49 protein-coding genes and 1 tRNA gene (1 of these 50 cut by a window edge) are annotated in these 55,939 nt (G+C 66.5%); 25 read left to right on the top strand and 25 right to left on the bottom strand.

All coding sequences use genetic code 11. The features are described from left to right. The 5 genes from thrS to ACN0SE_RS05625 form a co-directional block, all read left to right on the top strand. Positions 1-303, top strand: partial view of a threonine--tRNA ligase gene (gene thrS, locus ACN0SE_RS05645; RefSeq protein ID WP_417523524.1) — the 3' end only. It extends 1,716 nt beyond the left edge of the window; the window shows 303 of its 2,019 coding nt (coding positions 1,717-2,019); its start codon lies off the left edge, out of view; its stop codon occupies positions 301-303. 322 nt (positions 304-625) lie between these two features. Then, positions 626-931: a DUF2282 domain-containing protein gene (locus ACN0SE_RS05640; RefSeq protein WP_417523523.1), complete on the top strand. Its 306-nt coding sequence runs from the start codon at positions 626-628 to the stop codon at positions 929-931. 88 nt (positions 932-1,019) lie between these two features. Beyond that, positions 1,020-1,877: a DUF692 domain-containing protein gene (locus ACN0SE_RS05635; RefSeq protein WP_417523522.1), complete on the top strand. Its 858-nt coding sequence runs from the start codon at positions 1,020-1,022 to the stop codon at positions 1,875-1,877. Continuing rightward, a complete protein-coding gene (locus ACN0SE_RS05630; RefSeq protein ID WP_417523521.1) occupies positions 1,874-2,626 on the top strand; it encodes a putative DNA-binding domain-containing protein in 753 nt (250 codons plus the stop codon). Before ACN0SE_RS05635 ends, ACN0SE_RS05630 begins: the two co-directional genes overlap by 4 nt. Further along, positions 2,623-3,195 carry a DoxX family protein gene (locus ACN0SE_RS05625; RefSeq protein WP_417523520.1) on the top strand — a complete coding sequence of 191 codons (573 nt, stop codon included), beginning with the start codon at positions 2,623-2,625 and terminating at the stop codon, positions 3,193-3,195. The genes ACN0SE_RS05630 and ACN0SE_RS05625 overlap by 4 nt, the downstream gene beginning before the upstream one ends. Here the strand turns inward: ACN0SE_RS05625 and ACN0SE_RS05620 are convergent. The 9 genes from ACN0SE_RS05620 to ACN0SE_RS05580 all read right to left on the bottom strand — a co-directional run bounded on the left by ACN0SE_RS05620 (position 3,192) and on the right by ACN0SE_RS05580 (position 10,535). Further along, positions 3,192-3,683 (bottom strand): hypothetical protein, encoded by a 492-nt coding sequence (locus tag ACN0SE_RS05620; RefSeq protein ID WP_417523519.1) that lies wholly within the window; start codon positions 3,681-3,683, stop codon positions 3,192-3,194. The genes ACN0SE_RS05625 and ACN0SE_RS05620 overlap by 4 nt on opposite strands. A gap of 67 nt (positions 3,684-3,750) precedes the next feature. After that, complete coding sequence (locus ACN0SE_RS05615; RefSeq protein WP_417523518.1) at positions 3,751-4,035, bottom strand: HlyU family transcriptional regulator; 285 nt, start codon at positions 4,033-4,035, stop codon at positions 3,751-3,753. 161 nt (positions 4,036-4,196) lie between these two features. Then, a complete protein-coding gene (locus tag ACN0SE_RS05610) occupies positions 4,197-4,445 on the bottom strand; it encodes a hypothetical protein (RefSeq protein ID WP_417523517.1) in 249 nt (82 codons plus the stop codon). Positions 4,446-4,841: 396 nt separating this feature from the next. Continuing rightward, the gene (rpoD, locus tag ACN0SE_RS05605) at positions 4,842-6,824 is read right to left on the bottom strand and encodes an RNA polymerase sigma factor RpoD (protein WP_417523516.1); all 1,983 of its coding nucleotides are present in this window, start codon (positions 6,822-6,824) and stop codon (positions 4,842-4,844) included. 113 nt (positions 6,825-6,937) lie between these two features. Further along, entirely contained in the window at positions 6,938-8,914 is a 1,977-nt protein-coding gene (gene dnaG / locus ACN0SE_RS05600) for a DNA primase (protein WP_417523515.1), read from the bottom strand. 46 nt (positions 8,915-8,960) lie between these two features. Continuing rightward, positions 8,961-9,251, bottom strand: coding sequence for a hypothetical protein (locus ACN0SE_RS05595; protein ID WP_417523514.1), 291 nt, complete (start codon positions 9,249-9,251; stop codon positions 8,961-8,963). 91 nt (positions 9,252-9,342) lie between these two features. Further along, positions 9,343-9,765: an NUDIX hydrolase gene (locus tag ACN0SE_RS05590; RefSeq protein WP_417523513.1), complete on the bottom strand. Its 423-nt coding sequence runs from the start codon at positions 9,763-9,765 to the stop codon at positions 9,343-9,345. 3 nt (positions 9,766-9,768) lie between these two features. Beyond that, entirely contained in the window at positions 9,769-10,137 is a 369-nt protein-coding gene (locus ACN0SE_RS05585; RefSeq protein WP_417523512.1) for a hypothetical protein, read from the bottom strand. Positions 10,138-10,220: 83 nt separating this feature from the next. Beyond that, the gene (locus tag ACN0SE_RS05580) at positions 10,221-10,535 is read right to left on the bottom strand and encodes an ArsC/Spx/MgsR family protein (RefSeq protein ID WP_417523511.1); all 315 of its coding nucleotides are present in this window, start codon (positions 10,533-10,535) and stop codon (positions 10,221-10,223) included. Between the two features lie 223 nt (positions 10,536-10,758). On the opposite strand from ACN0SE_RS05580, the gene ACN0SE_RS05575 reads away from it, so the two are divergent. Continuing rightward, positions 10,759-10,965: a cold-shock protein gene (locus ACN0SE_RS05575; RefSeq protein ID WP_048530545.1), complete on the top strand. Its 207-nt coding sequence runs from the start codon at positions 10,759-10,761 to the stop codon at positions 10,963-10,965. A 74-nt stretch (positions 10,966-11,039) separates the two neighbouring features. Here the strand turns inward: ACN0SE_RS05575 and ACN0SE_RS05570 are convergent, their stop codons facing one another. Continuing rightward, a complete protein-coding gene (locus tag ACN0SE_RS05570; RefSeq protein WP_417523510.1) occupies positions 11,040-11,945 on the bottom strand; it encodes a LysR family transcriptional regulator in 906 nt (301 codons plus the stop codon). Between the two features lie 90 nt (positions 11,946-12,035). Here ACN0SE_RS05570 and metF point away from each other — a divergent pair, with 90 nt between their 5' ends. Next, on the top strand, positions 12,036-12,902 hold the full coding sequence (gene metF / locus ACN0SE_RS05565) for a methylenetetrahydrofolate reductase [NAD(P)H] (RefSeq protein WP_417523509.1): 867 nt from the start codon (positions 12,036-12,038) through the stop codon (positions 12,900-12,902). A gap of 396 nt (positions 12,903-13,298) precedes the next feature. Here metF and lpdA read toward each other — a convergent pair whose 3' ends face one another. From lpdA to aceE, 3 genes are read right to left on the bottom strand one after another with little or no spacing between them, the layout of a single operon-like run. Then, complete coding sequence (gene lpdA / locus ACN0SE_RS05560) at positions 13,299-15,047, bottom strand: dihydrolipoyl dehydrogenase (RefSeq protein WP_417523508.1); 1,749 nt, start codon at positions 15,045-15,047, stop codon at positions 13,299-13,301. Positions 15,048-15,059: 12 nt separating this feature from the next. Beyond that, the gene (gene aceF / locus ACN0SE_RS05555) at positions 15,060-16,334 is read right to left on the bottom strand and encodes a dihydrolipoyllysine-residue acetyltransferase (protein WP_417523507.1); all 1,275 of its coding nucleotides are present in this window, start codon (positions 16,332-16,334) and stop codon (positions 15,060-15,062) included. Between the two features lie 21 nt (positions 16,335-16,355). Continuing rightward, positions 16,356-19,010 carry a pyruvate dehydrogenase (acetyl-transferring), homodimeric type gene (gene aceE, locus ACN0SE_RS05550; RefSeq protein WP_417523506.1) on the bottom strand — a complete coding sequence of 885 codons (2,655 nt, stop codon included), beginning with the start codon at positions 19,008-19,010 and terminating at the stop codon, positions 16,356-16,358. Positions 19,011-19,432: 422 nt separating this feature from the next. On the opposite strand from aceE, the gene ACN0SE_RS05545 reads away from it, so the two are divergent. Next, positions 19,433-21,097 carry a CHAT domain-containing protein gene (locus tag ACN0SE_RS05545; RefSeq protein WP_417523505.1) on the top strand — a complete coding sequence of 555 codons (1,665 nt, stop codon included), beginning with the start codon at positions 19,433-19,435 and terminating at the stop codon, positions 21,095-21,097. Positions 21,098-21,100: 3 nt separating this feature from the next. On the opposite strand, the gene ACN0SE_RS05540 is transcribed toward ACN0SE_RS05545, so the two are convergent. Genes ACN0SE_RS05540 through ACN0SE_RS05510 form a run of 7 tightly spaced genes read right to left on the bottom strand, consistent with a single transcriptional unit; the run spans position 21,101 to position 31,926 of the window. Beyond that, positions 21,101-23,806 carry a hypothetical protein gene (locus tag ACN0SE_RS05540; RefSeq protein WP_417523504.1) on the bottom strand — a complete coding sequence of 902 codons (2,706 nt, stop codon included), beginning with the start codon at positions 23,804-23,806 and terminating at the stop codon, positions 21,101-21,103. A gap of 5 nt (positions 23,807-23,811) precedes the next feature. Next, positions 23,812-24,885, bottom strand: a complete 1,074-nt coding sequence (locus tag ACN0SE_RS05535; protein ID WP_417523503.1) for a serine protease — start codon at positions 24,883-24,885, stop codon at positions 23,812-23,814. A gap of 60 nt (positions 24,886-24,945) precedes the next feature. Next, the gene (locus ACN0SE_RS05530) at positions 24,946-26,961 is read right to left on the bottom strand and encodes a caspase family protein (protein WP_417523502.1); all 2,016 of its coding nucleotides are present in this window, start codon (positions 26,959-26,961) and stop codon (positions 24,946-24,948) included. 54 nt (positions 26,962-27,015) lie between these two features. Continuing rightward, a complete protein-coding gene (locus ACN0SE_RS05525; RefSeq protein WP_417523501.1) occupies positions 27,016-28,479 on the bottom strand; it encodes a patatin-like phospholipase family protein in 1,464 nt (487 codons plus the stop codon). A gap of 9 nt (positions 28,480-28,488) precedes the next feature. Then, on the bottom strand, positions 28,489-29,865 hold the full coding sequence (locus ACN0SE_RS05520; RefSeq protein WP_417523500.1) for an ATP-binding protein: 1,377 nt from the start codon (positions 29,863-29,865) through the stop codon (positions 28,489-28,491). After that, positions 29,862-30,608: a response regulator transcription factor gene (locus ACN0SE_RS05515; protein WP_417523499.1), complete on the bottom strand. Its 747-nt coding sequence runs from the start codon at positions 30,606-30,608 to the stop codon at positions 29,862-29,864. The genes ACN0SE_RS05520 and ACN0SE_RS05515 overlap by 4 nt, the downstream gene beginning before the upstream one ends. Positions 30,609-30,621: 13 nt before the next feature. After that, positions 30,622-31,926, bottom strand: a complete 1,305-nt coding sequence (locus tag ACN0SE_RS05510; RefSeq protein ID WP_417523498.1) for a trypsin-like peptidase domain-containing protein — start codon at positions 31,924-31,926, stop codon at positions 30,622-30,624. A 163-nt stretch (positions 31,927-32,089) separates the two neighbouring features. Here ACN0SE_RS05510 and ACN0SE_RS05505 point away from each other — a divergent pair, with 163 nt between their 5' ends. The 4 genes from ACN0SE_RS05505 (at position 32,090) to ACN0SE_RS05490 (ending at position 35,550) form a co-directional block, all read left to right on the top strand. Continuing rightward, positions 32,090-32,728 (top strand): hypothetical protein, encoded by a 639-nt coding sequence (locus ACN0SE_RS05505; protein WP_417523497.1) that lies wholly within the window; start codon positions 32,090-32,092, stop codon positions 32,726-32,728. A gap of 10 nt (positions 32,729-32,738) precedes the next feature. Then, positions 32,739-34,856, top strand: a complete 2,118-nt coding sequence (locus ACN0SE_RS05500; protein WP_417523496.1) for a caspase family protein — start codon at positions 32,739-32,741, stop codon at positions 34,854-34,856. A 68-nt stretch (positions 34,857-34,924) separates the two neighbouring features. Then, positions 34,925-35,176, top strand: coding sequence for a hypothetical protein (locus tag ACN0SE_RS05495; protein ID WP_417523495.1), 252 nt, complete (start codon positions 34,925-34,927; stop codon positions 35,174-35,176). Continuing rightward, the gene (locus ACN0SE_RS05490) at positions 35,173-35,550 is read left to right on the top strand and encodes a type II toxin-antitoxin system death-on-curing family toxin (RefSeq protein WP_417523494.1); all 378 of its coding nucleotides are present in this window, start codon (positions 35,173-35,175) and stop codon (positions 35,548-35,550) included. The genes ACN0SE_RS05495 and ACN0SE_RS05490 overlap by 4 nt, the downstream gene beginning before the upstream one ends. 5 nt (positions 35,551-35,555) lie before the next feature. Here the strand turns inward: ACN0SE_RS05490 and ACN0SE_RS05485 are convergent, their stop codons facing one another. Beyond that, entirely contained in the window at positions 35,556-36,434 is an 879-nt protein-coding gene (locus tag ACN0SE_RS05485; RefSeq protein ID WP_417523493.1) for an NAD-dependent epimerase/dehydratase family protein, read from the bottom strand. A gap of 151 nt (positions 36,435-36,585) precedes the next feature. On the opposite strand from ACN0SE_RS05485, the gene parE reads away from it, so the two are divergent. The 3 genes from parE (at position 36,586) to ACN0SE_RS05470 (ending at position 40,212) form a co-directional block, all read left to right on the top strand. Then, positions 36,586-38,544 (top strand): DNA topoisomerase IV subunit B, encoded by a 1,959-nt coding sequence (parE, locus tag ACN0SE_RS05480; RefSeq protein ID WP_417523492.1) that lies wholly within the window; start codon positions 36,586-36,588, stop codon positions 38,542-38,544. A 482-nt stretch (positions 38,545-39,026) separates the two neighbouring features. Then, complete coding sequence (locus ACN0SE_RS05475; protein WP_417523491.1) at positions 39,027-39,155, top strand: hypothetical protein; 129 nt, start codon at positions 39,027-39,029, stop codon at positions 39,153-39,155. Positions 39,156-39,474: 319 nt separating this feature from the next. Next, on the top strand, positions 39,475-40,212 hold the full coding sequence (locus ACN0SE_RS05470; protein WP_417523490.1) for a DUF1194 domain-containing protein: 738 nt from the start codon (positions 39,475-39,477) through the stop codon (positions 40,210-40,212). Positions 40,213-40,274: 62 nt separating this feature from the next. Here ACN0SE_RS05470 and rpmB read toward each other — a convergent pair whose 3' ends face one another. The 3 genes from rpmB to meaB form a co-directional block, all read right to left on the bottom strand. Beyond that, positions 40,275-40,565 (bottom strand): 50S ribosomal protein L28, encoded by a 291-nt coding sequence (gene rpmB / locus ACN0SE_RS05465; protein WP_417523489.1) that lies wholly within the window; start codon positions 40,563-40,565, stop codon positions 40,275-40,277. A gap of 166 nt (positions 40,566-40,731) precedes the next feature. Beyond that, positions 40,732-41,526 (bottom strand): alpha/beta fold hydrolase, encoded by a 795-nt coding sequence (locus tag ACN0SE_RS05460; protein WP_417523488.1) that lies wholly within the window; start codon positions 41,524-41,526, stop codon positions 40,732-40,734. Then, positions 41,523-42,500, bottom strand: a complete 978-nt coding sequence (gene meaB / locus ACN0SE_RS05455; RefSeq protein ID WP_417523487.1) for a methylmalonyl Co-A mutase-associated GTPase MeaB — start codon at positions 42,498-42,500, stop codon at positions 41,523-41,525. The genes ACN0SE_RS05460 and meaB overlap by 4 nt, the downstream gene beginning before the upstream one ends. Positions 42,501-42,763: 263 nt before the next feature. On the opposite strand from meaB, the gene ACN0SE_RS05450 reads away from it, so the two are divergent. Then, positions 42,764-43,441, top strand: a complete 678-nt coding sequence (locus ACN0SE_RS05450; RefSeq protein ID WP_417523486.1) for a DUF3108 domain-containing protein — start codon at positions 42,764-42,766, stop codon at positions 43,439-43,441. Positions 43,442-43,448: 7 nt separating this feature from the next. Continuing rightward, on the top strand, positions 43,449-45,908 hold the full coding sequence (hrpB, locus tag ACN0SE_RS05445) for an ATP-dependent helicase HrpB (RefSeq protein WP_417523485.1): 2,460 nt from the start codon (positions 43,449-43,451) through the stop codon (positions 45,906-45,908). Positions 45,909-46,032: 124 nt separating this feature from the next. Here hrpB and ACN0SE_RS05440 read toward each other — a convergent pair whose 3' ends face one another. Then, positions 46,033-46,620: a TetR/AcrR family transcriptional regulator gene (locus ACN0SE_RS05440; protein WP_417523484.1), complete on the bottom strand. Its 588-nt coding sequence runs from the start codon at positions 46,618-46,620 to the stop codon at positions 46,033-46,035. A 100-nt stretch (positions 46,621-46,720) separates the two neighbouring features. Between ACN0SE_RS05440 and ACN0SE_RS05435 the strand changes: the two genes are divergently transcribed. The 8 genes from ACN0SE_RS05435 to ACN0SE_RS05400 all read left to right on the top strand — a co-directional run bounded on the left by ACN0SE_RS05435 (position 46,721) and on the right by ACN0SE_RS05400 (position 55,503). Continuing rightward, positions 46,721-47,014: a hypothetical protein gene (locus ACN0SE_RS05435; RefSeq protein WP_417523483.1), complete on the top strand. Its 294-nt coding sequence runs from the start codon at positions 46,721-46,723 to the stop codon at positions 47,012-47,014. An 85-nt stretch (positions 47,015-47,099) separates the two neighbouring features. After that, positions 47,100-48,386, top strand: coding sequence for a homoserine dehydrogenase (locus ACN0SE_RS05430; protein ID WP_417523482.1), 1,287 nt, complete (start codon positions 47,100-47,102; stop codon positions 48,384-48,386). Between the two features lie 171 nt (positions 48,387-48,557). Beyond that, on the top strand, positions 48,558-49,520 hold the full coding sequence (gene glpX, locus ACN0SE_RS05425) for a class II fructose-bisphosphatase (RefSeq protein WP_417523481.1): 963 nt from the start codon (positions 48,558-48,560) through the stop codon (positions 49,518-49,520). Next, positions 49,520-50,089: a cysteine hydrolase family protein gene (locus ACN0SE_RS05420; RefSeq protein WP_417523480.1), complete on the top strand. Its 570-nt coding sequence runs from the start codon at positions 49,520-49,522 to the stop codon at positions 50,087-50,089. Before glpX ends, ACN0SE_RS05420 begins: the two co-directional genes overlap by 1 nt. After that, on the top strand, positions 50,086-51,834 hold the full coding sequence (recJ, locus tag ACN0SE_RS05415) for a single-stranded-DNA-specific exonuclease RecJ (RefSeq protein WP_417523479.1): 1,749 nt from the start codon (positions 50,086-50,088) through the stop codon (positions 51,832-51,834). The genes ACN0SE_RS05420 and recJ overlap by 4 nt, the downstream gene beginning before the upstream one ends. Positions 51,835-52,087: 253 nt before the next feature. After that, positions 52,088-52,162: transfer RNA gene (locus ACN0SE_RS05410), tRNA-Glu, on the top strand. A gap of 318 nt (positions 52,163-52,480) precedes the next feature. Further along, the gene (locus tag ACN0SE_RS05405; RefSeq protein ID WP_417523478.1) at positions 52,481-54,889 is read left to right on the top strand and encodes a PAS domain S-box protein; all 2,409 of its coding nucleotides are present in this window, start codon (positions 52,481-52,483) and stop codon (positions 54,887-54,889) included. Positions 54,890-55,179: 290 nt separating this feature from the next. Further along, entirely contained in the window at positions 55,180-55,503 is a 324-nt protein-coding gene (locus ACN0SE_RS05400) for a hypothetical protein (RefSeq protein WP_417523477.1), read from the top strand. The last annotated feature ends 436 nt before the right edge of the window (positions 55,504-55,939 follow it).

Raw genomic sequence — 55,939 nt, 5'->3', positions numbered from 1 at the left:
GATGACTATGTGCAGGAGGTCGTGGCCGAACTGCAGGCCCGTGGCGTGCGTGCCGAGGCCGACATCCGCAACGAGAAGATCAACTACAAGGTCCGCGAGCATTCGCTGGGCAAGGTGCCGGTGATCCTTGCCGTCGGCGCGCGCGAGGTCGAGGAACGGACGGTGACCGTGCGCCGGCTTGGCGAAAAGCGCACCGAGGTGACGGCGGTCGATGCGATGATCGAGGCGTTGGCCAGCGATGCCCTGCCACCCGATCTCGGTGGTAAGGGCGCCAAGGCGCAGGCCGACGAAACTGCGGCGTGAGGGGCTGATCGGCTTGTAACATCTCGCAATTTCGTCGTGATCTCGGGCAGGATGCTGTCGAAAAGATCGGCGCAATTGTAACATTCCAGCGCTGGAACCTTGCAGGGCGTCACATCATCTGTGGCGCCCTGACTGATTTCAAAGGGTTTTTCCGGGCGGACGCGCGTCCGACATCACGCCGGCCTGACAGCGGATTACGCGTCCGTGATCCACGGGCCTGTGAAGTGATCTGGTGGGCACCATGGCCTTAGGCTTGGGACAGCCGCCGCAGGGGTGGCCTTGGACCAAATGCTTGGAACCAATGACCAAAAGGGATGTATCAATGTCGAATATCATGAAAACCGTAGCCGTTGCCGGCGCCGTGGCCGCCGCACTTGCCGCCCAGACCACCACCGCGACCGCGCAGGAAAAAGAGAAGTGCTTCGGCGTGTCGCTGGCCGGCGAAAACGACTGCGCCGCCGGCCCCGGCACCACCTGCGCCGGCACCTCGAAAGTGGATTACCAGGGCAATGCCTGGACGCTGGTCGATGCCGGCACCTGCGCCGAGATCGAACTGCCCGCGATGGCCGACGGCTCGCCGCGCATGGGCTCTCTCGAAGCGCTCGAGCGCGACGTTCCCGCGAGCTGATCCTCAGCCACAGGCTGGGCAGCCTGCCCGCCTTTGTGCGACACTGGGGTGGGCAGTCCTGCCCACCCTGCGACCTTGCGGAGATGCCATGCCCGATGCCAGCCGCCCCTTCGAGGCCCTGCCCGCCATGCCCGGCGTGGGCTACAAGCCGCAGCATTACAGCCAAATCATCGCCGATGCCGCGCCGGTGGAGTGGCTGGAAATCCATGCCGAGAACTACATGGGCGACGGCGGCCGCCCACTGGCCCAGCTGCGCGCCCTGAGCGAACGCTTTGCCATTTCCGTGCATGGCGTCGGCCTGTCGATCGGCGGTGAAGAGGCGCTGGACCGCGACCACCTCGCCCGGCTCAAGACACTTTGTGACTGGCTGCAACCGGCGAGCTTTTCCGAGCATCTGGCCTGGTCGACCCATGACAGCCATTTCCTGAACGACCTGCTGCCGCTGCCTTATACCGAGGCCACGCTGGCGCGGGTCTGCGATCACATCGACCAGCTGCAAGAGGTGCTGGGCCGGCAGATGCTGCTGGAGAACCCCTCCTCCTACCTGGTCTTCTCTGAAAGCACCTGGGACGAGCCCGCCTTCCTTGACGAAGTGGCGCGGCGCACCGGATGCGGCCTGCTGCTTGACGTCAACAACGTCTTTGTCTCGGCCACCAACCTCGGGTTTTCGCCGCAGGAATATATCGACGCCTTCGCCCTGCCCCGCGTCGGCGAGATCCACCTCGGCGGCCATGATGAGGATGCCGACGACCATGGCGCGCCGCTGCTCATTGACAGCCACGGGCGTGCGGTGGTCGATCCGGTCTGGACGCTTCTGGACTACACCCTCGCCCGCTCCGGCCCCCGGCCGCTGCTGGTGGAATGGGACAACGACGTGCCCGACTGGCCGGTGCTGCGCGACGAGGCGCGCCGCGCCGCCACGGCGCTGGCGCAGGTGGCGGCATGACCAGTCAGGCCGCCTTTCGCCAGGCACTGCTCGATGGTGGCGCAGACCGGCCCGACGGCTTGGTCGACGGTCAAGGCCGGCCCGCCGGACGACGCTATGACGTCTATCGCAACAATATCGCCACCTCGCTGGGCGAGGCGCTGGCCACCGGATTTCCCGCCGTGGCCAAGCTTCTGGGGGCCGAGAATTTCACCAATCTCGCCGCGCTCTACCTGCGGCAGGCGCCGCCGAGCTCACCCCGGATGATGCTCTATGGCGCGGGCTTCGGTGACTTCCTCGACGGCTTCGAGCCACTGGCGCGCTACCCCTATCTCGGCGATGTCGCACGGCTCGAATTTGCCCTGCGCGAGAGCTATCACGCCGCCGACGCGGCGCCTCTGCCGCCCGAAGCCCTGTCGCTGGAGCCCGAGGCGCTGATGGCCGCGCATCAGCGCTTGGCGCCGTCGCTGCGGCTGCTGCGCTCTTCCTATCCGGTGGTGTCGATCTGGCGCTACAACATGGTGCCCGGCAGCCCCAAGCCCGCCGCCGTGGCGGAAGACGCGCTGATCCTGCGCGCCGAGTATGATCCCGAACCGCATGTGCTGCCCGCCGGCGGCGCGACATTCATCGACGCGCTGCAGGCCGATGCCCCGCTCGGCACCGCCTATGAGGCGGCGTTGGAAGAGGCGCCGGCGTTTGACCTCGGCGCGGTACTCAGCCTGCTTCTGGCCGGCAATGCATTGACAGACCTGAAGAAAGGCACGCCATGACCGCGCTTGTGAACCTGCACGACATGATTTCCGACGCCATCGAGCGGGCGCTTGACGGGCTCTTGCCGCTCTTGGCGCGGCTGGTCTTTGCCGCCGTGCTGCTGGTCTATTTCTGGAACTCGGCGATGACCAAGCTGGGTGATGGGCTGTTCGGTTTCCTGCAACCCTCGACCGGGGCCTATGCGCAGATCTTCCCCAAGGCGATGGAGGCGGTGACCTATGATGTCAGCCAGCTTGGCGTCTTTCACTGGCTGGTGGTCGTGGCCGGCACCTGGGCGGAATTTCTGCTGCCACTGATGATCGTTCTGGGGCTGCTGACGCGGCTGGCGGCGCTGGGGATGATCGGCTTTGTCGTTGTGCAGAGCCTGACCGACCTCTACGGTCACGGCGGCATCAACCACCCCGAGACCCTTGGCGCCTGGTTCGACCGGGTGCCGGATGCGGCGATCCTCGACCAGCGGGCCTTCTGGCTGTTTGTCTTCCTGGTGCTGGTGATCAAGGGCGGCGGCGCGCTGTCACTGGACCGGGTGATCGGCCGCGCGGTGCTGGGCCGGACCCACGCCGATTAGGAACAGCTGCCCCAGGAGCGGGTCTGCAGGTCCCAGCACTGGCCATTTTCTTCCTTGGCGTTGAACAGCGGCGAGAAATCGGCAACGCCGATTGCCTCGACCTGACAGGTCAGCGCGGCGATCTGCAGCCCGTCGCGGGTGACGGTCAGCGCCGCCTTCTGTTTCAATTCGCCCAGTCGGTCGAAACTGTGATTGATGCGGTACTCGAAGGCGCCATTGGCAAAGGCCACTTCCTCCCAGTAGGTCCGGCTGATGCCCGGCCAGGGGGTCATGTAGATATCCTGCACATGGCGCGAAAACACGATGTCCGGCGCCTTGCCCGGCACGCCATAGGCGTAATAGGCCGCGTCGCCCTGCAGGCAGACCCTGATCTCGGTCTTGCCGCCTTCGACCGTGCAATGAAACAGCGGCGTGCCGGCGTCACCGTAACAGGCGGCGGCGGCGCCGGTGGGCAGGCAAAGGGCGGCGAGAGCAAGCTTTTTGATCATAGGGGTCTCCGGTCACGCTGCAACCTGACCCGGAACCTGTCGCGGGGTCAATGCTCAAGACGGGGGCTCAGCCGAAGAGCCGCTCGCCCTGTTCGTCGATCACCTGACGCGCCTTGAGCAACGACATGCGCTCGGCCTCTTGTGGGTCCGAGACGATATCGGCGCGGATGAGCTCGTGGGTTTTCAGGCTGCCGTCGATCTCTTTCTCGATTCGCGCGCCGATGCGGTAGCCGCCGGTCTGTTTGACCGGCGCGGGGTAGATCAGGAACCCGTTGTGTTCCTCGGGCTGCGCCTCGTCCTTTGCCGGTTTGGACGCGCTGCCGCCGCCGAAGAGTTTCTTGAGAAGTGACATCAGGTTTCCCCCATCGTGTGGTGGGCGGGTGGCTCCCCCGCCTTGCGTTGCGGTCACATTACACCAAGCGGATTTGATGCGGAATGCGCCAGGCTGGTGTCATTCATGCAAAAAGGCCGCCAACGAGGGCGGCCTGCGGTTTGCTGGGTGTCTGTCGTCGGTCAGAGGACGACGCAGACCACTGTCGGCAGATCGGAGGTATTGGCGAAGAAGCCGGAGTGGCCGCCGTCGGTCACCACCGGCTGCGCCGCAAGGTCCCTCAGGGTCTGTTCGCAGCGGGCCAGATCCTTGGCCGCGACTTCCACCTCGAGCACCAAGGGTGCGCTGTCGTCCCATTGCGCATCCGTGGCAGCAAAAACTCCGGCGGCAGCGACGCTGGCAGCGATGGCGGTGGGGATGAGGCGGATCATGGCAGTCTCCTTCGGTGTTCGAAAGGTGAACGCTGCCGGGGGTGGTTGGTTCCGCGGGAGTGGGAAAATATTGGTGGGGGTCGGGTAGATGTGTGAATGAAGGGCTTGGCGGGCGCTATATCTGGCGTTCCCGCTCGTTCAAATTTTACAAGCCGCGCATTGCCGGCGCGCGCGGTGGCGATCCTACCGCAGTTCGGCAGCGCTTTATCCTCGCCAAGTCCGGAAGACGTCCGATCGAGGCGCTTGCGTCAGCCAAATCGCCGCCGCGTGGGGGCGCGTCATGCCGGAGGCATGCCTCTGGCATGACGATGCGCGGCGGCCTGCGGCCTTGATTCCGCGCAGGCTCCGGCCTTAAAGCCAAAAAAAACGCCGGGCGACAAACGCCCGGCGCAAACCTCACTGATCCAGGAACGACCGCAGCTTGCGGCTCCGCGACGGGTGCTTGAGCTTGCGCAGCGCCTTCGCTTCGATCTGACGGATCCGCTCGCGGGTGACCGAGAACTGCTGGCCCACTTCTTCGAGCGTGTGGTCGGTGTTCATCCCGATACCGAAACGCATGCGCAGCACCCGCTCTTCGCGCGGGGTCAGCGACGACAGAACCCGCGTCGTCGTTTCCTTCAGGTTCTCCTGAATGGCCGAATCCAGCGGCAGGACGGCGTTCTTGTCCTCGATGAAATCGCCGAGCTGCGAATCTTCCTCGTCGCCAATCGGCGTTTCGAGCGAGATCGGTTCCTTGGCGATCTTCATCACCTTGCGGACCTTCTCGAGCGGCATCTGCAGCTTCTCGGCCAGTTCTTCGGGCGTCGGCTCGCGGCCGATCTCGTGCAGCATCTGGCGGCCGGTGCGCACCAGCTTGTTGATCGTCTCGATCATGTGCACCGGGATACGGATGGTGCGCGCCTGGTCGGCGATCGAGCGGGTGATCGCCTGACGGATCCACCATGTCGCATAGGTCGAGAACTTGTAGCCGCGGCGATATTCGAACTTGTCGACGGCCTTCATCAGGCCGATGTTGCCTTCCTGAATGAGATCAAGGAATTGCAGCCCGCGGTTCGTGTACTTCTTGGCAATCGAGATCACCAGGCGAAGGTTGGCCTCGACCATCTCCTTCTTAGCCTGACGCGCCTCTTTCTCGCCCTTCTGGACCTGGCCGACGATGCGACGGAACTCGGGGATGTCGAGTCCGACGTATTGCCCGACCTGCGCCATCTCGTTGCGGTATTCCTCGACCTTGTCAGCCGAGCGCTCGATGAACATCTGCCAGCCGCGGCCGGGCTTTTCGGCCATCCGCTCAAGCCACGACGGGTCGAGCTCGTAGCCGCGATAGGCCTCGACGAATTCGCGGCGGTTGATCCGCGCCTGGTCGGCCAGCTTCACGATGGAACTGTCGATCGCCATGATCCGGCGGTTGATGCCGTAGAGCTGGTCGATCAGCGCCTCGATCCGGTTGTTGTGCAGGTGAAGTTCGTTCACCAGTTCGACGATCTCGGAGCGCAGCTTCTGATAGGTCGCCTCTTCGGCTTCGGAGAAGGTGCCATCCTCGTTCAGCGTGGCCGAGATCCGGCTGTCCTGCATTTCCGACAGGCGCGAGTAATCGTCGGCGATCCGGTCGAGCGTTTCGAGAACCTGCGGCTTTAGCGCGGTTTCCATCGCGGCCAGCGACATGTTGGCCTGCTCGTCCTCGTCCTCGTCGTCATCCTTGGCAATCGGGTTGCCGTCGGCGTCGTACTCGGGGCCGGATTCTTTCTTGGGCGCGGTGGCGACATTGGCGGCCTCGACCACCGGTTCGCCCACCCCGCCCTCTTCGTCGAGCTGGCCCGAGAAGGTGGTCTCGAGGTCGATCACGTCGCGCAGCAGAATGTCTTCGGACAGAAGTTCGTCACGCCAGATGGTGATCGCCTGGAAGGTCAGCGGGCTTTCGCAGAGCCCGGCGATCATCGTATTGCGGCCGGCCTCGATCCGCTTGGCGATGGCGATCTCGCCCTCGCGGCTCAGCAGCTCGACCGATCCCATCTCGCGCAGGTACATGCGCACCGGGTCATCGGTGCGGTCGAGCTTTTCCGCACTGCCGGACGACAGCGCAACTTCGCCGGGCTTGCGGGTCTCGACCAGATCGGTCGCACCCTTGTTGTCGTCTTCCTCGGCGTCCTCGTCATCTTCGGTGACCTGGATGCCCATTTCCGACAGCATCGACATCACGTCTTCGATCTGGTCCGAGGAAACCTGATCCGGCGGCAGCACGGAATTGAGCTGGTCGTAGGTGATATATCCACGCTCGCGCGCTTCGCCGATCATCTTCTTGACCGCGGCCTGGCTCATGTCCAGAGACACGTCTTCTGAGGCGTCGGTCTTCTGATCGTCGGTGTCTTTGGCGGCCATGCGGGGCTCCTGTTTGCGGCGCGAGTGATTCGCTCGGACGAATCATTACCGAATCTGAGCGATTCGTGCAGCGTTCTACGCCGAATTATCTACAATTTCCTCACCAAACCGCGTTATTTACGGGGTTTGGCATGTGCGATCCGGTCCAGAAGGGCGTCCAGCTTGTTGCGTTCGTCTCGATTGATTCGCGCGCCATTGGGTCCGGTGTCATATTCCGTGTTGTCCTCCTGCGAGCCCGAGGCGGCGCGATTGCGCGCCTCGGCCGCCTGTCCCAGCCGCCATGTCACCGCTTCGTCGGCGATCTGGCTCAGGTCTTCGGCGGCCTCTTCGATCTCGGCCTGCAACCCGTGATGCGCCGTCAGTTTTGCGAATTCCTCTGCCAGGGTCATGCGGGCCAGATCGAGATCGCCGGGTTTGCGGATGCACGGGATGATTGCCACATGGCGCATGGCGAGCAGATTTTCAAGTCCGTCCGGCCCCAGGGCCATCTCGATTTCTTCGCAGAGCCGCTCGGCCCCCTTGTCCGCGTGGCGCAGGATCAGGTCGCGCAGCCGGACATGTTCGGGGGTGACGCAGTTGAGATTTTCCAGCGCATGTTCAAAGAGCGGCACTACCTGAGGCGTGCGGATCGCCGCCGCCAGGATCACCGCCTCGCGCATGGCGGCAAAGGCTGCCTCGTCGGCCGCGGCCAGCAGCGACGCCTTGGTGCCGGGGCGCGGCGGTTCCGGCACCTGCCAGCGTTTCTGGCCGGGTTTCCACGGCGGGCGGTTCTGCTTGCCCTGTTGACCGCCGCCACGGCGCCGACCGGCGCTGAACAGCTCCCAGCGCAACTCCTTGATTTCCTGGCCATAGTGGCTGCGGATCGAGGGGTCCTTGATCAGGGTGATCTTTTCGCGCAGCGCTTTGTCGAGCGCCGCCTTGCGCTCTGGGCTGTCGAGCACGCGGCCTTCCGTCTCGCGCCGCCAGAGCAGTTGCACCATCGGCAGCGCCTGGTCGAGCAGCGCCTGCACCGCCGCGGCACCCTTGGCCCGCAACAGGTCGTCGGGGTCCTGCCCCTCCGGCATCAGCGCAAAGCGCAAGGATTTCCCGGCTTCGAGCAGCGGCAGAGCAAGGTCGATCACCCGGTGCGCGGCGCGCAGGCCGGCGGTGTCGCCGTCGAGCGCGATGATCGGCTCGTCGGACATGCGCCACATCAACCGCAGCTGCTCTTCGGTCACCGCAGTGCCCAGCGGCGCGACCGAAGCGGCAAAGCCGCCCTCGACCAGGGCGATCACGTCCATGTAGCCCTCGGCCACCACCAGCGGCTGGCCCTTGCCACAGGCCTCGCGCGCGGGGCCGAGGTTGTAGAGGTTGCGGCTCTTGTCAAAGAGCTCGGTTTCCGGCGAATTCAGGTACTTGGCGTTGTCGTTCGGGTCCATCGCCCGGCCGCCGAAGGCAATCGCCCGGCCCCGAGCATCGCGGATCGGAAAGATGATGCGGCCGCGAAAGGTGTCATAGGGCCGCCCGCCCTTCTGGCTGGGTCGGGCCAACCCGGCAGCGAGGATCAGGTCCTCGGCCACGTTCTTGGCGCGCAGATGGTCCCAGAGCCCCTGCCAGGTGTCGGGCGCAAAACCGATCTCGAAGCGTTCGAGCGTTTCAGGTGCCAGCCCGCGGCGTTTCAGATAGCTCCGCGCCTCGGCCGCGGCGCCGGTGCGCAGCTGCAGGCGGAAGAACTGCACCGCCTGTTCCATCACCTCGCTCAGGATGGTGCGGCGGTCAGCCTTCTGCTGGGCCTGCGGGTCACGCGCCGGCATCGGCAGGCCGGCTTCGCCTGCAAGGATCTCGACCGCGTCCATGAAGCCGACATTCTCGGTCTCGCGGACAAAGGAGATCGCGTCGCCCTTGGCGTGACAGCCAAAGCAGTAGTAGAAGCCCTTGCGGTCATCCACGTGAAAAGACGCGCTTTTTTCGTGATGAAAGGGGCAAGGCGCCCACATGTCGCCCTTGCCCTGATTGCTCTTGCGGGGATCCCACATGACCTTGCGGCCCACCACGTCGACAAGCGACAGGCGGGTGCGCAGTTCGTCGAGGAATCCGGGGGGCAGGCTCATGGGGTCTTATATTGGCGCTGCCGCGCCAAGAGTCGAGTCCGCCCGGTTACTGTGCCGCGCACTGGGTGGCGAAAGCCTGCCCGGCCTCGGCGGTCAGATGCTCCTTGGGCAACCCGTTGTACACCCAGTCGGTGAGATGCGGGATGGTGCCGACGAACCGTTCCTGATCGCCGGTGTACTCGGCGGCGACCGCTTCCATCGCGGCCATCATCTCGGTGCCTTCGACCCGTTCGGCGACGATCCTGTCGACGATGCCGCCCATGATGGCGCAATCGGGGTTGGCGGCCAGGGTGGTGGTGGGCAGCAGCGCGAGGCAGGTCACAAGTGCAAGACGCATGTCAGTTCTCCTTCGTTGCCGGGTGAGGTAGTGCATTCCCGCCCGCGTCTCCAGCCCCCGGCTGCGCCATCGGCGAAAGCACGCACATCGCTCAAGGCTCCAGCGCCCGGCGCAGCACGGTATCCACGTCTCGCGACAGCGGCAGGGCGCCAGACAGCACGTCGTCGACCGGGTGCCAGGCTGCCTCGGCGGCATCGTCGCAGGCGGTGAGCGTGCCCTCGGGCGCGGTGCAACGCACGGCGATCAGCAGGTAGTGAAACAGCAGCGCGCCATTGTCGTCATGACGGATCAGGTCGAGATGGGTCAGCGTCTCGACCGGGGTGGCGCTGAGGCAGGTCTCTTCCAGCAGTTCGCGGGCGGCAGCGGCATGCACGGTCTCGCCAGCCTCGACATGGCCGCCGGGAAACCCCCAGAGCCCGGCGTCGGGCTTGGGCGGCGCGCGGCGCACCAGCAACACCTGCCCGGCCTCGATCACCACGGCCAGAGCACCGATCCGGGGGGTGACCGCTGTCATCGCTCAGAAATGCGCCTTGGGTTCATCAGGCTTGCCGGCCAGCAGCGCCAGCAGACCGCCAAGACCGGTAAAGGCGATGGGGAACATGGTGCCGACGTTGAAGCCATAGGCCACATACATCAGCCCGCAGGCCAGAAGCAGCAGCACCCCACCCCAGAGCGCCCGCGATTTCGACATGGCACCACCGGCAATCGCCAGCAGGGGCGACAGGACGGCGGCGGCGCGGATCAGCTCGACATTGGTCAGCTGGTGGGCCAGCCCCTCGATCTCGCCATAGCGGCCGACCATCTCGGTGTAGCCGTAGCTGAAAAAGCCGACGATCATGGCAATGATGCCGCCAATCACGCCGAGGGTCGATGCTGCATTGCGCATGCGGGCTCCTTTGGTTGCGTGCTTTTCAGGTAGGCAATCAGCGGCGCAGTTCCAAGCCGGGGAATTCGCCGGAGGATTTCCCCCTACCCCGCCAGCGCCGCCTGTGTCTCGTCGGTCCAGCCCAGGTACATCGCCGCATCGGTCGCGATCAGCGGCCGTTTCATCAGCGTCGGATGGGCCTGAAGCAGCGCTTCCGGGGCCTCGGCGCGCTGGGTTTCGCTGAGACCACGCCAGGTGGTCGAGCGGGCGTTGACCAATTTTTCACCAAACTGTGCAATCGCCCGGCGCAGCACCTCTGGCGGCAAGCCCTCGGCGCGGACATCGACGAATTGCGCATTTGGCAAGGCTTTCAGCGCCTTGCGGCAGGTGTCACAGGTTTTCAGACCATAAAGCTGCATCTCTGCCTCCGGGATTTTTCCGCAAATTATCACCGGGGGCCGCCGGGGCCAGTGCTTGTTCTTGATTTTTTACATTGTCGTGCAATCCTTGACCCTACGTGACCTTCGACACTCCGGTGACCGGGGCGGGCCAACCCGTACCGGACACCGAACCGGCGGCGGTGGCGCACAAGACCCGGAAAACCATTGTTTCCGGCAAGGCAAAGTTGAAGGAGACGCGGACATGCCGACGGGCACCGTGAAGTGGTTCAATACCACAAAAGGATATGGATTCATCGAACCGAGCGAAGGCGGCAAGGACGTATTCGTTCACATTTCAGCAGTGCAGCGGTCCGGATTGACCGGGCTGGCGGACAATCAGAAGGTGGAATACGCGCTGGAAGACGGCCGCGACGGGCGCCAGATGGCGGCCGATCTCAAACTGGTTTGATCCTTTAACAGAACGAGGAAAGCCCGACCGGGCTTGAGGAGCGCCTCCTTGGCCCGGTGCCGGGCCGCCTCGGCTCAGGCCGCCTGCAACCGTGCCGCCTCTGACCGGGCGAGCGCGATCAGGTCCTGCATGTAGGGCTTGGCCACGTCCTCGGCCCGGGTCGCGGCATAAAGCGTGCGGGTCAGCCCCGTTTCGGTCAGCGGCCGGGTGATGTAGTCGGAATTGTACTTCACCTCGCGCACCACCCAATCAGGCAGCACCGCGATGCCGCGGTTCGAGGCCACCAGCAGCAGGATCACCGCCGTCAGCTCGGCCTGACGCACCGCCGCCGGCTCGACCCGCGCCGGGATCAGCAGTTGGCTGAAGACGTCGAGCCGCGTGCGCTCCACCGGGTAGGTGATCAGCGTCTGGCCGCGGAAATCCTCGGCGTCGACATAGGGTTTGGCGGCCAGGGGATGGTCCTTCGAGGCGACAAAAACCGGCGCATAGTCAAAGAGTTCCGAGAATTCGACGTGCGCGAGGTTCTCCGGATCGGAGGACACCACCAGGTCGACCTCTTCTTTCTGCAGCGCCGGCAGCGCGTCGAAAGCCAGGCCGGGTCGGATGTCGACATCGACGTCCGGCCAGGATTTGCGAAACGCCTCGAGCACCGGAAACAGCCATTCGAAACAGGCGTGGCATTCGATGGCGATGTGCAACCGGCCGGACTTGCCGTCGCGCAGACCGGTGAATTCGTCCTGCAGCTTCTCGATCTCGGGCAGGATGCGTTCGGCCGCGCGTAACAGCCGCATGCCCGCCGCCGAGAGCTTCATCGGTTTCGACCGGCGAACGAAAAGCTCGACCCCGGCCTGATCCTCCAGACCCTTGATCTGGTGGCTCAGCGCCGACTGCGTGATGTTGAGCTGATCCGCCGCCCGCGCCAGGCCGCCGGCCTCGTGGATGGCCTTGATCGTGCGCAGGTGGCGAAACTCGATATGCATATGCGGCTCATAATGGTGATGAGATTTATGAGTTTGTCTCACATGTCCGCATTTGCGACAAGGAGGAAACTTAGACAGGAATCGTGACCCATGAGTGCTCCCGCCGTTTCGTTCGAATTCTTCCCGCCGCGTGATCTCGAGGCATCTTTCCGGCTCTGGGACACGGTTCAGGTTCTGGCGCCGCTCGAGCCGCGCTTTGTCTCGGTGACCTATGGCGCCGGTGGCACCACCCGCGAGCTGACCCGCGACGCGGTGGCGACGCTGCACAAATCCTCGGGCCTCAAGGTCGCCGCGCATCTGACCTGCGTCGATGCCAGCCGCGAAGAAACCCTTGGCATTGCTCAGGACTTCGCCAAGGCCGGGGTAAGCGACATCGTGGCGCTTCGCGGTGATCCGCCGAAGGGCGCCGACCGTTTCGTGCCCCATGCCGAGGGGTTCGCCGACAGCTGTGAACTGATCTCGGCGCTCAAGCAGAGCGGCGATTTCACCGTCCGCGTCGGTGCCTATCCCGACAAGCACCCCGAGGCGGCGGACGAGCAGGCCGATATCGACTGGCTCAAGCGCAAGCTCGATGCCGGCGCCGATGAGGCACTGACCCAGTTCTTCTTCGAAGCCGAGACCTTCCTGCGCTTCCGCGACCGCTGTGCTGCCGCCGGAATCACCGCGCCGATCGTGCCGGGCATCCTGCCGATCGAGAACTGGAAAGGCGTGCGCAATTTCGCCAAGCGCTGCGGCACGCCGGTTCCGGCCTGGCTCGAGGATGCCTTCGACAAGGCGATCCGCGACGAGCGCGAGGACCTGCTGGCCACCGCGCTTTGCGCCGAGATGTGCGATACCCTGGTGGGCGAAGGCGTGGATGCGCTGCATTTCTATACGCTCAATCGGCCGGAGCTGACGCGAGACGTCTGCTTTGCGCTCGGCGTGACGCCGAAGGCGCGGCTGGAAAACGTGGCCTGAGGCCAGGTATGTCGCCGTCCCGGACTTGATCCGGGACCTCATGTGCGACGCGGAGGCGCCGGATCAGGTCCGAGGCAGGTGATGGAAAAAGGACCGGGCGCCCTGCCCGGTCCTTTTCGTATCTGGGCGGCCTTCGGAGACTTTGGCGAAAGCAGCGCATTGCCGGCGCGCGCGGTGGCGAACCTACACCAATTCTGCAGCACTTTATCCCAGTCACCCCGAACTCAGAACGTGCGACGCGCCCAGGCCGGCCAAATCGCCAGCGCGTGGGGGCGCGCCGGCGATGCGCGGCGGCCTGCGGCCTTGATTCCGCGCAGGGTGCATAGATCAACCACCATCTCCAAACGAAAAAAAGACCGGGGGTCTCCCCCGGTCCTTCTCACTCCAGAAACACCCTCAGTGTTTCTTTTTCTTCTTCGGCGGCATCAGGTCGGTGATCGTGCCTTCGAACATCTCGGCGGCAAAGTTCACCGTCTCCGACAGCGTCGGGTGCGGGTGGATGGTGTGACCGAGATCGACCGCATCCGCGCCCATCTCGATCGCCAGCGCCACCTCGGCAATCAGGTCGCCGGCGTTGGTGCCGACGATCAGCCCGCCGATGATCCGGTCGTCTTCCGGATCGAACAGCAGCTTGGTCATGCCTTCCGACCGGCCGTTCGACAGCGCCTTGCCAGAGGCCGCCCAAGGGAAGACCCCCTTCTCGTAGGTGATGCCCTTGGCCTTGGCCTCGGTCTCGGTGATGCCGGCCCAGGCCACTTCCGGGTCGGTATAGGCTACCGAGGGGATCAGACGCGCGTCGAAGAAGCGCTTCTGACCGGCGCAGACCTCTGCCGCCACCTTGCCCTCGTGCACCGCCTTGTGGGCGAGCATCGGCTGGCCGACCACGTCGCCGATGGCGAAGATGTGGTTCACGCCGGTGCGCTGCTGGCCGTCGACGGCGATGAAGCCGCGGTCATCGACCGAGACACCGGCCTTCTCGGCATCGATCAGCTTGCCGTTGGGCTTGCGGCCCACGGCAACGAGGATCTTGTCGAAGGTATCGGTGGTGATCTCGCCCTTGTCGTCCTCGAAGGTGACCTTGAGGCCCTTTTTCTCGGCCTCGACCGCGGTGACCTTGGTCTTCAGCTTGATCGCCTCGTAGCGGCCCTCGATCCGCTTGTGCAGCGGCTTGACGATGTCCTTGTCGGCGCCGGGGATGATCTGATCCATCAGCTCGACCACGGTGATCTTGGAACCTAGGGCGTCGTAGACGCAGGCCATTTCCAGACCGATGATGCCACCACCGAGAACAAGCATCCGCTTGGGGATGTCCTTGAGCTCAAGCGCGCCGGTCGAGTCGATCACCCGCGGGTCGTCATGCGGAATGAAGGGCAGGCTTACGGGCTCGGAGCCGGCGGCGATGATGCATTGATCAAAGCTCACGGTCTTCTTGCCGTCGTCCCCCTCGACCTCGATCATGTTGGGGCCGGTGAACTTGCCATAGCCTTGCACCACCTCGACCTTGCGGCCTTTGGACAGACCCTTCAGACCGCCGGTCAGCTGACCGACAACCTGATCCTTGAAGGCGCGCAGCCCGTCGAGATCGATCTTCGGCTTGGAGAAGGACACGCCGTGCGCGGACATCTCTTCAGCCTCGGTGATCACCTTGGCGACGTGCAGCAGCGCCTTTGACGGGATGCAGCCGACGTTGAGGCAGACACCGCCGAGCGAGGGATACTTCTCGATCAGCACGACCTTCTTGCCGAGGTCGGCGGCGCGGAACGCCGCCGTGTAGCCGCCGGGGCCGGAGCCCAGAACCACCACTTCGGCATGAATGTCGCCCTTGCCACTGGCGGTGCCGGTGGCCGCGACGGATTTCGGCGCTTCGACCGGGGCCGCGTCGGCCGCTTTCGGCGCCTCCTCGGAGGTGCCGGCATCGGCGCCTTCGAGAACGATGATGACGGTGCCTTCGGAGACCTTGTCGCCCTCGGCGACCTTGATCTCCTTGACGGTGCCAGCCGCTGGGCTGGGCACTTCCATCGTGGCCTTGTCGGATTCCAGTTCGATCAACGGGTCTTCTTCGGCCACGGTGTCCCCCACCGCGACCAGGATCGACACCACGGGAACTTCGGAGAAATCACCGATATCGGGTACTTTGACGTCCATGGTTCTCTCTCCTTACCACATCAACTTGCGCATATCGCCGAGCAGCGTCTTGAGCGTCACGGTGAACCGTGCGGCAAGCGCGCCATCGACGGCACGGTGGTCATACGACAGCGACAGCGGCTGCATCAGGCGCGGCTTGAACTCTTCGCCGTTCCAGACCGGGGCCATCTTGGACCGGGTCAGGCCCAGGATCGCCACTTCCGGCGCATTGACGATCGGGGTGAAGGAGGTGCCACCGATGCCGCCCAGCGACGAGATGGTGAAGGTTGCGCCCTGCATGTCCTTGGACTTCAGGTTGCCTTCGCGTGCCGCCTTGGACAGCTCCATCAGCTCTTTCGAGATGTCGACCAGACCCTTGCGGTCGGCGTCCTTGATCACCGGCACCATCAGCCCGTTGGGCGTGTCCGCCGCAAAGCCAATGTTGTAGAAGTCCTTCTTGATCAGCTTGTCGCCATCGGGATGGATCGACGAGTTGAACTCCCAGTGCTGCTTGAGCGCCGAGACCGACGCCTTGATGACAAAGGACAGCAGCGTGACGCGATAGCCGTTTTCCTTGGCGTGGGTGTCCATCTCCTTGCGGTACTTGTCGAGCTCGGTGATGTCGGCCTCGTCGTTATGGGTGACATGCGGGATGTTCAGCCACGACCGGTGCAGCGCAGGACCCGAGATCTTCTTGATCCGCGGCATTTCCACGTCTTCGACGGGTCCGAACTTCGAGAAGTCCACAACCGGGATCGGCGGAATGCCCATGCCGCCCTGAGCGCCACCCGAGGCCGCCGCAACCGGCGCCGACGAGGACTTCAGGTACTTGGTCACGTCTTCGCGCAGGATGCGGCCCTTGCGGCCCGAGCCGTTGATCTTGGCCAGGTCGATATCCAGCTGGCGGGCAAAGGCGCGCACCGACGGCGAGGCATGCGCCTTGCCGAAACCGGCATCGGTCACTGCTGGGGCCGGCGCGGTGGATTGCGCGGGCACGGCACCGGCGGCAGGCGCCTCGGACTTCGGCGCTTCGGCCTTGGGCGCTTCCTTGGGCGCGTCACCGGCACCGCCGGCCTCGCCTTCGAGCACGACGATCAGCGTGCCTTCGGAAACCTTGTCGCCTTCGGCGACCTTGATCTCCTTGACCTTGCCAGCGGCGGGCGACGGCACTTCCATCGTTGCCTTGTCGCTCTCCAGCTCCATCAGCGGGTCTTCCTCGGCCACGGTGTCACCCACCGCAACCAGGATCGAAACGACGGGGACATCGGTAAAATCGCCGATGTCGGGGACGGTTACTTCAATTGCCATGATACTGTTCCTCCTTCCCGCTTACACCAGACGCGGGTTCGGCTTGTCGCCGTCGATTTCGTATTTCTTGAGAGCCTTCTCCAGCTCGGCCTTGCTGACCACGCCTTCGCGGTGCAGGTCGACCATCGCGGCGGCGGCGATGTGATTGGCATCCACCTCGAAGAAGCGGCGCAGGTTGACCCGGCTGTCGGAGCGGCCGAAGCCATCCGTGCCCAGCACCGTGAAGCGGTTCGGCACCGCCGCGCGGATTTGCTCTGCGTAGTTCTTCATGTAGTCGGTGGCGACGATGATCGGACCTTGTGCCTTGCTCAGCTGCTCGGTCACGAAGGGGACCTTTTCGTCGGCCAGCGGGTTCAGCCGGTTCCAGCGCAGGCAGTCCTGCATGTCGCGGGCCAGCTCGTTGAAGCTGGGGGCCGACCAGATGTCGGAGGTGACGCCGAAGTCGTCCTTCAGCAGTTCCGCTGCCTTGATCGCCTGCACCAGAATGGTGCCCGAGCCCATCAGGTTGACGTGCTTCTTGCCCGGTTTCTCGGCTTTGGAGAAGCGGTAGAGGCCCTTGATGATGTCCTCCTCGACGCCCATCGGCATGTCGGGGTGGCTGTAGTTCTCGTTCATCAGGGTCAGGTAGAAGTAGACGTCTTCCTGATCGACATACATCCGCTTGAGACCGTGGTGCACGATCACCGCGACCTCGTGCTGGAAGGTCGGGTCGTAGCTGATGCAGTTCGGGATGGTCGAGGCGAGGATGTGGCTGTGACCGTCCTCGTGCTGCAGGCCCTCGCCGTTGAGCGTGGTGCGCCCTGCGGTGCCGCCCAGCATGAAGCCACGCGCCCGGCTGTCGCCGGCCGCCCAGGCCAGATCGCCGATCCGCTGGAACCCGAACATCGAGTAGTAGATGAAGAACGGGATCATCGGCACGCCGTGGTTGGAATACGACGTTGCCGCCGCGATCCAGTCGGCCATGGCGCCCGCTTCGTTGATGCCTTCCTGAAGCACCTGGCCGCTTTCGGATTCCTTGTAATAGGACATCTGATCGCGGTCTTGCGGCGTGTATTTCTGACCCAGCGGGTTGTAGATGCCCACTGAGCGGAACAGCCCTTCCATCCCGAAGGTGCGGCTTTCGTCCGGCACGATCGGCACCACGTATTTGCCGATCTTCTTGTCACGCAGCAGCGTGGTCAGAATGCGGACAAAGGCCATGGTGGTGGAAATCTCGCGCTCGCCGGTGCCTTCGAGCTGGCCCTTGAAGGCCTCGAGACCGGGGATTTCGAGCGAGGGCGCATCGGTGAACCGCTTGGGGAACTCGCCCCCCAGCGCCTTGCGCCGGTCGGCCAGATAGGCCTTTTGCGAGTTGTTCAGCGCCACGAAGGGCGCCTTGGCCACGTCTTCGTCCGACACCGGGATCTTGAAGCGATCGCGGAAGGCACGCAGCTGTTCCTCGTTCATCTTCTTCTGCTGGTGGGTGGTGTTCTGGCCTTCGCCAGCGGTGCCCATGCCATGACCCTTGACGGTCTTGACCAGCAGGCAAGTCGGCTGATCCTTGGTCTCGGTCGCCTTCTTGAAGGCGGTGTAGACCTTCTGCGGATCGTGGCCGCCGCGGCGCAGGGCCCAGATCTGATCGTCGGTCCAGTCTTCGACCAGCGCCGCGGTCTCGGGGTACTTGCCGAAGAAGTGCTCGCGGATATAGGCGCCGTCTTTTGACTTGAAGGTCTGGTAGTCGCCGTCGACGGTTTCTTCCATCAGCTGGCGCAGCTTGCCGGAGGTGTCACGCTCCAGCAGGTCGTCCCAGCCCTTGCCCCAGAGCAGCTTGATTACGTTCCAGCCAGCACCGCGGAAGCCGCCTTCGAGTTCCTGAACGATCTTGCCGTTGCCGCGCACCGGGCCGTCGAGACGCTGCAGGTTGCAGTTCACCACGAAGATCAGGTTGTCGAGCTTTTCCCGGGCCGCGAGGTCGATCGCGCCACGGCTTTCCGGCTCGTCCATCTCGCCGTCGCCGAGGAAGCACCAGACCTTGCGGTCGGCCATGTCGATATGGCCACGGTTGTGCATGTATTTCATGAACCGCGCCTGGTAGATCGCCATCAGCGGGCCAAGGCCCATCGAGACGGTCGGGAACTGCCAGTAATCCGGCATCAGCCAGGGGTGCGGGTAGGATGACAGACCGTTGCCGTCGACCTCGGAGCGGAAGTTTTCCAGCTGCTCTTCGGTGATCCGGCCTTCCATGAAGGACCGGGCGTAGATGCCGGGGATCACGTGCCCCTGGAAGAACACCAGATCGCCGCCGTGGATCGCCGATTTCGAACGCCAGAAGTGGTTCAGACCGATGTCATACATCGCCGCGGAAGAGGCGAACGACGCGATGTGACCGCCGTATTCGCTGCTGACCTTGTTGCGACGGACGACCGTGGCCATGGCGTTCCAGCGGTTGATGGTGCGGATGCGCCATTCCATGTCGAGATCGCCGGGAAATTCGTACTGATCGTCCACCGGGATGGTGTTCTGGTACGGCGTCGTGGCGCTGAACGGAAGCGTGGCACCCGCGGCGCGGGCCTGTTGCACGGCCTTGTCGAGCAGAAAATGCGCCCGGTTGGCACCGTCGCGTTCGATCACATCCTGGACGGCATCCTGCCATTCCTGGGATTCAATCGGATCGATGTCGGAGGTCTGGTCAGTCATATATCCTCTTCCCTCTTGGCGCGAAGTCTCGCGCTAATGTTTAGCCTTAAACTACTTCCTGCAACACCGGTCCGCAACGGGGGCGGTTATGATGCTGAGGGCCTGCGAACAGGCTTACTCGCAATTGGGGGAGGCTCTAACACAAGAGGGTGGCGCGCCGTAGTGACCTAGGCGCATAACCTTCATGCACTCAGCGCATAGCAAATAGTTTAACACTAAACCATTTGCGATTCGCGCCGACTCCTCCCTCTCGCTGGGGGCAGCGTAACATGCCCACCGGGAATTGCGAATGCTTTGGGATTTTCAGCCCTTAGCCGCTTAACCGACTGGATTTGTCACCTTTCTCGGGCTTTGATTGCACGGCATTCCATGGGAAACTGATACCCGTGTCGGGGGCGTCCCCGGCGGACGGAGGTTTTTGCATGATCCGGCGATTTTTTTACGCAATGATGCTCTGGTCGGTGTTGACGCCGGGCGTTCATGCCCAGACGCGGGCCGAGATTCGCGACCGGGTCTTTGTCACCGCCCAGCGCGCCCAGGCCTCGGCCGCGGGTCAGGCGCTGGCCCAGGCCGCTGGCCGGATCGCCGCCGGCACCGCCGGGCTCGAGGCGCTGCTGCGCGAACAGCAGGACATCTCCAGGATGATCGCGACCCAGCGCGCCGAGCTGGCGCAATTCGCGGCCCAGCCCGGCGCCGAGGCCGAGCTGTCGGTCACCCGCCTGCAGGGCGCGATCGCCGAAAACCGCCTGCGCCTCGACACGCTCGACGCCAGGCTGACCGCCGACTTCCCCGAGTTCCGCGAACTGACCAACCCGGCGCCGCTGTCGATCCCCGAGGTGCAGGCGCTTTTGCGCGATGGCGAGGCGCTGGTCATGACGCTGACCGTCGACAGCTATCTCTACACCTGGGGCATCTCGCCCACGGCCAGCGCCTGGACCCGCGTCGAGGTGCCGATCGACGAGGTGCGCGGCCTGGTGCAGGGGTTGCGCGCGCAGCTGCGGGCCGAGGAAGACACCCGCGCCGGCATCTCGCTCAACAAGGAAGTCCGCGCGGCGCGCGTTCCAAGCTTCGACCGCGCCGCCGCGCATCTGATCTACCAACACACGCTGGCCCCGCTGGAGCCGGTGATCGGTGACGCCCGCCACCTGATGGTGGTCTTCGACGGACCGCTGACCTCGCTGCCCCCCGCCGTGCTGGTCACCCGCCCGCCGGACGGCGCCGACACGTCGCCGCAGGCGCTGCGCGACACGCCCTGGCTGCTCAAGCGGCATGCGCTGACCACCCTGCCCAATGTCTCGGCCCTGCGCGCCCTTCGACAGGTCGCCCTGCCGCCGCGCGACGCCCAGCGCCCGACATTCGTGGGCTTCGGCGATCCGCTGCTGGGCTACCGGTTGGCGGCCGAGGACGGCGGGCAAGCGCCGGAGGAGGACCGCATTGTCACCCGCGGCATCTACGAAGACGTCCGCCGCGTCGCCGATCTCGCCCCCCTGCCAAACACCGCACGAGAGCTGCGGCGGCTGGCCGCCACCATGGGCGCGCCGCAGGAAAACCTGCATCTCGCCAGCGCCGCCACCGAACAGGCGGTCAAGACCCTCGATCTCAGCCGCGCCGACGTGGTGGCCTTTGCCACCCACGGCCTGCTGGCCGACGGGCTGCCGGGCCTGGCCGAGCCGGCGCTGGTCTTTACTCCGCCAGAGGCGCCCACGGCCGAGGACGACGCCCTGCTTACCGCGTCAGAGGCGGCGCAGCTCAAACTCTCCGCCGATCTGGTGATCCTCTCGGCCTGCGACACCGCCGGATCAGACGGCACGCCGGGGGCCGAGGGCCTGTCTGGTCTTGCGCGCGCCTTCATCTATGCCGGCGCCCGCGCCATTCTGGTGTCGCACTGGCCGGTCGACGATTACGCCGCCTCGGTGCTCACCACCGGCATGCTCGACCGGATGTATGCCGACACGCCGCTGACCCGGGCCGAGGCGCTGCAGCGCTCGGCGCTCGACATCCTTGCCGACAGCAGCGAGGACCGTTTTGCCCATCCGCGGATCTGGGCACCTTTCGTGGTGGTGGGTGAAGGCGGGCGCGACCGGTAGTCCTCAAGGCTGTTCCGCCACCAGCGTCTCGGCGTAATCCCAGCCCATCATCGCCTCCCAGACCGCGCGGTCGCGATAGGCGCCGGGATCGACGCCCTGCGCCCCTTCGGCCAGACGGATCGCGTCCAGCCAGGCGGTGTAGATGTCATTGCTCTCGACCATGGCAGTAAAGCCCGCGCCCGGCGCACCGTTCCAGTAATTGGCAATCGCCCGGGTCTGCTGGTTGAACGAGCGTTCGCGCCGCCAGTCGATGTCGGGGTCCAGCCCGATCTGCGCCTCAGCGGCGTCGAGCGTCGCCAGCACCTCGTCCAGCTCGCCGTAATTGGCAAGGGCATCGGCCTTCAGCCGCAACAGGATCACCCGGTCGAGCGGCTCCAGCCGCGCCAGGATCGCCGGGTCGCCCAGCACCTCGTCGATGAAGCCCACCGCCTTGGCGGGATCGTCGCTGCGCCACCAGAGCGCCAGAGCCGTGCTCTGGTAGATCTCGCCGATCAGGTTGGGCCGCGCGGTCAGCGGATCGATCAGCCGCAGCGCCTCTTGCGACAGCGAATGCGCCTCGTTCACCCGGTTCAGCGCCAGCAAGAGCCCCGATTGCCGCGACAGCAGAAAGGCCACCTCGTCGACCCGGTGAAAGCGCGAGGCGCGCATCGTCGCCACTGCCTGCCGCAGCCAGTAGAGCGACTCCTCGGTATTGCCGCGCCAGCCGTGGGCATTGGCCAGCGCGAACTGGGTGGCGTAATGCAGCGAATGGCCCTCGGGCACCATGGCGCCGACGCTGCTGACCACGGTGCCCAGCTCGACCAGCGCCTCGTCGCTGAACACACCCGTGCGCGAGTTCATCACCTTGACCACCCGCAGGTAATCGCGCGACAGCGTCAGCGTCGGATAGGCCTCGAGCGCCAGCAGCGTCTGCTGCATCAGCGCCTCGTTCAGTTCGGCCTCCATCTTGCCGAAGGACATCTCCATCACCACCGTGGCGGCATAGATGTCCCAGAGCGTGCTGGGCCGCGCAGGATCATGCTCCTCGAACCAGGCGGTCAGCACCCTCCGCATCTGCGCAATGTCGTCGCGGCGAAAGTGGTAGAAGGCCAGCAGCGCGCGGTAGATGCTGCGCTCTGCCACCTGCAGCCGTTCCATCCGCGCGCCCAGACGCGCCAGCGCGTCCTGCGCCGCCTCGGGCGCATGGCCCGAGCCCCAGACCCGGGCGATCACCTCGACAATGTCGAAGATCGGCGCGCCGGGTGGCAGGGCACCGCTGCGCCGGGTGCTCTCTCGGGCCGTGGCCAGTTCGGCAATGGCGGCGTCATGCCGGCCCATCAGTGCCAGAAACAGCGCGTTGTTCAACTGATAGAGCGTCGCCCCCTGCCCCTCGGCCCCGGCGTGGCGGGCGAGCACCTGTTCCAGCAGCAGGTAATTGCCCTCGAAGAACAGCCGCAGCACGTCGGCGCCGTCAGCTGTCAGTTCGAATTGCACCGCATCGACCGCCCCCAGTTCGGAGGCAAAGGCAAACTCCGCCATGCCGGGATGGTCGAGGTCGATCTTCGACCGCGCCTTCTGTGCCGCCCAGTGGTTCGCCCGGTCGACCGAACGCACCTCGGCATAGGCGGCGCGGTAGAGCCGCTGGCTCTCGTCGGTCTCGCCCATGGCCTCGGCGGCGGCGGCCTGTTCCAGCAGGAAGCGCGCGATGTCATGCGCCGGGGTGCCGCTCTGCCGGGCGATCTGCACCTCGTCGTCAAAGAACTGGTAGGCTTCGGCGCTGGAGCGACCGTAGCGGGTGACCAGCCCGAGGTAGATGATGCAGTTTGACAGGTCGCCGCCGGTGATCTGCGCCTCGCGGTAATAGTCGTATTCCTTCTGCAGCAGGTCGAGCGCGGTGTCGAAATCGCCGTCCTGCGCCAGCAGCACGCCCAGGTAGCCGCGAAAGCCCGCGACCCGGCGCAACGGGACGTCCTCGGCGCTCTCGGCGGCGGCGACGAGGTTGCGGGCACGGCGGATGGCGCGGGCGAGGTCGTCGTCGTCGGTATAGTCGCGGTCGATGTCACGGTAGTTGATGATCAGCGACAGTTCGAGCGGGATCGGCCAGTCGCTGCTCCAGTTGTCGAGGAATTCGTCGGTGATCTCGCCGGCGTCCTCGCGGCCCAGATCGGTGACCAGCAGCGACAGGTTGTAGAGCGCGAGCCCGTAGGCCTGCACCAGATCGGCCCGTCCCCGCGCCGCCGCCACGCCATTGCGCAACAGCACCTCGGCCTCGCTCTGCCGCGACATCCGGGCCAGCGCCGCGCCCTGCAGGATGCTGGCCTGGATGCGGTGGGGGTGATCGGGCAGGCCGTCGGCGGTCAGCCCGGTGGCGACCGAGGCGGAAAACCGCAGCACCTCGGGCCAGTTGCCGGTCTCGTAGTAGTAATAGGACAGCCCGAGGTTAGGATAGTGATCGACAACCGAGGGGTAATCCTCTTCGTAGGTGATGTCGTTGACCGCCTCGAGCCGGGCCAGCGCCGCCTCCCTCTCGCCGTCACGCAAGAGCCGCAGACCGGCGTCGACCTCGGCGGTGATCTCTTCGGCGGTGGGCAGGCCGGGGGCCGGCGCGCTGTCGGCCGGACCGGTGACCTCTTGCGCCGAGAGGCTGGTGGTCAGCAGCAGCGCCGCCACGCAAGACAGCCGGGCCAGCGAAATGCCGGCCCGGCTGCGGGTCTGGGTCAGGCGTGCCATCGCCCTCAGTTGGTGCTGACGGTCTGGTTCAGCCAGGGCACGAACTTCGACGCCTTGGTGTAGACCGAGAAATAGGCATCCTCGGCGCAGGTGGTCGAACCGTTGCCCACCAGCCCCCAGCTCACCACGCCGGCCTGGATGTAGCTGCCGTCATTCAGCGGCACCACCAGCGGACCGCCGCTGTCACCCTGGCACGAGGTCTTGCCACCCTCGAAGGTGCCGGAGCAGATCATGTTGGGCGAGAGCGGCAGCGGCGCACGGGCCAGCATCTCGGACCAGACCTCCTCGGTCTGCTGCTGATCGAGTTGGAAGGCGCCGGCGGCCTCCATCACCCGCGGCGCGGCAAAGCCGGCACGGGCCTCCATCATCGCATTGTTGCAGGCGTCGCGGCTAATCACCTGGATCTCGGCCTGCATCATCGCCTCGGTGCGCTTGGCGCCGTTCACCAGCCCCCAGCCGGTGACGATGGTCGGAATGCCCTGCTGGTCGAGCTGTTCGCCAAAGTCGGTGTCGGGCACGTTGATCGTCTGATAGGCGACGCTGGGCGCATGGGCGAGCTTGATCAGCGCGATGTCGTTGTCGAAAAGCCGCGTGTCATACTCGGGATGGCGGAAGACGCCCGCCACCGGCACCCGCTCGCCCTGGCCGTCGGCCAGGGTGTTGGTGCCGACGAGGATGTCGAACTGCCCCGGCTGCAGCTGGAAGAAATTGCCGTTGCCGTCGTCCATGTAGATGCAATGCGCCGCCGTCAGCACCCAGGTGTCGAGCACCATCGAGCCGCCGCAGAACTGCGCATCCGGCATCGTCGGCTGGCCGGCGACCATCAGCGCCACCTGCCAGGGCCATGCGCCATCCTCCGCCACTTCGCCGCCGATCACCCGGCCGCCAGAGGCCTCGGCCGCGGCCATCTGCTCCTTGAGCATTATCTCCTTGGCGTCGGACTGGGCAAAGTTGAACGGGTTGGCCTTGTTGGGGTCGGCGGCCATTGCGCCTTCGGGCATGCCCTGCGCCAGGGCGGCACCGCCCAGCGCGATCAGGCCGGCGAGGGCCGCGGAAAGAAGGGGTGTTTTGTCAGTCATGGCAGTAATTCCTATATTTGACAGTAATCGTTGAGGTGAAGGAAAGCGCTGGCGGGCCGGTCACTCCGGCGTCAGCTTGATGGAAAATCGGGTCACTTCCAGCGCCGACATGGCCCCTGGCAGCGAAAGGTTTCGGCTGGGCGCATCGGGCAGCGTCGCCTGCATCAGCCAGGCCGCCGCCCCCGGTGCCGCCGCAGGCAGGGCGCGGCTGGCGGCAGGATCGGCCAGCGCGGTCAGCACGGTGCGCGGCGCATTGTCCTCGGCCGGGACCGCCAGGACGAGGATCTCCTCGAGTCCGTGGCGCTGCGGCGCGGGATTGCGGATCAGCAGCCCGGCCTCGACGGTTTCGTTGAACCCCACGCGGTTCGACAGCCCGGCCTCGGGCCAGATCGCGGTGATCCGGTTGTCGGCGTCGATATAGAGCACGGTGACATCCCGCGCCGTGCGCGAGGGGTTGGAGATCGTCAGCCAGAGCTGGTCGCAGTCGGTGACACTCACCGTCTTGCTGACCGGTTGCTCGTCCTGTGCCTCGCCGGCAGCGCAATCACCCTGCGCGGTAACCGGCACATGGCTCAGCTCATACTTCGGCCCGAAGCCACCCAGCGTCAGCCCGGTCCGCCCGGAGGAGACCTGCTGCGTCGCCGAGCGCACCTGGAACACCCGCACCGCCCGGTCGAGCAGGTCGAGCAGCCCGCCGGGCGCCATCACCCGCGGCGTGCTGCCCGGGCCTGCACCATCGACCAGCCCGTCGCGCCCCGCCAGCGCGAGAACACCATCGCGCAAGACCAGCGTGTAATCGGCCGGCCCATCAGACCAGATCACGCCATCCGGCGCATTGGCGGCTTTGAGCCGATCAATCTCGGCCTGCAGAGCCGTATAGTCTGCGCCGTCCCCCAGAACCGGCCCGGCAAGGCGCACCACCTGCGGCTGGCCCGGGGTCTTGAGCCTGGCATAGCCCTTCGCTGGCAGGGCGCTGAGGCTCTGCAACCGCGCGCTCGTCGGGGCAACATGGGTCACGCTGGCCTCGGCCAGCGCCGCGCCGCCGGGGCTCTCGGCGATCTCGTAGACCGCGCCCGGGCGCACGCCCTGCAGTGCACCGGACTGCAAGGTGCCGGCCTCGGTGCGGATCACCGGCGGCAGCGGTTCGGACTGGCCCAGTACCGCGGTTTCCAGTAGCGGGCCCTCGGCGTCGGGGGTCTGGGTGGCGGGTGCATTGGCGTTCATCTCGGCCATCGCCTGTTGCAAAAGGTCGGCCCAGGTCAGCGCCGCGCCGCTTTCGAGCGCCATGGCGACCGAGCGGGTAAAATCACCGTACCAATTGGCCGGATCCTCGGCATCGCCGACCGGATATTCGAACGCCCGCTGGTCCTGCTGTGCCGCGTAGAGGAAGACGAAGTCGCCCTGAAGTGGCGGCGCGGCCGGGGTGGCGGCGACGACTGGCAGGTCCTCGGGCAAGGCCAGCAGCGCCGGGGCGATGTAGCGCGCCACCGGGGCGGCGGCGCTGTCGGGCAAAGCGCGGAAGCCGGTCTCGGAATGGCAGGCGTCGAGCATCGCAACTAGGGAAGCGCCGGTGTCGAGGATCGCCTGCAGCGGCGCGGTCATCTCGTCGTCGACGATGGCGTTCTCGACCGTGCCCTTGGCGCCGCTCCAGCCCTTGGCGTCGGCGGGCAGGAAGATCTCGTCGTAGCCGCCCTGTTCGTCGCCGTTCAGGTCGGGCATCTGGCTGCCGTGGCCGGAGAAGTAGAACACCGCCTGCGTCTCGGCATCCGAGGCCTCGGCCAGTGCCGCCAGCCCGTCGAGGATCGCCTGCCGCGTCGCCACGCCGGCGTTCACCACGCCCTCGGGCAGCTTGGCCGAGGCATCGGCCAGTACCGTGATGTCAGAGGCCTGCGCCCCCCGCGCCATCAAGGCCCGCGCCATCAGGCCGACGTCATTGGCCGGGCCGCGCAGGTCGGCGTCGAGGTGTTCGTAATCCGCAACCCCCACCAGCAGCGCGCGGATCTCGGCTTTGGCCGGGGCGGCGGCGCTGGCAAGCAGCAGCAGGGAAAGAGAGGCGAGGCGTGTCATGACTGTCATCTTGCCGCTCCGCCGGTTTGCTTCAACATCTGCCCCCTCCCCTGACCGCATTTGTCATTCCCTCCGCAACGGGGCGATGCGGCGGGGCGCGGGTCCGGTGCTGCGCCGGGTCAGCAGCGGATCGGTTTCGACATAGCCGGCGGCGCGCAGGAAGCCCTGAACCTGGGCGTTCTGCCGGGTCGAGAGCCGGCCGGCCTCGATCGCCAAGTCGACCTCCTCGGTCTCGAGCCGCAGCCGCGTCGGGATATCGTCGAGCGTGTCGCGCATGGCGTCTGGCAGCCCCCGGAACGAGACCTGGCCGACAAAGAACTTGATGTCGCGACAGTCCCAACCCCTGATGCTGCCACGCAGCCTGCGCACCTCCGACAGGGCCAGACCGCAGCGATACTCCACCAGGTCCCGCTCCCAGTTGGCGATCTGCAGGCGCATGGCGTCATAGCCGGTGCGCGAGGCCGCGCCCATCGAGGCATTGGCAATCGAGGTCGCCAGCTGCACCCCGCCAGGCCCCCTGAGCCGCGAGGTCCAGGCCAGGTCGCGCCGCACCCCGGCATCTGCCACCAGCAGAAGCGCGCGTTTCAGCGTCACCGCCTGCTCGGGCGTCAGCGGCGCATAAGGCGTCTCGGCCCGCGCCCGCGCCACCGCCAGGCCGGTTGTGCCGAAATTGTCGGTGATGCCGCCGTCGAGCAGCTTGAGATACTTGACGTCACCGCCGCCGGCATAGCTCTCCAGCGCCTCGGCATGGGCGATCATCGCCGCCGTCGCCTCGGGGTTGTGGCGCGCGGCGGTCAGCCAATCGGGCTCGCTGTAGCCGCAGCTGCCGGCATGCGCCTCGAGCACGATGGGCGAGAACACCAGCGGAAAAGCCGCCGAGGCCGCCACCGCCTCGGAGATCGGGAAACTGTCGAGGTCCGAACACAGCGCATCGAAGGTCTCGGGGCTGAACAGGAAGGTCACCTTGTTGGCGATGTCGGTGGCGTTGATCCATGTGGTGATCTGCGAGCGTTTCGCCAGATCGCCAAAGGTCGCGCCCTTGAACAGCACCTCGTCGAGATAGCGACCGAAGGTCTCGCGCCCGTTGGCGCCGCCTGACAGGCCGCGCAGGATCGCCACCGGGTTGACCGGGGAATTCGCCATATAGCGTTCGGCATCGGTGATCAGATAGCGTTCGCGGTAGCCCTCGATCGAGGCCGGGCCATAAAGCCCGAAATGCGCCGCGGTGACCGAGCCGCCGGAAACCCCGGTGACCAGCCGCACGTCCGACAACATGCCGAAGGGCGCCCTGTCAGAGCGCGACAGCGCGCGCAGTTCCTCGAGCACGCCATGGGCAAAGGCCGAGGCCCGCATGCCGCCGCCAGAGAACGCCAGACCGATATAGGTCTCGCCGGCGTCCGGCACCACGGGACCCGCGAAAGGCGCGTTGCGCCCTTCCGTCAAGGCGAGGTTCAACGGTTTGTTCAGAGCGGCGCAGCCAGCAAGAAAAAGAACCAGCCCAAGCGCCGCCAGCCCCTTGAGGTGCATGAATAGTGCTCACGAATCACTTAACTCTGCGTCAAGCTTAGGGAAGGCGATGGCAATCGCAAAACCTTTCGACCGCTGCGGCAGGTCGAGCCGTGCGCCATGACGCGCCGCGATGGCCTGCACCAGCGCGAGGCCCAGCCCGTGGCCGGCCTTGTCGCGGTCGCGCTCGGCACGGGTGAACTGCTCGAAGAGATCGGCGCGAATGTCCTCGGGCACCCCCGGCCCGGTGTCCGAGACCTCGAGCACATGGCGCGTCTCCGCTGCCGTCAGGCTCAGGGTCAGGGTGTCGCCGGGCGCGCAGAACTTGATGGCATTGTCGAGCAGGTTGGCGATCAGCTGCGCCAGAAGCGACCGGTCGCCCAGAATGTGCAGCCCCGGTTCGGCGGCGATCCGGCAGGCGAGCCCCGCCTCCTCGGCCACCGGCTCGTAAAGCTCGAAGACCTCCTGCGCCACCTGGCTCAGATCGAGCGGCGCGAGACCGGGCCTCTGGCCCTGTTCCGCCAGCGCGCCCGAGATGTCGAGCAAGGCGTCGAAGATGCGGATGGTGCCGCGCAGCTCGGCACGGATCTCGCCCACCAGCTCCGGCTGGCCTTCGAGCTGGTCGAGCTTCTGGGCGATGCGGTTGAGCGGCGTGCGCAGCTCGTGCGCGATGGCGTCCGACAGCCGGTTGGTGGCGGCGTTCAGGTTCTGGATGCGGTCGAGCATCGCATGCACATGCTCCTCGAGCGCGCCGAATTCATCCGGGCTGCGGGCTCCGGGCAGCCGCGCCGCCAGATCGCCGGCGGCGACCCGGTCGGCCAGGGCATTGACCCGGTCGATCCGGCGCAGCACCAGCCGGCTGACAAAGCCGCCGGTCAGCGCCGCCATGCCCAGCAGCGCCAGCGTCATCCACAACAGCGTGCCGCGCATCTCGGCCAGGGTGTCGGCGGTGAGCGTGTCGGCGCGGGCCACCAGCAGGGGAAAGCCGCCGGGCAGCACCCGGGCGATGCCGTTGTAGGCCGCCTCGCCCGGCGGCAGGGTGAACTGGCGCGGTGCCGCCTCGGTCACGCCGCCGGCCATCGCCGGCAGGTCCTCGGGCCAGTCTGACAGGTTGCCCGCCAGCGTCCGCCCCTCGCGGTCCTGCAACAGGTAGAGCGCCTGACCCTGCGGCGTCTGCGCCGCGCGGTCCTCGATGGCCTGACGCAGCGCCGGGATGCGGCGCTGGTCGTAGAGCTCGGCGAAACTGTCGATGTCGGATTGCAGCAGTTCGCGCTGCTGCCGGTCGAGCGCCTGCGCGGCGGTGCGGTACTGCACCGCCATCGCCAAGAGCGCCATCAGCAGGATCAGGCTGGCAATCGCCAGCGTCAGGCGCAGGCTCGCCGAACGGGCCAGCCGCACCGGCCTCACGCAGCGCCCCGGCCGGGATCGAAGAGATAGCCTTCGCCCCGCGCGGTATGGATCACCGGCCGCCCCGCCGCCGCCTCGAGCTTGCGGCGCAAGCGCCCGACATGCACGTCGACGACATTGGTCTGCGGGTCGAAATGCAGGTTCCAGACATGCTCCAGCAGCTGCATCCGGGTCACTACCTGCCCGGCGTTGCGGGCGAAATAGGTGATCAACTCGAACTCCTTGGGGCTGACCGGCACGTGGTCGGTCTTTACGTGCACGGTGCGCGCCTTCATGCGGATTTCCAGATCGCCAAAGGCGATCAGGTCGTTGTCGAGCACCGTCATCTCCTGCCGCCGCAGCAGCGCCCTGAGCCGGGCACGCAGCTCTTCGGGATCGAAGGGTTTGGCGAGGTAATCGTCGGCGCCCTTCTCCAGCCCCTCGATCTTGTTGGCGGCGCGGCCCAGCGCCGAGACCACGAGGATCAGCGCGGTCGAGCCGCCGGCGCGGATCTTGGCAATCGCCTCGACCCCGTCGCCGCCGGGCAGCATGCGGTCAAAGACCACGACGGCGAAATCGGCGAGCCCCGCGGCCTTTACCCCGTCGTCGAAGTTGCGCATCACGATGGGCTCGCAGCCGAGATCGCTCGCCGCCTCCGACATGGCGCGGGCGGCGGCGGCATCGTCCTCGACGATCAGGATGCGGCGGGGCCTTGTGGCCTTGTCGGGGACTGTGGGGGTCTGGGTCATCTCTTGCACGGTCATCTCTGCCTCCAGATCAAAGTGTAATTACCGCGGGGTCAAGCACAACCGCACCGCCGATCGGTCGCATCCCCTGCTGGTTGGAAAACGGATCAAAGACCACGTGGCGGGTCTGACCGCCGGCCGCGCTGACCAGCAGCACGACCGGACCGGTGATCTCGGGCCAGGGCGCTGTGGCGGGCGCGCCGTTGAAGGCGAGGATCTCGTCGCCCACCGAGAGACCGGCCAGATAGGCCGGGCTGGTGGCGGCCAGCGCGGTCACCCGCCGGCCGCTGAGGGTCACGCCCAGCGCCTGCAGGCTGGTGCCGCGCGCCGCCGGGGCGGCCTGTGCCGACAGGGTCAGCCCCATCAGCGCCGGCGCGGGTTCGGCCGGGTCGAAGCGCAGGGTGGCGCTCAAGGTTTCCGGACCGCGCCGCAGGCCGAGGCTGACGCTTGCGCCCGCGCGCGCGTCGATCCTCAGGGCAAGGTCGCCCTGACCGGTGATCGGCCTGCCGTCGACCGCCAGCAAGATGTCACCGGGGCGCAGCCCGGCCGTGGCGGCGCAGCCCTGCGGTGTGACGTGATCGACCAGCAGGCCGGTGGTGTCACTCAGCCCCAGCGCCTCGGCAATCATCGCATCGACCGGGCGCAGGCGCAGGCCGAGGCGCGGCACCGGGCGCAGACGGCCGTCATGCACCGCCTGCACAAGCTCCATCGGCAGCGCATAGGCCATGCCGGCAAAGAACCGGCTGGCCCGCGCCAGCCCGCTGTTGAGCCCGATCAGCCGGCCCTCGGCATCTACCAGCGGCCCACCTGAGGACCCGGCATTGATCGCCGCATCATGCTGGATCAGCCGGACCGGCAGCGCCGGGTCGACCTGCCGGTCACTGGCCGAGACGATGCCAGCGGTCAGGGTCTGCGCCGCCTCGAAAGGGGCGCCCACCGCATAGACCGTCTCGCCCAGCGCCGCCCGTCCGGGGCGCGGAGAGAGGCCCGGGGCGCGCGCCCCCTCCAGCTGCAGAAAGGCCACGTCGCGCGCTGCATCGATCTGCGTCACCTCGGCGTTCAACTCGCGGCCCTCGGCATCGCGCAGCCGCAGCGCGCGGCGTGTGCCCACCACATGCGCCGCCGTCACCGCCTGCCGCCCGTCCTGCCAGAGCACGGCCGAGCCCAGGAACGCCCGGTCCCGGTCCGCACCGGTGACCACCAGTGTCGCCGCCATGGCCCGGCGCAGGGCAGAGACGTCTGCGGCTTCATGCGCCACGGCGTCAGAGGCCTTGGCCAAGAGTGGCAACAGCGGCAACATGAGGCTCATGCGGCGGGTGATCTTTCGGGTCGGCATCGCGCACTCCTGCGAAAACTTGCATGACCTCAAGCTAGGGAGGGGCGCCGCCGGAAGCACATGAAAAGGGCTGTTATGTGCACAGAGGCCACAACAAATCCTTTGAATGCGGGGCGCTTCGGCTCAATATCGGGTCAAATTGATTGGTTCAGGAGTGTTTCAGATGTCCCCTTGGCTTGTCTCCGCCGCCTTGGCGCTCGGGCTTCTTGCCGCGCCTGCGTCGGCCCAGAACACCGCCGCCCAGACCGCCGCGCTCTCGGCCGAGCTCTACCTCGCCGGTCAGGAGGCCAGCGATCCGCTGTTGTTGCTCGCCGCCGCCAAGCTGCGCAAATCGGTGCGGCTGGAGCCGGTCGAGCGCACCCCCGAAAAGGACATGCCCCTGCCCGACAAGGTCACTGCCGAGGCGCCGCTGGGCTGGCAGGAGATGCTCGACGCCGCCGTGGCGCTGGCGCCCGAAGACCCGGTGATCACCCAGCTGGCCGAGGATATCGCCGCCGAGGGCAGTCGCGGCGTCAAGACCGGCCAGCTCTATTCGATCACCGCGATCCGCAATGGCGGCACCGACACCTATCCGCCGCTGACCTACCGTGGCGGCGAATATGCCGATGTCTATGTCGAGGGCGGCGGCCAGGCCGATCTCAACCTCTTTGTCTACGATGCCCAGTCGCGGCTGGTCTGTTCCGACACCGATATCTCGGCGATTGCCCATTGCGGCTGGACCCCGGCGCAGGACGCGGCCTTTACCGTGGTGGTGCGCAACCGCGGGCGCAGCGATTCCGGCTATTCCCTGATCACCAACTGAGAGGGCCGCCATGCTTCGTCGTTCCTCCCTTCTTCTGACGCTGCTGGCGCTCTTGCTTCCCGCTGCGGCGCTGGCGCGCGAGGCGCATGCCCTGCTGATTGGCGCCTCGACTTATCCGTCGCTCGATGAACGCTTCTGGCTCAAGGGTCCGGCCAATGACGTCGACCTCGTGGCGCGGTTCCTTGCCGGCAACCCCGCCCTGCCCTTCGCGCCCGAAAACATCACCGTGCTGGCCGATGGTGTCGAGGGCGCGGCCGATCCGACGCTGGCCGCGATCCGGGCGGAATTTGCCGCGCTGGCGCAGGAGGTCGAGGCCGGCGATTTCGTCTACCTGCATTTCTCGGGCCACGGCTCGCAGACCCCCGCGACCGACCCCGAGAGCGAGCTTGACGGGCTCGACGAGATCTTCCTGCCGACGGACATCGGCCCCTGGAACGACACCGTCGGGACGGTCGAGAACGCATTGGTCGATGACGAGATCGGCGCGATGATCGATGCGATACGGGCGCGCGGCGCCGATGTCTGGGTGGTCTTCGACAGCTGCCATTCCGGCACCGCCACCCGCGCCGCGCCCGGCGGTGACGAGGTGCGGATGCGGCAACTGCCGCCAGAGGCGCTGGCGATCCCCGCCCTGACCCTGGCCGAGGCCGAGAGCCGCAGTCGCACCCTGCCTGACCCGCAGGCCCCGCCCGAGGTGCCGGTGGTCGCTGTGGCGGGCGACGGCGACCGCGGCCGGCTGGTGGCCTTCTTCGCCGCCCAGACCAACGAGACCACGCCCGAAAAGAACATGCCCAAGGGCAAGGCCGGCCGCCGGCTGCAGGGGGTCTTCACCTATACGCTGTTCGAGACTTTGGCCGAACGACCGGGCATCACCTATCGGCAATTGGCGCAGGAGGTGCTGCGCAAATACGGCACGCAGAACCTCGCCCGCGCCACGCCGCTGTTCGAAGGCGACCTCGACCTGCCGGTCTTTGGCCGCACCGAGGCCGACCGTATCCTGCAATGGCCCGCCAGCCGCGCCGGCGACGCCTTGCAGCTGCCGGCGGGCCGGTTGCACGGGCTGGAGGCAGGCTCGGAGCTTCTGCTGCTGGCCTCGCCCGCCGATCCTGACGAGGCGGCGCTGGCGGTCTTTACCGTGAACACAGCCGAGACCTTTTCGGCGCAGGCCAGTGGCGACTTCGACCTCGACGCCCTGCCCCCCGGCGCGGTACTGCGCAAGACCGGCACCACGCTCAACCTGTCGCTCACCGTCGCTCTGCCTGCCCCCGGCTCTGCCCCGGCTGACGCCCTGGACGCCGCCCTGCAGGTCATCACCCGCGACGGGCTGACCAGCCCGCGCATCCGGTTCGTGCCGGCGGGCGACGGCGAGGCCGACCTGCGCCTCGCGGTCTTTGCCGACAGCGTGCGGCCCGACGCGCTCTGGTTCCTGACCGCGGCGGGCGTGGTGGACGAGAGCACCCTGGCCCAGTTGCCCTCGATCTCGACCGGTGACAAAACGCCAGAGGACCTGGCCCATGCGGTGGCGGAGTCCCTAACCCGGATGTCGCGCGCGCTCAACCTGATGAAGGTGGGCGCGGCCACTGCCGGCGCCAGCGCGCTGCAGGTCGAGGCCGAGATGGTGCGCGGGCGCTATGACGCGGTGCGCGAAGAGGTGCCGCCCGCCTCGCGCACGGGCCTCTCAGCGGCCTCGGTGCCGCGGCTGGTGCCGGACGACACGCTGGGCCTGCGGCTGGCCAACGCTGGCGCCGCGCCGGTGGATTTCAACATCCTCTACGTCGGCTCTGACTATTCGATCACCTTCATGGGCAACGGCCGGATGCAGCCCGGCGACCGGCTGGACGAGGATTTCGTGCTGATCACCGACACCAGCCTTGGCCGAGAGCGAATGATCGTGGTGTTCTCACCGGTGACCCCGGGATCGGTGCTCGAGGACCTGTCCTTTTTGGCGCAGGACGCCGTCGACCGCACCCGCGCCGCAGGCGCCCGCCCGCCGGGGCTGGGAGAATTGCTGGAAACTGCGGGCTTCGGTGATACGACGCGGGCGGCGGTGTCGCTGTCGCGGCGCAAGAAGACGCCGGAACCGGTGCCGTTGTTCGTGCAATTCGAGGTCGAGACGGTGACGCCCTGAGCGGGCGCCTTGCATAATGCGCGGAAAAGTGTATATTTCAGTACACATCTTGATGCAGGGAATCTCCAATGGTCACCCGTCTTCACACCCGCAACATCTGCACCATGACCGAACTGCGGGAACCGCAGAAGGTCTTCGACCGCGCCGGCGGCGAGCCGGTGGCGATCATGAAGAACTCGAAATGCGTCGGCTACCTGGTGCCGGAAGAGGCGACGCTGGACAGCGAACCGCGCTATGCGTCGATGGACGAGGTTCTGGCGGCGGTCGAAGAGACACGCGCCCAGGCCGCGCCGGTGCTCGACTACCTGAAGGATAAATGAACTTCGTCCTGCTCACGCCCGACCAGGTCGAACGGCTGCATGATCTGGTACTCAATGCCGGCGAGTTGGCTGGTCGTGCCAAGGACAAGTCCCTGGAAGGCGCCTTGGCCCGGGTGGACAACCGCCTGGTCTATGGCTTGATCGAGGATGCCTTCGATCTGACAGCGGCGTACGCCGTGGCCATTGCCACCGGGCATTGCTTCAATGACGGCAACAAGCGCACCGCCTATCGCACCATGCTGGTCTGCCTGCGCCTGAACGGCATCTCGATCACGCACGAGACCGAAGAGGTCGGCGACCGCATCATCCGCCTCGCCCAGGGCCACCTCGACCCGGCGAGCCTGGCCGACTGGCTGCGCACCAAGGCCGGCTGAGCGCCCTACCCCAGCACGTCGCGCCACGAATGCTCGGGCTGAAAGCCCAGCATCTCCTTGGCCTTGCGGTTGCTGTAGAACGTCTCGGTCTCGCCCATCTCGTGGCGCAGCGGCACGCCCTCGTAGAACCGCGCGCGTACCTCTGCGTTGCTCAGCCCGACCGAGAGATCGTCGTTGGCGACGTTGAACACCTCGTAGCCCAGACCGTCTGTCTCGAGGCATTTCTCCACCATCTGGCCGAGATCGCGCACGTCGATATAGCCGAAGATGTTGCGCCGCCGCTGTGCGGGATCGGCCAGAAAGGCGGGGAATTTGCTGGCGTATTCCTCGGGCGCTATGACGTTGTTGATCCGCAACCCGTAGATGTCGATGCCCGACCGCGCCTGAAAGGACCGGCCGCAGGCCTCGTTGCAGATCTTGGACATGGCGTAGCTGTCATGCGGCACCACCGGGTGCTCTTCATCGACCGGCAGGTAGTCGGGGCGCAGCTCGCCCTGGGCGAAACAGACGCCATAGGTCGTCTCTGACGAGGCAAAGATCACCTTGGGAATGCCGAGCTTCACCGCCGCTTCCATGACGTTGTAGGTCGACAGGGTATTGACGCGGAAGGTCTCGTTATCGGGCTTGATCAGGATGCGCGCCAGCGCCGCGAAATGCACCACCGCGTCGAACTTCGGTGCCTCGGGGGCGTTCAGCTCGTCGAAGCCCGACAGGCTGGAGAGCGCATTGAACACCTGGCCGCTGTCGGTCAGATCGACCGACAGGTTGTCGGGCGCCTGCGGCGCGTCCAGATCGAGGTTGAGCACCCGGTGCCCGCGCGAGCGCAGCCAGGGAACGATATGTCGGCCGGCCTTGCCGCTACCACCGGTGAATGCAATCCGCATGAAAGGACCTCCGTTCTGTCAGTCGCGGATAATCGCCACCACGCGACAGGACGCAAGCCCGTTCCGCCCCGGCAGGCGATCCACACCCTTCCCCCGCCCGGCCCGCTCTGCCATACTGTGCGGCAATCAAGAGCAACAAAGAGCAGCGGACATGGCCGACGATCTCCTCACCCCGGTGAACCCTTCCGACTATGATGCCAGCCACATCGAGGTGCTCGAAGGGCTGGAGCCGGTGCGCAAGCGCCCGGGCATGTACATCGGCGGTACCGACGAGCGGGCGCTGCACCACATGGTGGCCGAGGTGCTCGACAACTCGATGGACGAAGCGGTGGCCGGCCATGCCAATCGCATCGAGGTCGAGCTGCACGAGGATTTCGCCGTCACCATCCGCGACAACGGCCGCGGCATCCCGATCGATCCGCACCCGAAATTCCCCGACAAATCAGCGCTCGAGGTGATCCTCTGCACGCTGCACGCCGGCGGCAAGTTCTCGGGCAAGGCCTATGAGACCTCTGGCGGTCTGCACGGTGTGGGCGCCTCGGTGGTCAACGCGCTGTCGGATTCGATGGTGGTGCAGGTGGCGCGCAACAAGGAGCTCTACGAGCAACGCTTTTCCCGCGGCATCCCGCAGGGTGGCGTCGCCAGGATCGGCGCGGCGCCCAACCGGCGCGGCACCACGGTGACCTTTCACGCCGACGAGCAGATCTTCGGCAAGCACCGGTTCAAGCCCGCCCGCCTGCTCAAGATGGTGCGCTCCAAGGCCTACCTGTTCTCGGGCGTGGAGATTCGCTGGAAATCGGCGATCGACGATGGCGAGACCCCGACCGAGGCCACCTTCCACTTTCCCGGCGGCCTGTCTGACTATCTGACCGAGACGCTGGGCAACGCCTCGACCTATGCCGAGAAGCCCTTTGCCGGCACGGTGGATTTCCGTGAGAAGTTCAATGCCCCGGGCAAGGTCGAATGGGCGATCAACTGGACGCCGTCGCGCGACGGCTTCATCCAGTCCTACTGCAACACTGTCCCCACCCCCGAGGGCGGCACCCACGAGGCCGGCTTCTGGGCCGCGATCCTCAAGGGCATCCGCGCCTATGGGGAGCTGTCGAACAACAAGAAGGCGGCGCAGATCACCCGCGACGACCTGATCACCGGCGGCTGCGCGCTGGTGTCCTGCTTCATCCGCGAGCCGGAGTTCGTCGGCCAGACCAAGGACCGGCTGGCCACCACCGAGGCCGCCAAGCTGGTCGAGGGCGCGGTGCGCGATCACTTCGACCACTGGCTGACCTCGGACACCAAGAGCGCCGGCGCGATCCTCGATTTCCTGGTGCTGCGCGCCGAAGAGCGGCTGCGGCGGCGGCAGGAAAAGGAAACCGCGCGCAAGACCGCCACCAAGAAGCTGCGCCTGCCCGGCAAGCTGGTCGATTGCTCGGCCACCTCGCGCGAGGGAACGGAGCTCTTCATCGTCGAGGGCGATTCGGCTGGTGGTTCGGCCAAGATGGCGCGCGACCGCAAGACCCAGGCGCTCTTGCCGCTGCGCGGCAAGATCCTCAACGTGCTGGGCGCGGCCTCGTCCAAGCTGGGTTCCAACGCCGAGATTTCCGATCTGTCACAGGCGCTTGGCGTGGGCTTGGGCACCAAGTTCAACATCGATGATCTGCGCTACGAGAAGATCATCATCATGACCGACGCCGACGTCGACGGCGCCCATATCGCGGCGCTCTTGATGACCTTCTTCTTCACCCAGATGCGGCCGATGATCGACGCCGGGCACCTCTATCTGGCCTGCCCGCCGTTGTTCCGGCTGACCCAGGGGGCCAAGCGGGTCTATTGCCTTGACGAGGCCGAGCGCGACATCTGGCTCGAGAAGGGTCTGGGCGGCAAGGGCAACATCTCTGTCTCGCGGTTCAAGGGTCTTGGCGAGATGGACGCCAAGGACCTGAAGGAAACCACGATGAACCCCGAGACGCGCAAGCTGATCCGGGTGTCGATCGACGAGGACGAACCCGGCGAGACCGGCGACCTGGTGGAACGGCTGATGGGCAAGAAGCCGGAGAAACGGTTCGAGTACATCCAGGCGAATGCGAAGTTTGTCGAGGAGTTGGATGTTTGACGGCTCAGGTGCGCGAAGCGCGCCGGTAACTTTGTGCGATGGTGGGCAATACTGCTTACCCTACGGCGCAGTTCTGACCATTTGACGAGCCGGGCCAGCGCCTGCCCGCGGGGTGGCGCTGCTCCCGTCGTTCGACAGCGCTTTATCTCAGCCAAGCACGTCCCACAGATATTCGAAGCGCCCAGCCCTGCCAAAGCGCCAGCCCGACGGGGCGGGCAGGCGCTGGCCCGGCGGCCTGCGGCCTTGATTCCGGGCCGGTGAGAAGCGCGACCGACGCGAACATCGCACAACCGCCCCCGATCATCCCTCTTGCGAGCGCCCCGACACAAGCGTAGATTCCACCTCGCAGGCTCCGGGAGAGCGAATCTCCGGCCCCTGCCGCCTCCCAAGGATCATCGCCCCGCAAGACCGGGCAACCCTGATCGCCTGACGATGCGACGGCCCGTGGCGATCCCGCTGCGGGAAATCATCGGAGATCATTCATGTCCAAGAGCAAGAACAAGGGCAACAAAGAAGCCAAGAAACCCAAGCAGGAAAAGCCCAAGGTCCTCGCCACCGCGAATTCCAACCTCGGCAAACCGCTCAACATCGGCGGCCAGAAGGGCAAGTAACCCCTTGGCGCCGGCCCCCGACCGGCAAATGGGGCGGCCTGTGCAGGGCCGCCCCATCGCAGTTCATGAGGGAAGGTTGTCTTGGGTACACGAAGAATGACCCGCCGCGCAGCGTAGCGGTTGGGGCCCTTCTGGCCCGATGCCGCTTCAGGGGTTTGCACCTTGCGGCAGGTCACTCATCGCATGTCCCAGATGTAACCCTCTCGCCCCAAAAGGGCAAAAGCGCAGAGGGTGACCTGACCTATCCGAAAGGATAGTCCCCCGGCGCGCTGACGAAATTGTGCGTCCGCCGCCGCCCGCTTGGCGCTATCGTGGCCCCATGCGCGCCCTTGCCCTTTCCCTCTTCCTGCTTGCCCTGCCCGGCATGATGCTGGCGCAGGACACCGACCTCGAACTGGTGCTGCTGGCCGATGCCTCCGGCTCGATCGACAGCCGCGAGATCGCCTTTCAGCGCCAGGGCTATGCCATGGCCCTGACCGATCCAGAGGTGCTGGAGGCGATCAAGGGCACTGCCTATGGCACCATTGCCGTGACCTACGTGGAATGGGCGCAGGACACCGCCGTCGTCGTGCCCTGGACGCGGATCGACGGGTTGCAGGCGGCCGAGGGCTTTGCCAGCCGCCTGCTGGCCACGCCGCGCCGCGCCTCCGGGCGCAATGCCATCGGCCGCGCGCTGCTCGAAGGGCTGCGGCAGATCGAAGAGAACGACATTCAGGGCTGGCGGCGGGTGATCGACTTTTCCGGCGACAGTGCCAACAACCATGCGGGACCGGCGATCGCCGAGGCGCGGGCGCAGGTGCTGGCGGCGGGGATCACCATCAACGCCCTGCCGATCCTTCGGCCGGACGATCCCGGCCGCGCCCATGGCGGGCTCGAGGCGCTTTACGAGGAACGGATCATCGGCGGCATGGGCGCCTTTGTCGTCACGGCCGAGAGCCGCGCCTCCTTTGCCTCCGCGGTCAAGCGCAAGCTGGTGCTGGAGATCTCGGGGCAGATGCCCGGTGCGCCGCAGGTCGCCGAACTGGCGCCGAAAAAACACCATCCCACAACAGAATAACCCCCGCCGGGTGGGCCGCCGAGGGTCAGACGACCCCGCAGGGCCGCGCAAAGAGGGAAAGATCAGGCCTCGGCGGCCTGGGCTTTCATGATCTCTTTCTTGACCTTGAGCGCCGCATCCGACAGCTCGGCGTCCTTGGCTTTCGCCAGGAACTTGTCGAGACCGCCACGGTGGTCCACCGAGCGCAGGGCCGACGCCGAGATGCGCAGCTTGATGCCGCGCTTCAGGGTTTCGGATTGCAGGGTCACGTCGTTCAGGTTGGGCAGAAAGCGACGTTTGGTCTTGTTGTTGGCGTGGCTGACGTTGTTGCCAGTCATCGGGCCTTTTCCGGTCAGTTCGCAGCGGCGCGACATGTGATCATCCTCATCGTTTCAGAGCAGGACATCGAACCCATTGGCCCGGACGCGCCCCGCAAATATCAAAGGGCGCCGCATAGGCCGCGCCCGGAATCTGGTTTGCAGGCTATTACGCGGGCGGGCCGGGATCGTCAAGGGCTGGTGACGCGGGCAGACCACATCTTCACGCGGGCGCGGCGTCAAGCGCCTCGGCCCGGGCCAGAGCGCGCGCCGCAAGGGCCCGGCGGCCGGACTTTTCCGCCTGCGCGGCGAGGTGGCGCCAGTACTTCGGGCTCTGCCGCCGCGAGCGCCGGTGCAACATGGTGATCCGCACCGCAGGCACCTGTTTCTTGGTCAATTGTGCCTGCAGCTTGCCGAAGCGCCCGCCCTCTCGCAGCACCCCGGTCGCCGGGTGGCCGCCGCCGGCCAGCCGCACCAGCGACACCTGCGGAAAGGCAGCAGAGATCAGGGCGGCATTGCGGATGTCCATCGGCCGAAAGGGATCGGCGAGGATCACGCCCTGCAGATCGGTCCCCCGCGTCGAGAGATCGCCGAGGTCCGCGTCGAATCCCCCAGCGCAATCGCGGTAGCGGCGGTCAAAGGGCACATGCTCGGGCGCAATCGAATATTGCGGCGAGACCGCGATGACCCGACGAAGCCGCAGCGCCTCGGCAAATCGGAACGCCGCGTAGCCGCCCATCGAGAACCCCATGGCGCAGGCATCGTCATAACCCGCCGCATGGGCGCGCAGCGCGGCCTCCAGCGCCGTGGTCTCGTCGTTGATGTACCAGTCGTTCCAGCGCGACTGCAGGTGCAGGTGGCTCATGCCCGCGGCGGTAATACTGCGCACCGGGCGCGGGTCGTCGAACTGCCCCGGCGCGGCAAGTCTTTGACGGAAGCTGACAAAGAGCGTCTTCTGCCCCGGATTGAACAGCGTGGCGCGGATCAGCGCGCCGTCAAAGAGCCGCTCGCCCGTCATCCGCCGAGGTGCCGGTCCAGCATGTCCTGTGCGGCGCGGGCCGGTGTGGTGCGGCCCTGGGCCACCTCTTCCGAGAGGTCGGCCATGGCGGCGCGCGCCTCGGGGGTCTGCAACCGCGACAGCAGCGCCTGGCGCACCTCTTCGGCAAACCAGTAGCGCGCCTGGTCGGCGCGGCGGGCATCGAAATGCCCTTCGTCGCGGCGCCACTGGGTCAGCACCTGCATCTCGTCCCAGGCCTGCGCCAGCCCCTCTTCCTCGAGCGCCGAGACGGTCAGCGCCTTGGGGAAACCGGGCGGGTCCTGCGGCCGCTTGCGCAGCAGGCGCAGGGCGCCGGCATAATCCGCGCAGGTGCGCATTGCGGTAGGCTTCAGGTCGCCATCAGCCTTGTTGACGAGGATCAGGTCGGCCATCTCCATGATGCCGCGCTTGACGCCCTGCAACTCGTCGCCGCCAGCGGGTGCCAGCAGCAGCAAAAAGAGATCGGACATCTCGGCCACCACCGTCTCTGACTGCCCCACCCCCACGGTCTCGATCAGCACCACGTCAAAGCCCGCCGCCTCGCAAAGCCGCACCGCCTCTCGCGTGCGCCGGGCAACGCCGCCAAGATGCGACTGGCTGGGCGATGGGCGGATGAAAGCGTTGCGGTCGCGGGTCAGCTGCTCCATCCGCGTCTTGTCACCGAGAATCGATCCGCCGGAGCGCGCCGAAGAGGGATCGACGGCCAGCACCGCCACCTTCTTGCCCTGCCCGGTCAGCATCAGGCCGAAACTTTCGATGAAGGTCGATTTGCCGACGCCCGGCGTGCCCGAGAGCCCGATTCGCAGCGCCTGGCGGTCGGCCTTCTGCAGGTGCTCCATCAACTCGGTGGCCTGGGCGCGGTGATCGGCCCGGCCGCTTTCGATCAGCGTGATCGCCCGGGCCAGCGCCCGACGCTCCCCGGCAAGAACCTGCTCGGCCAGTGTGGCAATCTCCATCTCGTCCCTCACTTCTCTGCGACCGGCGTCTTTCCGCACAGCCCCGCCTCCGCCATACGCGGGAAGTTGCGCGCCACCCGCCACAGGGGCGGTCCGGCTGGCAATTTCTGCCTTGGGGAGTACCTCTAGTCCAGAGCGGTGGGGAAATTCCACCGGACAAAACATCTCCTCGCGGGCAACGGGAATACTCACACATGATCGGGCGACACCTGCGGCACAGTTTCTGTGCCCTGACGACGACTTTTGCACTTGGCGCAGGGGGGATGACCGCCGTCAGCGCGACAGCAGCGCAACCGGCCACGGAAACCGGCCGCTTCGAGGTCTATTACTCCGGGCTCAAGGCCGGCGAGGTGCTCTTCGGCATGACGCAGGAGGGCGGGCAGTATGCCGCCACGGGCGAGGTGAAATCCTCGGGCCTGATCGCCGCGATCTCGCGCTTTCGCTACCGCGCCGAGGCAAAGGGGCGAGTGTCGGGCGAAAGCTACACGCCCAGCCGCTACGAGGAGAGCCTGGATACCGGGCGGCGCGAGAGTGACAAGGTGATCGCCTATCGCGACGGTCTGCCGGTGCTCGAACGCAGCGAGGACCCCGAGGATCACTGGCTTGATCCGCGCAGCCAAGGCGATGCGCTCGATCCGCTGACCGCCTTCTGGCAATTGCTGCGCGACCGCGAGGGCGAGGACCTTTGTGCGCTGAACACGGTCTATTTCGATGGCGAGCGGCGTATCCGGCTGACCACCGGCAAGGCTGACCGGGCGACCAACCAGGTGACCTGCCAGGGCAGCTACATCCGCGAAGGCGGTTTTTCCCGCAAGGCGCTGAAGGAGGGCCGCAAGTTTCCCTTCGAGGTGACCTATACGCCAACCGCCGCCGGCCAGTGGCAGGTGAGCCGGATCGACGCCGAAACTCTGCGTGGACGGGTGCTGCTCATTCGGCGATAAGGCCGGCATGACGCCGACCCGCCTGCCCCTTCCGATCGACGACGCGCTGCCAGAGCTGCTGGCGGCGGTCCGCACCCATGGCCGCGCCGTGCTGCAGGCGCCGCCCGGCGCCGGCAAGACCACCCGCGTGCCGCTGGCGCTGCTCGAGGCCGGGCTGATCGAGGGCCGCATCCTGATGCTCGAGCCGCGTAGGCTGGCTGCGCGCGCCGCCGCCGAACGCATGGCCGAGACCCTGGGCGAGGCCGCCGGGGAGACCGTGGGCTACCGCATCCGCGGCGAGAGCCGCACCGGCCGCGCCACCCGCATCGAGGTGGTGACCGAGGGCATCCTGACCCGGATGATCCAGTCCGACCCCGAGCTTGCCGGGGTCGGCGCGGTGATCTTCGACGAATTCCACGAACGCTCGCTGAATGCCGATCTTGGCCTCGCGCTCTGCCTCGAGATCGCCGGTGCCCTGCGCGAGGATCTGCGGCTGATCGTGATGTCGGCGACGCTCGAGGCCGCGCCGGTGGCCGACCTGATGGGTGGCGCGCCAGTGGTGACCTCCGAGGGCCGCTCCTTCCCGGTCGAGACCCGCTGGTTGGAAAAGCCCCTGCCCCCGAAGTCGCGGATCGCCGAGGCCTGCGCCGACCTGGTGGTTCAGGCGGTGGGTGAAACCAAAGGAGGCGTGCTGGTCTTCCTGCCCGGCGAAGGCGAGATCCGCCGCTGCGAGACCCTGCTGAAGGCGCGTCTGCCCGGCAATTGCAACCTGCAACCGCTCTATGGCGCCCTGCCCTTTGCCCAGCAACGCGCCGCGATCCGACCCGAGACCGAGGGCCGCAAGGTGGTGCTGGCCACTTCGATCGCCGAGACCTCGCTGACCATCGAGGACATCCGCGTGGTCGTCGACGCCGGCCGGGCGCGCCGCGCGCGCTTTGATCCCGGCTCGGGCATGTCGCGGCTGGTGACCGAAAAGGTCTCTCGGGCCGAGGCCACCCAGCGCGCCGGCCGCGCCGGCCGCGTGGCCGAGGGCACCTGCTACCGGCTCTGGACCCGCGGCGAGGAAGGCGCTCTCCCGGCGTTTGCCCCGGCCGAGATCGAGGTCGCGGACCTGGCCGGCCTGGCGCTCGAACTGGCGCTCTGGGGTGGCAGCGTCGAGGAACTGCCCTTCCTCACCCCGCCCAATCCCGGCAGCTGGGCCGAAGCGCAGGCGCTTCTGCGGATGCTGGGCGCGCTCGATGCCGGCAACCGGATCACCGAACATGGCCGCCGCCTCGCCGCCCTGCCGCTGCATCCCCGGCTGGCGCATATGCTGGCCGAGGCCGGTCCCGAGGCGGCGCCACTGGCCGCGCTGTTGGCCGACCGCGATCCCTTGCGCGGCGCGCCGGTGGACCTCTCGCTTCGGCTCGAGGCCCTGCGCGATCCGCGCGGCTTTCGTCAGCGCCGGCCTTACGAGCTGCACCGCCCGGCGCTCGACCGCATCGGCCAGGAGGCGAAACGCCTGACCCGCGCCGCGAAGAGCCGCCCTGCGGGCGCGATGAGCGCCGCGCAGATGGTGGCGCTGGCCTATCCCGACCGCATCGGGCTGCGCCGCAAGGGCGACGCGCCGCGCTATGTGCTGTCCGGCGGCAAGGGCGCGGTGATGGAGCCGTCGGACCCGCTGGCCGGCCAGCGGCTGATCGTGGTCAGCGACACCGACGGCAACCCGCGAGAGGCCCGCATCCGCCAGGCCATCGCGATTTCAGAGGGGGAGATCCGTGCGCTCTTTGCCGACCAGATTACCTGGGTCGATCTCTGCGACTGGTCAAAACGCGAACGCCGGGTGGTGACGCGGCAGCAGGAGCAGCTGGGCCAGATCGCCCTGCAGGACCGGATCTGGAGCGATGCCCCCGAAGACGCGGTGGCCCGCGCCATGCTCGACGGGGTGCGCGAACTGGGGCTGAAGCTGAGCAAGGGCGCGGCGCGGCTGGTGGCGCGGGTGACGGTCGCGCGTGCCGGCGGCATCGATCTGCCGGACATGTCGGAGCCGGCGTTGATGGAGGACCTCGAGAGCTGGCTGCTGCCCTTTCTCACCGGCATCCGTACCGCCGAGCAATGGAAGGCCTTCGACCCGCATGACGCCCTTGTGGCGCGGCTGAGCTGGGAGCAGACCCAGGCGCTCGACCGGGCGGTGCCGGCGTCTTTCGTGACGCCGCTGGGCCGCAAGATCCCGATCGACTATTCCGGCGAGCATCCCGAGATCACCCTGCGCCTGCAGGAGATGTTCGGCCAGACCAGCCATCCGACGGTGGCGGGCCAGCCGCTGCGCGTCACCCTGCTGTCACCGGCGCAGCGACCGGTGCAGACCACGATGGACATCCCCGGCTTCTGGGAGACCTCCTATGCCGACGTGCGCCGCGACATGCGCGGGCGCTATCCGCGCCATCCCTGGCCCGAGGACCCGCGCGAGGCCGACCCGACCTTGCGGGCGAAGCGGCGGGGAACCTGAGGTCCCGGCGCGGGGGCCGGGACGCGGGGGTGTGGGTGTCGAGCGGGGTTCGGGGGCGCTGCCCCCATCGCCTTTGGCGACTCCCCCGAGGGTATTTGGAGCAAGAGGATAGATCAGGGGCAGCTCAGGCGCCCACGGCGCGGCGCACCATGTCCCAGTAAACCTGTTGCACCTCTTCCAGCGAGAGCCGGCCGCCGGCGCGGTACCAGGTGTTGACCCCGGTGAGCATGCCGATCACCGCCATGGTGGCGATCTTGGTGTCGGGCATCTCGAACCGCCCGGCGGCGAGGCCGGCGCGCAGGATGGCCTCGAGCTCGTCCTCGTAGGCGCGGCGCAGCTTCTCGATCACCGCGAAGTTCTCGGGCTCTAAGTTGCGCAGTTCCATGTAGGAGATGAAGATCGCCTCGGGGCGTTCGATGTTGAAGCGGATGTGGAAGCGGGTGAACTGGGCCAGGCGCTCGACCGGATCGGCGGTGGCGGGCTCTTCGGCCCAGGCGGCGAGCAGCTCGTCCATGTGGCCCTTGAGCAGCGAGAACAGAAGGCTCTGCTTGTCGGGGGTGTAATTGTAGAGCGCGCCGGCCTGCACGCCGACTTCGCCGGCGATCTGCCGCATCGAGACGGCGGCAAAGCCGTGCCGCGCAAAGAGCCGCAGCGCGGCCGCGCGGACCTTGGGGCCGGTGATGTCGGAATGCGAACCTTGGGTGCGTGCCATGCGCCCAACATGAACTGAACGAGCGTTCAGATCAATCACCAATCCTTGCCCTCGCGGGCAGACTGCGGCATGAGGGAGAGACACCCCCTGCGGAGCTTTCATGCGCCTGATCCGGTTATGTTTCTGCCTTGGCCTTGCGGCCTGCACCCAGTTCCCGGAACTGGCCGACAGCGAGGGGCCCGCGGTCGAGGCGGCCCCCTATCCGAGGCTGTTGAGCGCCGAGGAGCTGGCGCTGCGGCCCGAGAGCCGCACCTCGCTGGCGGTGCGCGACGGCGTGCTGTCCCGGGTCAGGGGCCTTGGCGCGCGGGCCGCAAGGCTGCGCCGGCCGGTGATCGACCGGGCCACCCACGCCCGCATGGCCCGCGGCGTGCCGGAGATTCCGGCGCCGGAATGAGCCGCCACGTCATGCTTGCCGTTGCACCCTGCCCCACTTGGCGATACATCGCGCGAAACGCCCGATCTTGCTGGAGGATACCGCGATGACCCCACCCCTACGCCTTGGAATTGCCGGGCTTGGCACGGTCGGCACCGGCACGGTCAAGATCATCCGCCAGAAGGCGCATCTTCTGTCGGTGCGCGCCGGGCGTCCGGTCGAAATTTCTGCCGTCTCTGCCCGCACGCGCGACAAGGATCGCGGCGTCAACCTCTCGTCCTACGCCTGGGAAGACGATCCGGTGGCGCTGGCGCGGCGCGACGACGTCGATGTCTTTGTCGAGCTGATGGGCGGGTCCGACGGGCCGGCCAAGGCCGCCACCGAGGCGGCGCTGAAGGCCGGCAAGGACGTGGTCACCGCCAACAAGGCGATGCTGGCGCTGCATGGCCAGGAGCTGGCGCAGCTGGCCGAGGACAATGGCGCGGTGCTGCGCTTCGAGGCCGCCGTGGCCGGCGGCATCCCGGTGATCAAGGCGCTGACCGAGGGGCTCGCGGGCAACGAGATGACCCGGGTGCTGGGCGTGATGAACGGCACCTGCAACTACATCCTGACCCGGATGGAAAGCGCCGGCCTGCCCTATGACACGGTCTTCGAAGAGGCCAACCAGCTGGGCTATCTCGAGGCCGATCCAGAGCTCGACGTCGGCGGCATCGACGCCGGCCACAAGCTGGCGCTGCTGGCGGCCATCGCCTTTGGCACGCAGGTGAATTTCGCCGGGGTCGAGCTGGAAGGCATCGGACGCATCCTGATCGAGGACATTCGCGCCGCCGCCGACATGGGCTATCGTATCAAGCTGCTGGGCGTGGCGCAGATGACCGGTCGCGGGCTGGAACAGCGGATGTCGCCCTGCCTGGTGCCTGCCGCGTCGCCGCTGGGGCAGCTCGAGGGCGGCACCAACATGGTGGTGATCGAGGGCGACGCGGTCGACCAGGTAGTGCTGCGCGGCCCCGGGGCCGGTGAGGGCCCGACCGCCAGCGCGGTGATGGGCGACGTGATGGACATTGCCCGCGGCCTGCGGGTCTCGACCTTCGGCCAGCCTGCCAAGACCCTGTCGCAGGCGCAGCCGGCGCAGAGCGCGGCACCCGCGCCCTATTACCTGCGCATGAGCCTGCGCGACAAGCCCGGCGCGCTGGCCAAGGTGGCGACGCTTCTGGGCAATTCGGGCGTCTCGATCGACCGGATGCGGCAGTACGACCACACCGACGAGGCCGCGCCGGTGCTGATCGTGACCCACAAGACCCAGCGCCGGGCGCTGAACGAGGCGCTCGAGGCAATGGGCGAGACCGACGTGGTGCTGGGCCAACCGGTGGCGCTGCGCATCGAAGAGGTCTGAGGACCGCCCTGCCTCTGACAATGACCTCCGCCTGCGACACCGCTGGCGGAGCGCCGACCCACTCGGCCCCTCCCGCAGCAAGAGCTTGCGACTGGTAGCGCAACCCACTTGCAGGCCAGACCGCGCACAAGGTAGTCAGAGGCAACGCATCTCACACAGAGGATTTCGCCGATGGCTCCCAAGGATTTCAACGACCGCATGCTGTCTCTGGGCCTGGCCCGGGTGGCCGAACAGGCCGCCATTGCCAGCGCCAAGCTGATTGGCCGCGGCGACGAGAAAGCCGCCGATCAGGCCGCCGTCAACGCCATGCGCGACCAGCTCAACCAGCTCGACATCCAGGGCACCGTGGTGATCGGCGAAGGCGAGCGCGACGAAGCCCCGATGCTCTATATCGGCGAGGAAGTGGGCAGCGGCACCGGCCCCGAGGTCGACATCGCGCTCGACCCGCTGGAAGGCACGACGCTGACCGCCAAGGACATGCCCAACGCCCTGACCGTCATCGCCATGGGCCCGCGCGGCTCGATGCTGCATGCGCCGGATGTCTACATGGACAAGCTGGCGATCGGCCCGGGCTTCAAGACCGGCGTGGTGACGCTGACCATGAGCCCGTCCGAGCGGGTTTCCGCGCTGGCCGCGGCCAAGGGCTGTTCCACCACCGACATCACCGTCTGCGTGCTGGAGCGTCCGCGCCACGAAGAGATGATCGCCGAGCTGCGCGCCACAGGCTGCGCCATCCGGCTGATCACCGATGGCGACGTCGCCGGCGTGATGCATTGCGCCGAGCCCGAGCTGACCGGCATCGACATGTACATGGGATCCGGCGGCGCGCCTGAGGGCGTTCTGGCCGCCGCGGCGCTGAAATGCATGGGCGGGCAGATCTTCGGCAAGCTGCTGTTCCGCAACGACGACGAGAAGGCCCGCGCTTCGAAGGCCGGGATCACCAACTTTGACCGGGTCTATACCCGCGATGACATGGTGACCGCCGACGTGATCTTTGCCGCCACCGGCGTGACCTCGGGTTCACTGCTGCCGGGGCTCAAGCGCACGCCGGGCTGGACCACCGCCGAGACGCTGCTGATGCGCTCGAAAACCGGCTCGGTACGGCGGATGATCTACCGCCATCCGGAAGAGTGATGGGCAGCACCGCCCTCGTGATGATCGACTTCCAGGCCGGCTTTCTCGAGCCGGCCTCGTGGGGGGCGCGCAACAACCCCGACGCCGAGGCGCGGGCCTTGCGGCTGGCCGATCACGCCCGCGCCATGGGCTGGCCGGTGCACATGGTGCGCCACCTCAGCACCACGCCGGGCAGCCCGCTGCGGCCAGAGCTTCCGGGCTCTGACTTCCTGCCGGGCTTTGCCCCGCGGGACGGCGAAGGACGGCACGAGAAATCGGTCAACTCCGCCTTCATCGGCACCGATCTCGAGGCCCAGCTCAAGGCGCAAGGCGCAAGCCACCTGGTGATCTGCGGGCTGACCACGCCGCAGTGCGTCTCGACCTCCTGCCGCATGGCGGCCAACCTCGGCTTCGAGGTGACGTTGGCGCATGACGCCTGCGCCGCCTTTGCAACAAGCGCCGATACCTCCTGGCAGACGGGCCTCACCGCGCCCGACCCCGAGGCGATCCATGTGGCCGCCGTCAGCCAGTTGCACGGTGAATTCGTCACCGCGCGCGCCACCGACGACATCCTCGGTGAGGCCGGATGAGCGCCTTCCTCGGGGTGGAAAACTCGCTCACGGGTCGGCGCTGGGTCGGCCCCGGTCTGGCCGTCGAACGCCAGGCCGACCTGCTGGAGCAGGCGACCGCCCTGCCCCGCGCGCTGGCGCAGGTGCTGGCGCGGCGCGGTGTCGAACCGGCCGAGGCGCAGGCCTTTCTCGACCCCAAGCTCCGCGACCTGCTGCCCGACCCGCGGCAGATGCGCGACATGGACAAGGCCGCCGCGCGCCTGCTGCAGGCGCTGAACAAGCGCGAACGCATTGCGATCTTTGCCGATTACGACGTCGACGGCGGCTCTTCGGCGGCGCTGCTGATCGCCTGGCTGCGGCACTTCGGGCGGCAGGCGACGCTCTATGTCCCCGACCGGATCGACGAGGGCTATGGCCCGAACGAGCCCGCCATGGCAGCGCTGGCCCGCGACCATGACCTGATCCTCTGCGTCGATTGCGGGACGCTCTCGCACGGCCCCATCGCCGCCGCCAAGGGCGCCGATGTGGTGGTGCTCGACCATCACCTGGGCGGCGAGACCTTGCCCGACGCCGTCGCCGTGGTGAACCCCAACCGCCAGGACGAGGACGGCACGCTGGGCCATCTATGCGCTGCTGCCGTGGTCTTTCTCTGCCTGGTCGAAGCCGGGCGGCAGCTGCGCGAGGCCGGAGAGCGCGGGCCCGACCTGATGGCGCTGCTCGACCTGGTAGCGCTGGCCACGGTGGCAGACGTGGCGCCGCTCACCGGGGTGAACCGGGCGCTGGTGCGCCAGGGCCTCAAGGTCATGGCCGCCCGTCAGCGCACCGGTCTGGTGGCGCTCTGCGATGCCGCGCGGCTGGATTCAGCGCCCGCCGCCTATCACTTGGGCTTCGTGCTCGGCCCCCGCGTCAACGCTGGCGGCCGCATCGGCAAGGCCGACCTCGGCGCGCGGCTGCTGTCGACCGACAACCCTGCCGAGGCCAAGGCCATGGCCGACCGTCTCGAAGAGCTCAACGCCGACCGGCGCGAGATCGAGGCGGCGGTGCGCGCCGCGGCGCTGGCCCAGGCCGAAGAGCGCGGCCTCGACGCGCCGCTGGTCTGGGCGGCGGGCGAAGGTTGGCATCCGGGCGTGGTGGGCATCGTCGCCTCGCGCCTGAAGGAGCTGACCAACCGCCCGGCCATTGTCATCGGTTTCGACGGCGATGACGGCAAGGGCTCCGGCCGCTCGGTGGCGGGGGTCGACCTCGGCGCCTCGATCCACAAGCTGGCCGCCGAAGGCCACCTGATCAAGGGCGGCGGTCACCGCATGGCGGCCGGCCTCAGCCTGACCCGCGCGCAGCTGGAACCGGCGATGGAGCGGCTGTCGGAATTGCTCGCCCGCCAAGGCGCCGGCGATGCCGGCCCCGCCGACCTGCGCTGCGACGGCGCCCTGATGCCCGGCGCCGCCACGCCGGACCTGGTGACCCGCCTCGAAGAAGCCGGCCCCTACGGCGCCTCGGCCCCTGCCCCGCGCTTTGCCTTTCCCGACATGGCGATCCGTTTCGCCAAGCGCGCCGGCGAGAGCCACCTGCGCCTGAGCTTTTCCGACGGCATCACCCCGCCGCTCGACGCCATCGTCTTTGGCGCCTTCGACGGACCCTTGGGCAACGCCCTGATGGACCACGGCGGCGCGCGCTTCCACCTCGCCGGCAAGCTCGACATCAACACCTGGGGCGGCCGTCAGAAAGTGCAGCTTCGCCTCGACGACGCAGCCCACGCCCACGATTGATTCCGCCCCTCCGGTGCCGGGTCCCCCAGCACCGGGCGCTAGCCCCTGCAACTTGTGGATAAAACCCGCTCTGCGACGCGGGAGTCATCCCAATAATATCAATGCCTTACGCACCGAAACGGCCTTCGAAAAAAATCTCGGCCGCGGACGAATTTTTTTCATTTTTCTGCTTGCGCATATCCGCCGCATTACTTAGAACCCGCCTCACGCCGCAGGGTTGGCCACACGGACAGCCCCGCAGCGACAACAGAGTGGCCCGTTCGTCTATCGGTTAGGACGCCAGGTTTTCAACCTGGAAAGAGGGGTTCGATTCCCCTACGGGCTGCCACTTTTCTCCAATTATCCTATTATTGTTGGACTTCCCGCCGGGAAGTGTCCCACGGTTTTCGTTGCGTGGGACACCGGCGCATCATTCCCGCCGCTGAGCCGCCTGCCTGGACGGATACGCCGTACACCAGCCACAGGCGCAGCAGGCCGTGCGATTTCGTTACCTTGGAAGCTCTGCGCAAGGTGGTCCAAACCCTGCATTTGGCCTTGGCGCCTTCATTTCGAGCGCTAAGTTTGTCAAATTCCGGGGAGTGAGCAAGACGGCGCGTGCAAGCCACTCAAGGTTATTCGCGAGGACAAGGTGCGAAACGAGTTGAACATGACCAGTGACCGCCTCGGGCGGATCGTCGAAGATGCTGTCAGCGAAGTCTATGTCTTCTCGGTAGACGATTGCCGGTTCTCCTTGGTCAACCGAGGCGCGCGTGAGAACCTTGGCTACACCATGGACGAGCTCCGGGAAATAACCCCATGGGACCTCATGCCCTCCATAACGCGAGAGGAATTCCTGCAATTGGTGGACCCTCTCCTCAAGGGAGACCGCTCTGCGGTGGAATTCGAGACATTCCACCAGAGAAAAGACGCCTCACGCTACAATGTCTGGGTCCACTTGCAGCTGTTGTCCACGGACGGCGAAAGAGTGTTCTATGCGGCAATTCAGGACATCACGAACCAGAAAGAGACCGCCGCAGCCCTGAAGAAGGCCTCAACCCGACTGGACGCCATCCTGAGCAACACCACCATGGCGATTTTCATGATGGATGATCGCCAGCACTGCGTCTTCATGAACCGCGCCGCGGAACTGCTCACTGGCTACAAATTCGAGGAAACCCAGGGCCGGCCTCTTCATGACGTGATCCACCACACCCACCCGGACGGACGGCATTTCCCCATCGAGGACTGCGAGATCGACCGGGCCTTTCCCGAGGATCACCAGGTCCAGGGGGAAGAGGTCTTCGTTCACAAGGATGGCAGCTTCTATCCGGTGGGCTTCACCGCCTCTCCGATGAAGGACGAAAACGGCAAGACCGTGGGCACGGTCATCGAAGTGCGCGACATCACCGAAGAGTTGAAGGCCCGCAATGCCGAGGCTGAATTCAACAACGCGCTGAAGGTCCGGGTCGAAGAGGCCATGGCCGAACGTGACCGTCTGGAATCGCAGCTGGTGCAAGCCCAGAAGATGGAGGCCGTCGGCCAACTGACCGGCGGCGTTGCGCATGATTTCAACAACCTGCTCCAGGTCATCGGCAGCAATCTGCAACTCCTGCTGAAAGACCTGCCGGACGGCGATCCAAAGAGAAAATACGCGGAGAACGCGGTAACCGGGGTGACGCGTGGCGCGAACCTGACCGCGCAATTGCTCGCCTTCGGCCGTCAGCAACCGCTCGAGCCCAAGCCGATGAACGTGGGCCGGCTGTTGCGGGGCATGGACGACATGCTGCGGCGGACCCTCGGGGAAGCGATTGAAATCGAGACGATCGTCACGGGGGGACTGTGGAACTGCCTTGTCGACCCGACGCAGTTGGAAAACGTCATTCTCAACCTCGCCATCAACGCGCGCGATGCGATGGAGCACCGCGGCAAGCTCACCATCGAAGCCGGCAACGCGTCACTTGACGATGACTATGCCAGAATGCACCCGCAGGTGGTTCCGGGGCAATATGTCATGCTCGCCATCACCGATACGGGCAGCGGGATCGCCCCCGACATCATGGAAAAGGTCTTCGACCCCTTCTTCACCACGAAGGCGGTTGGCGAGGGCACCGGGCTTGGTCTCAGCATGGTCTATGGCTTCATCAAGCAGTCAGGCGGCCATGTCAAAATCTACAGCGAGGAAGGGCATGGCACCACCGTTCGGGTCTACCTGCCCCGGACGCGCAAGGAAGAAGACATTCCGCAGGCCCATGCAACGACAGACACGCCGAAAGGCCGTGGCGAAGTCGTTCTGCTGGTCGAGGACGACCATGCCGTGCGAGAAACCGCTGGCGACCTGCTGCGTGATCTCGGGTATTCAGTTCTGACCGCGGAAAACGCCGACAGCGCGCTGGTCATCGTGAACAGCGGCGCCAAGATCGACCTGTTGTTCACCGATGTGGTGATGCCCGGAAAACTGCGGAGCACGGAGCTTGCCCGGAAGGCCAAAGAGCGAATTCCCGGTGTCGGAGTGCTCTTCACGTCGGGGTATACGCAGAACGCGATCGTCCACTCCGGGCGGCTCGACGACGATGTGGACCTGCTGACGAAGCCCTATTCACGTGAACGCCTGGCCCAGAAGATTTCCGAAATTTTCGACCGCCGCCCAAGGCCGGTGCCGGAGGGGCAGAGCCTGAATGGCGGTATGGTCAGCGGGGATGAGCCGTCCGGCAAGAGGGCACGTGTGCTGCTTGTGGAGGACGACCTCCTGATCCGTATGGCGACTGCAGACATGCTGGCAGATTTGGGCCACGATGTTGTCGAGGCCGGCACGGTAAAGGAAGCCTCGGCCCTGCTGGGGACCGAGGACTTGCAGGTCATGCTCACCGACCTTGGCCTTCCTGACGGCAACGGCATGGATCTGGTGCGGCACGTTTCGGAAACCCAACCAGACGTCGCGGTTATCATCGCATCGGGCACTGATCTGCGTGACCAGATGGAGAGTAGCACTCCGGGGCGCCGCATCATCAATCTGGTCAAACCCTACGATCAACGTTCATTGGAGCACGCGCTTCGAGACTGTCTTGGAAAATCATGAGTGTATCATCCGGGGACCACAGCGCGTCTGCTGCCCCTGATCAGGGCGAAGGATAAGCCAACTCTTTGCGGCAGAGCATGACACGCGGCTCGAGGACACCGACTTCGCTCTGACAAATATGCTAAACCGAGTTTGCCGACGGCCCCCCGATAGCAGACCTCTTGGCAGCACGCGGCGAGTAACGGCTCGGCGCCCGGTTCTCATGGTTTCAAGCGGAATGTGTTATACTGGATTTCGATGACGCACGCGGCCCACACCATGCTGGGCCAACAGTATTGGGGAGCAATGAGATGACACCAGTTGTATTGTTGATCGGCAAACTGCCGACGGTCGTGGAAACCGTGGCTCGCGAACTCGAGGAATTCCCGGTTCAGTGGCTGGGCGCGCATAACCGCGAGGAGGTTATCGCCCAGCTCGAACGCGAGCCGGGTATTGCAGTGGTGGTGATGGGAGCAGGTCTTGACGACCGTCTGCGCGGCGAATTGATCGGCGTGATCGCGTCACACCGGCCTGACCTCTGCATCCACGTAAAGGATCGTGCCTCCGGACCCTCAGGCATGGCACCCTTCGTGCGGCGTGTCGTTCAGGCAGATTTGTTGAGCGAGCCCGCCTGACCGCAATTTTCCGGGCCTCCCGCAAGGACGGATCCCAGGATTCCCGCACCTTAGGACACCAACGCATCACTCCCCCCTCTCCCGCCGCTGAGCCGCCTGCTTGGCCAGACGTGCGCGCTCGAATTTCTTGGTGTAGATGGCCGCCGTTTTGACGTCGCTGTGCGACAGCAAGGCCATGACCTCGTAGACCGAACCGCCCTGCTCGGCGATCTCTTCGGCGCGGGCCTTTCGAATACCGTGCTGCGAGCGCGTCGCCTTCTTTACCGGGTTGCCGTCAGAGTCTTTTCCCAGTTCGAAAAGACCTGCTTCGATGATCCATTTGCGGATGCGGTTGTCGAGGCTCCCGGAAGATACAAAGGTGTGAACAGGCGTGCAATTTTGACCCCGTAACGGGGTGATCGGCGTCCAAAAATGACCCCCTTACACTGATGTGGAT

Source organism: Marinovum sp. (genome assembly GCF_048263515.1).
In the GTDB taxonomy this organism is placed as follows: domain Bacteria; phylum Pseudomonadota; class Alphaproteobacteria; order Rhodobacterales; family Rhodobacteraceae; genus Marinovum.
This window is presented reverse-complemented; position numbering and strand designations above follow the sequence as displayed.

What these genes read in the sequence shown, in the direction of transcription:
- ACN0SE_RS05640 (WP_417523523.1), top strand. Translation starts at nt 626, where the DNA reads ATGTCGAATATCATGAAAACCGTAGCCGTTGCCGGCGCCGTGGCCGCC.
- ACN0SE_RS05635 (WP_417523522.1), top strand. Translation starts at nt 1,020, where the DNA reads ATGCCCGATGCCAGCCGCCCCTTCGAGGCCCTGCCCGCCATGCCCGGC.
- ACN0SE_RS05630 (WP_417523521.1), top strand. Translation starts at nt 1,874, where the DNA reads ATGACCAGTCAGGCCGCCTTTCGCCAGGCACTGCTCGATGGTGGCGCA.
- ACN0SE_RS05625 (WP_417523520.1), top strand. Translation starts at nt 2,623, where the DNA reads ATGACCGCGCTTGTGAACCTGCACGACATGATTTCCGACGCCATCGAG.
- ACN0SE_RS05620 (WP_417523519.1), bottom strand. Translation starts at nt 3,683, where the DNA reads ATGATCAAAAAGCTTGCTCTCGCCGCCCTTTGCCTGCCCACCGGCGCC.
- ACN0SE_RS05615 (WP_417523518.1), bottom strand. Translation starts at nt 4,035, where the DNA reads ATGTCACTTCTCAAGAAACTCTTCGGCGGCGGCAGCGCGTCCAAACCG.
- ACN0SE_RS05610 (WP_417523517.1), bottom strand. Translation starts at nt 4,445, where the DNA reads ATGATCCGCCTCATCCCCACCGCCATCGCTGCCAGCGTCGCTGCCGCC.
- rpoD (WP_417523516.1), bottom strand. Translation starts at nt 6,824, where the DNA reads ATGGCCGCCAAAGACACCGACGATCAGAAGACCGACGCCTCAGAAGAC.
- dnaG (WP_417523515.1), bottom strand. Translation starts at nt 8,914, where the DNA reads ATGAGCCTGCCCCCCGGATTCCTCGACGAACTGCGCACCCGCCTGTCG.
- ACN0SE_RS05595 (WP_417523514.1), bottom strand. Translation starts at nt 9,251, where the DNA reads ATGCGTCTTGCACTTGTGACCTGCCTCGCGCTGCTGCCCACCACCACC.
- ACN0SE_RS05590 (WP_417523513.1), bottom strand. Translation starts at nt 9,765, where the DNA reads ATGACAGCGGTCACCCCCCGGATCGGTGCTCTGGCCGTGGTGATCGAG.
- ACN0SE_RS05585 (WP_417523512.1), bottom strand. Translation starts at nt 10,137, where the DNA reads ATGCGCAATGCAGCATCGACCCTCGGCGTGATTGGCGGCATCATTGCC.
- ACN0SE_RS05580 (WP_417523511.1), bottom strand. Translation starts at nt 10,535, where the DNA reads ATGCAGCTTTATGGTCTGAAAACCTGTGACACCTGCCGCAAGGCGCTG.
- ACN0SE_RS05575 (WP_048530545.1), top strand. Translation starts at nt 10,759, where the DNA reads ATGCCGACGGGCACCGTGAAGTGGTTCAATACCACAAAAGGATATGGA.
- ACN0SE_RS05570 (WP_417523510.1), bottom strand. Translation starts at nt 11,945, where the DNA reads ATGCATATCGAGTTTCGCCACCTGCGCACGATCAAGGCCATCCACGAG.
- metF (WP_417523509.1), top strand. Translation starts at nt 12,036, where the DNA reads ATGAGTGCTCCCGCCGTTTCGTTCGAATTCTTCCCGCCGCGTGATCTC.
- lpdA (WP_417523508.1), bottom strand. Translation starts at nt 15,047, where the DNA reads ATGGACGTCAAAGTACCCGATATCGGTGATTTCTCCGAAGTTCCCGTG.
- aceF (WP_417523507.1), bottom strand. Translation starts at nt 16,334, where the DNA reads ATGGCAATTGAAGTAACCGTCCCCGACATCGGCGATTTTACCGATGTC.
- aceE (WP_417523506.1), bottom strand. Translation starts at nt 19,010, where the DNA reads ATGACTGACCAGACCTCCGACATCGATCCGATTGAATCCCAGGAATGG.
- ACN0SE_RS05545 (WP_417523505.1), top strand. Translation starts at nt 19,433, where the DNA reads ATGATCCGGCGATTTTTTTACGCAATGATGCTCTGGTCGGTGTTGACG.
- ACN0SE_RS05540 (WP_417523504.1), bottom strand. Translation starts at nt 23,806, where the DNA reads ATGGCACGCCTGACCCAGACCCGCAGCCGGGCCGGCATTTCGCTGGCC.
- ACN0SE_RS05535 (WP_417523503.1), bottom strand. Translation starts at nt 24,885, where the DNA reads ATGACTGACAAAACACCCCTTCTTTCCGCGGCCCTCGCCGGCCTGATC.
- ACN0SE_RS05530 (WP_417523502.1), bottom strand. Translation starts at nt 26,961, where the DNA reads ATGACAGTCATGACACGCCTCGCCTCTCTTTCCCTGCTGCTGCTTGCC.
- ACN0SE_RS05525 (WP_417523501.1), bottom strand. Translation starts at nt 28,479, where the DNA reads ATGCACCTCAAGGGGCTGGCGGCGCTTGGGCTGGTTCTTTTTCTTGCT.
- ACN0SE_RS05515 (WP_417523499.1), bottom strand. Translation starts at nt 30,608, where the DNA reads ATGACCGTGCAAGAGATGACCCAGACCCCCACAGTCCCCGACAAGGCC.
- ACN0SE_RS05510 (WP_417523498.1), bottom strand. Translation starts at nt 31,926, where the DNA reads ATGCCGACCCGAAAGATCACCCGCCGCATGAGCCTCATGTTGCCGCTG.
- ACN0SE_RS05505 (WP_417523497.1), top strand. Translation starts at nt 32,090, where the DNA reads ATGTCCCCTTGGCTTGTCTCCGCCGCCTTGGCGCTCGGGCTTCTTGCC.
- ACN0SE_RS05500 (WP_417523496.1), top strand. Translation starts at nt 32,739, where the DNA reads ATGCTTCGTCGTTCCTCCCTTCTTCTGACGCTGCTGGCGCTCTTGCTT.
- ACN0SE_RS05495 (WP_417523495.1), top strand. Translation starts at nt 34,925, where the DNA reads ATGGTCACCCGTCTTCACACCCGCAACATCTGCACCATGACCGAACTG.
- ACN0SE_RS05490 (WP_417523494.1), top strand. Translation starts at nt 35,173, where the DNA reads ATGAACTTCGTCCTGCTCACGCCCGACCAGGTCGAACGGCTGCATGAT.
- ACN0SE_RS05485 (WP_417523493.1), bottom strand. Translation starts at nt 36,434, where the DNA reads ATGCGGATTGCATTCACCGGTGGTAGCGGCAAGGCCGGCCGACATATC.
- parE (WP_417523492.1), top strand. Translation starts at nt 36,586, where the DNA reads ATGGCCGACGATCTCCTCACCCCGGTGAACCCTTCCGACTATGATGCC.
- ACN0SE_RS05475 (WP_417523491.1), top strand. Translation starts at nt 39,027, where the DNA reads ATGTCCAAGAGCAAGAACAAGGGCAACAAAGAAGCCAAGAAACCCAAG.
- ACN0SE_RS05470 (WP_417523490.1), top strand. Translation starts at nt 39,475, where the DNA reads ATGCGCGCCCTTGCCCTTTCCCTCTTCCTGCTTGCCCTGCCCGGCATG.
- rpmB (WP_417523489.1), bottom strand. Translation starts at nt 40,565, where the DNA reads ATGTCGCGCCGCTGCGAACTGACCGGAAAAGGCCCGATGACTGGCAAC.
- ACN0SE_RS05460 (WP_417523488.1), bottom strand. Translation starts at nt 41,526, where the DNA reads ATGACGGGCGAGCGGCTCTTTGACGGCGCGCTGATCCGCGCCACGCTG.
- meaB (WP_417523487.1), bottom strand. Translation starts at nt 42,500, where the DNA reads ATGGAGATTGCCACACTGGCCGAGCAGGTTCTTGCCGGGGAGCGTCGG.
- ACN0SE_RS05450 (WP_417523486.1), top strand. Translation starts at nt 42,764, where the DNA reads ATGACCGCCGTCAGCGCGACAGCAGCGCAACCGGCCACGGAAACCGGC.
- hrpB (WP_417523485.1), top strand. Translation starts at nt 43,449, where the DNA reads ATGACGCCGACCCGCCTGCCCCTTCCGATCGACGACGCGCTGCCAGAG.
- ACN0SE_RS05440 (WP_417523484.1), bottom strand. Translation starts at nt 46,620, where the DNA reads ATGGCACGCACCCAAGGTTCGCATTCCGACATCACCGGCCCCAAGGTC.
- ACN0SE_RS05435 (WP_417523483.1), top strand. Translation starts at nt 46,721, where the DNA reads ATGCGCCTGATCCGGTTATGTTTCTGCCTTGGCCTTGCGGCCTGCACC.
- ACN0SE_RS05430 (WP_417523482.1), top strand. Translation starts at nt 47,100, where the DNA reads ATGACCCCACCCCTACGCCTTGGAATTGCCGGGCTTGGCACGGTCGGC.
- glpX (WP_417523481.1), top strand. Translation starts at nt 48,558, where the DNA reads ATGGCTCCCAAGGATTTCAACGACCGCATGCTGTCTCTGGGCCTGGCC.
- ACN0SE_RS05420 (WP_417523480.1), top strand. Translation starts at nt 49,520, where the DNA reads ATGGGCAGCACCGCCCTCGTGATGATCGACTTCCAGGCCGGCTTTCTC.
- recJ (WP_417523479.1), top strand. Translation starts at nt 50,086, where the DNA reads ATGAGCGCCTTCCTCGGGGTGGAAAACTCGCTCACGGGTCGGCGCTGG.
- ACN0SE_RS05405 (WP_417523478.1), top strand. Translation starts at nt 52,481, where the DNA reads ATGACCAGTGACCGCCTCGGGCGGATCGTCGAAGATGCTGTCAGCGAA.
- ACN0SE_RS05400 (WP_417523477.1), top strand. Translation starts at nt 55,180, where the DNA reads ATGACACCAGTTGTATTGTTGATCGGCAAACTGCCGACGGTCGTGGAA.